The 57671-nt window shown below is 41.1% G+C and carries 54 protein-coding genes, 1 tRNA gene and 1 other RNA gene; 40 read left to right on the top strand and 16 right to left on the bottom strand.

Translation table 11 applies throughout. The features are described from left to right. Positions 1-301: 301 nt before the first annotated feature. The 35 genes from X919_RS14800 to X919_RS0104710 all read left to right on the top strand — a co-directional run bounded on the left by X919_RS14800 (position 302) and on the right by X919_RS0104710 (position 34668). The gene (locus X919_RS14800; RefSeq protein WP_051502436.1) at positions 302-1411 is read left to right on the top strand and encodes an acyltransferase family protein; all 1110 of its coding nucleotides are present in this window, start codon (positions 302-304) and stop codon (positions 1409-1411) included. Next, complete coding sequence (locus tag X919_RS0104875) at positions 1404-2513, top strand: DegT/DnrJ/EryC1/StrS family aminotransferase (RefSeq protein WP_004379230.1); 1110 nt, start codon at positions 1404-1406, stop codon at positions 2511-2513. Before X919_RS14800 ends, X919_RS0104875 begins: the two co-directional genes overlap by 8 nt. A gap of 41 nt (positions 2514-2554) precedes the next feature. After that, the gene (locus tag X919_RS0104870; RefSeq protein WP_004379231.1) at positions 2555-3190 is read left to right on the top strand and encodes an acetyltransferase; all 636 of its coding nucleotides are present in this window, start codon (positions 2555-2557) and stop codon (positions 3188-3190) included. 16 nt (positions 3191-3206) lie between these two features. Next, on the top strand, positions 3207-3437 hold the full coding sequence (locus X919_RS0104865; protein ID WP_004379232.1) for an acyl carrier protein: 231 nt from the start codon (positions 3207-3209) through the stop codon (positions 3435-3437). A gap of 3 nt (positions 3438-3440) precedes the next feature. Continuing rightward, positions 3441-4208, top strand: coding sequence for an SDR family NAD(P)-dependent oxidoreductase (locus X919_RS0104860; protein ID WP_004379233.1), 768 nt, complete (start codon positions 3441-3443; stop codon positions 4206-4208). A gap of 1 nt (position 4209) precedes the next feature. After that, the gene (locus tag X919_RS0104855; RefSeq protein ID WP_028899242.1) at positions 4210-5268 is read left to right on the top strand and encodes a 3-oxoacyl-ACP synthase III family protein; all 1059 of its coding nucleotides are present in this window, start codon (positions 4210-4212) and stop codon (positions 5266-5268) included. After that, entirely contained in the window at positions 5265-5999 is a 735-nt protein-coding gene (locus X919_RS0104850) for an SDR family NAD(P)-dependent oxidoreductase (protein ID WP_004379235.1), read from the top strand. Before X919_RS0104855 ends, X919_RS0104850 begins: the two co-directional genes overlap by 4 nt. A gap of 10 nt (positions 6000-6009) precedes the next feature. Then, positions 6010-6831, top strand: a complete 822-nt coding sequence (locus tag X919_RS0104845; protein WP_004379236.1) for a transketolase — start codon at positions 6010-6012, stop codon at positions 6829-6831. After that, the gene (locus X919_RS0104840; RefSeq protein WP_028899241.1) at positions 6818-7777 is read left to right on the top strand and encodes a transketolase family protein; all 960 of its coding nucleotides are present in this window, start codon (positions 6818-6820) and stop codon (positions 7775-7777) included. The genes X919_RS0104845 and X919_RS0104840 overlap by 14 nt, the downstream gene beginning before the upstream one ends. A gap of 7 nt (positions 7778-7784) precedes the next feature. After that, a complete protein-coding gene (locus X919_RS0104835; protein ID WP_004379238.1) occupies positions 7785-8018 on the top strand; it encodes an acyl carrier protein in 234 nt (77 codons plus the stop codon). A 7-nt stretch (positions 8019-8025) separates the two neighbouring features. Continuing rightward, complete coding sequence (locus X919_RS0104830) at positions 8026-9471, top strand: class I adenylate-forming enzyme family protein (RefSeq protein ID WP_028899240.1); 1446 nt, start codon at positions 8026-8028, stop codon at positions 9469-9471. Positions 9472-9476: 5 nt separating this feature from the next. Beyond that, complete coding sequence (locus X919_RS0104825) at positions 9477-11939, top strand: LuxE/PaaK family acyltransferase (protein WP_028899239.1); 2463 nt, start codon at positions 9477-9479, stop codon at positions 11937-11939. A 56-nt stretch (positions 11940-11995) separates the two neighbouring features. After that, positions 11996-12778 carry a hypothetical protein gene (locus tag X919_RS0104820; protein ID WP_028899238.1) on the top strand — a complete coding sequence of 261 codons (783 nt, stop codon included), beginning with the start codon at positions 11996-11998 and terminating at the stop codon, positions 12776-12778. Between the two features lie 212 nt (positions 12779-12990). Next, positions 12991-13182 (top strand): hypothetical protein, encoded by a 192-nt coding sequence (locus X919_RS17200; RefSeq protein ID WP_253270085.1) that lies wholly within the window; start codon positions 12991-12993, stop codon positions 13180-13182. Positions 13183-13477: 295 nt separating this feature from the next. Then, a complete protein-coding gene (locus tag X919_RS16490; RefSeq protein ID WP_155949661.1) occupies positions 13478-13645 on the top strand; it encodes a hypothetical protein in 168 nt (55 codons plus the stop codon). Positions 13646-13847: 202 nt separating this feature from the next. After that, on the top strand, positions 13848-15284 hold the full coding sequence (locus X919_RS0104805) for a lipopolysaccharide biosynthesis protein (RefSeq protein ID WP_028899236.1): 1437 nt from the start codon (positions 13848-13850) through the stop codon (positions 15282-15284). Between the two features lies 1 nt (position 15285). Continuing rightward, on the top strand, positions 15286-16245 hold the full coding sequence (locus X919_RS0104800) for a hypothetical protein (RefSeq protein ID WP_028899235.1): 960 nt from the start codon (positions 15286-15288) through the stop codon (positions 16243-16245). An 83-nt stretch (positions 16246-16328) separates the two neighbouring features. Next, positions 16329-17207 carry a GT-D fold domain-containing glycosyltransferase gene (locus X919_RS0104795; protein ID WP_028899234.1) on the top strand — a complete coding sequence of 293 codons (879 nt, stop codon included), beginning with the start codon at positions 16329-16331 and terminating at the stop codon, positions 17205-17207. Between the two features lie 229 nt (positions 17208-17436). After that, complete coding sequence (locus tag X919_RS14795) at positions 17437-18396, top strand: glycosyltransferase family 2 protein (protein WP_051502435.1); 960 nt, start codon at positions 17437-17439, stop codon at positions 18394-18396. 24 nt (positions 18397-18420) lie between these two features. Then, on the top strand, positions 18421-19383 hold the full coding sequence (locus X919_RS14790) for a glycosyltransferase family 2 protein (protein ID WP_051502433.1): 963 nt from the start codon (positions 18421-18423) through the stop codon (positions 19381-19383). 58 nt (positions 19384-19441) lie between these two features. Beyond that, positions 19442-20476 (top strand): glycosyltransferase family 8 protein, encoded by a 1035-nt coding sequence (locus tag X919_RS0104780; protein ID WP_081759413.1) that lies wholly within the window; start codon positions 19442-19444, stop codon positions 20474-20476. A gap of 30 nt (positions 20477-20506) precedes the next feature. Beyond that, positions 20507-21202, top strand: coding sequence for an acyltransferase (locus tag X919_RS0104775; RefSeq protein WP_028899232.1), 696 nt, complete (start codon positions 20507-20509; stop codon positions 21200-21202). Between the two features lie 14 nt (positions 21203-21216). Next, complete coding sequence (locus tag X919_RS0104770) at positions 21217-22329, top strand: glycosyltransferase family 4 protein (RefSeq protein ID WP_051502431.1); 1113 nt, start codon at positions 21217-21219, stop codon at positions 22327-22329. Beyond that, a complete protein-coding gene (locus X919_RS15645) occupies positions 22319-22879 on the top strand; it encodes a serine O-acetyltransferase (protein ID WP_051502430.1) in 561 nt (186 codons plus the stop codon). Before X919_RS0104770 ends, X919_RS15645 begins: the two co-directional genes overlap by 11 nt. 345 nt (positions 22880-23224) lie before the next feature. Continuing rightward, a complete protein-coding gene (locus X919_RS0104760) occupies positions 23225-24454 on the top strand; it encodes a glycosyltransferase (RefSeq protein WP_028899230.1) in 1230 nt (409 codons plus the stop codon). Positions 24455-24486: 32 nt separating this feature from the next. Beyond that, entirely contained in the window at positions 24487-25671 is a 1185-nt protein-coding gene (locus X919_RS0104755) for an EpsG family protein (protein WP_028899229.1), read from the top strand. After that, the gene (locus X919_RS0104750) at positions 25646-26737 is read left to right on the top strand and encodes an acyltransferase (protein WP_253270083.1); all 1092 of its coding nucleotides are present in this window, start codon (positions 25646-25648) and stop codon (positions 26735-26737) included. The genes X919_RS0104755 and X919_RS0104750 overlap by 26 nt, the downstream gene beginning before the upstream one ends. Next, on the top strand, positions 26734-27621 hold the full coding sequence (locus X919_RS0104745) for a glycosyltransferase family 2 protein (protein WP_028899227.1): 888 nt from the start codon (positions 26734-26736) through the stop codon (positions 27619-27621). The genes X919_RS0104750 and X919_RS0104745 overlap by 4 nt, the downstream gene beginning before the upstream one ends. Before the next feature lie 14 nt (positions 27622-27635). Continuing rightward, complete coding sequence (locus X919_RS0104740) at positions 27636-29087, top strand: MBOAT family O-acyltransferase (RefSeq protein WP_028899226.1); 1452 nt, start codon at positions 27636-27638, stop codon at positions 29085-29087. Positions 29088-29090: 3 nt separating this feature from the next. Then, complete coding sequence (locus X919_RS0104735) at positions 29091-30053, top strand: hypothetical protein (RefSeq protein WP_028899225.1); 963 nt, start codon at positions 29091-29093, stop codon at positions 30051-30053. A 5-nt stretch (positions 30054-30058) separates the two neighbouring features. Further along, positions 30059-31165, top strand: a complete 1107-nt coding sequence (locus X919_RS0104730) for a glycosyltransferase (RefSeq protein WP_028899224.1) — start codon at positions 30059-30061, stop codon at positions 31163-31165. 29 nt (positions 31166-31194) lie between these two features. Then, entirely contained in the window at positions 31195-32160 is a 966-nt protein-coding gene (locus X919_RS0104725; protein ID WP_028899223.1) for an ATP-grasp domain-containing protein, read from the top strand. Further along, positions 32150-32830 carry an HAD family hydrolase gene (locus X919_RS0104720; protein WP_028899222.1) on the top strand — a complete coding sequence of 227 codons (681 nt, stop codon included), beginning with the start codon at positions 32150-32152 and terminating at the stop codon, positions 32828-32830. The genes X919_RS0104725 and X919_RS0104720 overlap by 11 nt, the downstream gene beginning before the upstream one ends. Beyond that, positions 32797-34050, top strand: coding sequence for a glycosyltransferase family 4 protein (locus X919_RS0104715; RefSeq protein WP_028899221.1), 1254 nt, complete (start codon positions 32797-32799; stop codon positions 34048-34050). The genes X919_RS0104720 and X919_RS0104715 overlap by 34 nt, the downstream gene beginning before the upstream one ends. Before the next feature lie 9 nt (positions 34051-34059). Then, positions 34060-34668: a sugar transferase gene (locus X919_RS0104710; RefSeq protein WP_028899220.1), complete on the top strand. Its 609-nt coding sequence runs from the start codon at positions 34060-34062 to the stop codon at positions 34666-34668. A 124-nt stretch (positions 34669-34792) separates the two neighbouring features. Here X919_RS0104710 and X919_RS0104705 read toward each other — a convergent pair whose 3' ends face one another. Genes X919_RS0104705 through X919_RS0104695 form a run of 3 tightly spaced genes read right to left on the bottom strand, consistent with a single transcriptional unit; the run spans position 34793 to position 36355 of the window. Beyond that, positions 34793-35173, bottom strand: a complete 381-nt coding sequence (locus tag X919_RS0104705; RefSeq protein WP_028899219.1) for a hypothetical protein — start codon at positions 35171-35173, stop codon at positions 34793-34795. Positions 35174-35180: 7 nt separating this feature from the next. Continuing rightward, positions 35181-35657 (bottom strand): 6,7-dimethyl-8-ribityllumazine synthase, encoded by a 477-nt coding sequence (gene ribH / locus X919_RS0104700; RefSeq protein WP_004379264.1) that lies wholly within the window; start codon positions 35655-35657, stop codon positions 35181-35183. Next, complete coding sequence (locus tag X919_RS0104695; RefSeq protein ID WP_028899218.1) at positions 35657-36355, bottom strand: tetratricopeptide repeat protein; 699 nt, start codon at positions 36353-36355, stop codon at positions 35657-35659. The genes ribH and X919_RS0104695 overlap by 1 nt, the downstream gene beginning before the upstream one ends. A 164-nt stretch (positions 36356-36519) precedes the next feature. On the opposite strand from X919_RS0104695, the gene X919_RS0104690 reads away from it, so the two are divergent. Continuing rightward, entirely contained in the window at positions 36520-37629 is a 1110-nt protein-coding gene (locus X919_RS0104690; protein ID WP_028899217.1) for a DNA replication/repair protein RecF, read from the top strand. Further along, complete coding sequence (locus X919_RS0104685) at positions 37622-37912, top strand: DciA family protein (RefSeq protein ID WP_028899216.1); 291 nt, start codon at positions 37622-37624, stop codon at positions 37910-37912. Before X919_RS0104690 ends, X919_RS0104685 begins: the two co-directional genes overlap by 8 nt. A 592-nt stretch (positions 37913-38504) precedes the next feature. On the opposite strand, the gene X919_RS0104675 is transcribed toward X919_RS0104685, so the two are convergent. From X919_RS0104675 to X919_RS0104630, 10 genes are read right to left on the bottom strand one after another with little or no spacing between them, the layout of a single operon-like run. Continuing rightward, positions 38505-39044 (bottom strand): 5-formyltetrahydrofolate cyclo-ligase, encoded by a 540-nt coding sequence (locus tag X919_RS0104675; protein ID WP_371212585.1) that lies wholly within the window; start codon positions 39042-39044, stop codon positions 38505-38507. An 8-nt stretch (positions 39045-39052) separates the two neighbouring features. Next, positions 39053-40708 carry a S41 family peptidase gene (locus tag X919_RS0104670; protein WP_028899213.1) on the bottom strand — a complete coding sequence of 552 codons (1656 nt, stop codon included), beginning with the start codon at positions 40706-40708 and terminating at the stop codon, positions 39053-39055. A gap of 5 nt (positions 40709-40713) precedes the next feature. Continuing rightward, positions 40714-41142 (bottom strand): deoxycytidylate deaminase, encoded by a 429-nt coding sequence (locus tag X919_RS0104665; RefSeq protein ID WP_036917055.1) that lies wholly within the window; start codon positions 41140-41142, stop codon positions 40714-40716. Positions 41143-41152: 10 nt separating this feature from the next. Beyond that, positions 41153-43231 carry a M3 family metallopeptidase gene (locus X919_RS0104660; protein WP_028899211.1) on the bottom strand — a complete coding sequence of 693 codons (2079 nt, stop codon included), beginning with the start codon at positions 43229-43231 and terminating at the stop codon, positions 41153-41155. Positions 43232-43245: 14 nt separating this feature from the next. Next, positions 43246-43932: a Crp/Fnr family transcriptional regulator gene (locus X919_RS0104655; protein ID WP_028899210.1), complete on the bottom strand. Its 687-nt coding sequence runs from the start codon at positions 43930-43932 to the stop codon at positions 43246-43248. A gap of 7 nt (positions 43933-43939) precedes the next feature. Then, positions 43940-44971, bottom strand: a complete 1032-nt coding sequence (locus X919_RS0104650) for an FAD:protein FMN transferase (RefSeq protein WP_028899209.1) — start codon at positions 44969-44971, stop codon at positions 43940-43942. Further along, positions 44968-45654, bottom strand: coding sequence for a DUF6048 family protein (locus X919_RS0104645; protein WP_028899208.1), 687 nt, complete (start codon positions 45652-45654; stop codon positions 44968-44970). The genes X919_RS0104650 and X919_RS0104645 overlap by 4 nt, the downstream gene beginning before the upstream one ends. Next, positions 45605-46096, bottom strand: a complete 492-nt coding sequence (locus X919_RS0104640) for a DUF6452 family protein (RefSeq protein ID WP_028899207.1) — start codon at positions 46094-46096, stop codon at positions 45605-45607. The genes X919_RS0104645 and X919_RS0104640 overlap by 50 nt, the downstream gene beginning before the upstream one ends. Before the next feature lie 41 nt (positions 46097-46137). After that, positions 46138-47088: a glycosyltransferase family 2 protein gene (locus tag X919_RS0104635; protein WP_028899206.1), complete on the bottom strand. Its 951-nt coding sequence runs from the start codon at positions 47086-47088 to the stop codon at positions 46138-46140. Between the two features lie 17 nt (positions 47089-47105). After that, entirely contained in the window at positions 47106-47621 is a 516-nt protein-coding gene (locus X919_RS0104630) for a DUF4199 domain-containing protein (protein WP_028899205.1), read from the bottom strand. A 125-nt stretch (positions 47622-47746) separates the two neighbouring features. On the opposite strand from X919_RS0104630, the gene X919_RS0104625 reads away from it, so the two are divergent. From X919_RS0104625 to X919_RS0104620, 3 genes are all read left to right on the top strand, one after another. Then, a complete protein-coding gene (locus X919_RS0104625) occupies positions 47747-50281 on the top strand; it encodes an endonuclease MutS2 (RefSeq protein ID WP_028899204.1) in 2535 nt (844 codons plus the stop codon). 79 nt (positions 50282-50360) lie between these two features. Next, positions 50361-50459: signal recognition particle sRNA small type (gene ffs / locus X919_RS15945), an RNA gene on the top strand. A gap of 1 nt (position 50460) precedes the next feature. After that, a tRNA-Thr gene (locus X919_RS0104620) sits at positions 50461-50534 on the top strand. Positions 50535-51547: 1013 nt separating this feature from the next. On the opposite strand, the gene X919_RS0104610 is transcribed toward X919_RS0104620, so the two are convergent. The 3 genes from X919_RS0104610 to X919_RS16825 form a co-directional block, all read right to left on the bottom strand. Further along, complete coding sequence (locus tag X919_RS0104610) at positions 51548-52585, bottom strand: DUF6261 family protein (protein WP_028899203.1); 1038 nt, start codon at positions 52583-52585, stop codon at positions 51548-51550. A 472-nt stretch (positions 52586-53057) separates the two neighbouring features. Then, entirely contained in the window at positions 53058-54803 is a 1746-nt protein-coding gene (locus X919_RS0104605; RefSeq protein WP_155949660.1) for a hypothetical protein, read from the bottom strand. A gap of 25 nt (positions 54804-54828) precedes the next feature. Further along, positions 54829-57671, bottom strand: a 2843-nt coding sequence (locus X919_RS16825; protein ID WP_036917048.1) for a hypothetical protein, incomplete at its 5' end; no start/stop codon positions are given.

The raw sequence follows: 57671 nt of genomic DNA, 5'->3' as shown, positions 1-57671 counted from the left end.
ATTACGTTGAATAAAAATCATATTTAAATTTGCATTATTCATAAGAAACACATATCTTTGCAACCCATAAAGTAGTTTATATGTATTCTCAATACATGAATTTTGTTACCGTCTAAATAGGTATTGCTGCTGCTTGTTGATTATTTCAACTCTCTGCGGTCAGCTGGTTCATGTGTGTATTTGTTCCTCATTGAGTGTAGCTCAGTGAGGAGGAGGAGCATTATAAATGACTTTGTTTTATAAAAAATAAGATGCGGTTCATCTTTGTAGTAGCGTCGCAAGATTTCTTTTTGTAGATAGGATGGTTAAAAAAAATAGCAGAAGTTCAAACATTGAGTTGTATAGAATTCTCCTCATGATGATGATAGTGATGCATCACTATGTGGTTAATTCTGGGCTGTTAAGTGAAATGTGTGCAGCTCCTACATCTTTTAAAAGCATATATCTTTTCCTCATGGGAATGTGGGGAAAGACAATTATTAATTGTTTTGTGCTTATCACGGGGTATTTTATGTGTACATCGCGTATTACGTTGCACAAATTTGTAAAATTGCTATTTCAATTAGTATTCTATAATTTAGGGATAGGACTCATATTCTTGTTGAGTGGCAAGATGCCTGTAACTTTAATGAACATCGTTAACATTCTTAATCCGATTCAAAGTGTTGATACGGGATTTGTAAGTTGTTTCCTGCTTTTTTATTTGTTTATTCCTTTTCTCAATCGCTTGTTACAAGGAATCTCTAAGCAACAGCATCTATTTTTAGGTTGTTTGGGAATAGGTATCTATACTGTCATAGGAACGAATCCGGTTATTCATGTTGCATTTAATTATATAACATGGTTCAGCGTATTGTATGTGGTAATAGCTTATATCCGCTTTTATGGCATATTCCGTGAACAAAGTGTAACCTTCTGGGGGGGGGCTACCGTCATTTTGATATTGCTAAGTGTCTTGAGTGTATTATTCTTATTGTGGTTCCAAATGATAAGAGGACGCGAAGTGACATGGGAACATACGACGTTTTTTGTAACAGAATCGAATAGAGTATTAGCTTTTTTAGTGAGTCTATCAAGTTTTATGTTTTTTAAAAATTTGCATGTACCGCAGAATAAGAGCATTAATACAATTGCTGCTTGTTCTTTTGGCGTATTGTTAATACATGCGCACTCTGATACTATGCGTACATTTCTTTGGCATGATGTTTTCCGTAATGTAGAAATATATCATACATCTGCTATTTATTGGCAAGTGGTTCTTGTTCCAATAGTCGTATTTTGTGTTTGTGTGATGATAGATTATGCTCGTATTCGCTTAATAGAAAATGTATATCTTGATAAATTAGTTTCTTTTATTCAAAAAAACCGGCATTATTGCTGGTTAGCAAATCAATTCAGAATTAATGGATAAGAAAAATATAACCGTAACTTCTCCCTTATTGCCTGATTTAGAGGAGTTCACCAAATCATTACAAGAGATTTGGCAACGGAAATGGATTACTAATAATGGAGTACTGCATGCGCAGTTGGAGTTGGCATTGGCAGAATATCTAAAGGTGCCTTATGTGAGTTTGTTTACTAATGGTACGCTGCCGTTGCTTACGGCTTTACAGGCATTACGTATCACCGGCGAGGTTATAACTACACCTTATAGTTTTGTGGCAACGACACATGCTTTATGGTGGAATGGTATTAAGCCAGTGTTTGTGGATGTGGATTTGTCTACGGGAAATATTGATCCTGAGAAAATAGAGGCTGCAATCACGCCCCGTACAACTGCAATTTTGCCAGTCCATGTTTATGGAAAACCTTGTGATACTGCAGCAATCCAAGCCATTGCTGATAAATATGGTTTAAAAGTTATTTATGATGCGGCACATGCTTTTGGGGTAGAGGTGAATGGGAAGAGCATCCTTGAGGCTGGAGATATGAGTACCCTTAGCTTCCATGCTACTAAAGTTTATAATACAATAGAGGGTGGAGCAATGATTATGCATGATGCTAAAACGAAACAGAGGATAGACTATTTGAAGAATTTTGGCTTTGCAAGTGAAACCGAAGTAATAGGTCCTGGCATTAATAGTAAAATGGATGAAGTGAGAGCGGCTTATGGTTTACTCAATCTTAAACAAGTTGATGCGGCCATTAATGCTCGGCAACGTGTTGCAAAGGTCTATCGAGCAGCTTTAAAAGATATAGAAGGGCTATCCTACTGGGAGGATATGCCTGGTGTAAGGCATAATTATAGTTATTTCCCTATTTTTGTTGATGCAATGAAATATGGAATGACTCGAGATGAACTTTATTTCAAATTAAAGGAACAAGGCATCTTGGGGCGGCGATACTTTTACCCGCTGATTAGTGAATTTTCTACCTATCGTGGTTTAGAAAGTGCTCGTCCGGAAAATCTTCCTAATGCGCATAAGATGGCTGACACAGTAATTTGTTTACCCATGCATCATGCTTTGACGGATGATGATGTGGAGAGGGTGCTCAATGTCATCAAAAAATAGCCATGGTATTTTATCAACAATACGCACATTAATATAAATATATGAAGAACCTTCTTATTATTGGGGCACGTGGCTTTGGACGTGAAGTTTATTCTTTAGCAAAAGAGGCACAAGGTTATCATAAAGAGTTTGTGGTAAAAGGTTTTTTAGATGATAAAGCAGACGCATTGAATGGTATGGGGAATTATCCTCCAATAATAGATAGTGTGGAGCATTATTTACCGGAAGAAGATGATGTGTTTGTTTGTGCATTAGGTGATGTGATTGATAGAAAAAGGTATACAGATATGATTTTGGCTAAGTCTGGTTGCTTTATCAATCTAATTCACAACAGTGCTGTTGTCTGTGAATTTGCGAAATTAGGTGTAGGGTGCATTATTATGCGTGATGTTGTTTTATCTAATAATTCGCATATAGGTAATTTTGTTACTATGCATATAAGATCTGGTGCAGGGCATGATGTTCGTGTTGGAGATTATTGTGAAATAGAAGCCTCCGTTATTACTGGAGGAGGAGTTTCTATTGAAGATTTTGTAACGATACATCCTGGTGCAATCATAACACCACATAAGAAAATAGGGCATCATGCTGTTGTTGGTGCCGGAGCGGTAGTCGTTCGTCATGTAAAACCAGGGATAACAGTATATGGAAATCCTGCTCAAAGATTAGAATTTTAAAATTAAAATATTGATTATGGAATTGAAAGAATTTATTGAGAACTTTGCAGAACAGTTTGATGATACGGAGATTGGTGATTTGAAGCCAGATACCGATTTCAAGGAACTTGATGAATGGTCTTCTTTATTGGCATTAAGCATCATAGCAATGGTTGATGAAGAATATAATGTAACGTTGAAAGGAGACGATATTCGTAATAGCAAAACAATTGCAGACTTATTTGAACTTGTAAAGAGTAAAAGCTAACAGATGGTTGGATATAATCCTTTCACCTTAAAAGGTAAGACGATATTAGTTGTAGGCGCATCATCAGGTATAGGGCTTGCTACGGCTATAGAATGTGCAAAATTAGGTGCAAATGTCGTTTTAAATGGCAGGAATGAGCTTCGTTTAAAAGAAGGTTTATCGCTATTGGATACTTCGGAAGGGCAGCAGCACCATTGTGTCATTGCTGATATAACTTTAGATGATGTTGTGCAGACAATAGCTTCTTTAGATATTACTTTAGATGGAGTCTTTAGTAATGCAGGTATTACAAATGGGAGCAAACCAATTAAATTTGTTAGTGAGGAAGAGTTGTTAGCGGTGTTCCAAACGAATGTACTAGCACACTTTCAGTTAGCAAAAGCTGTATTTAAGAAGAAACTTTTGAAAAAGAATGGTGCTTATGTTTTTACTTCTTCAATAGGTGGAAATATAAGTTACGTTGCAGGTGCAGCAGCTTATGGTATGTCCAAAGCAGCTTTGAATTCATTCATGAAATACAGTGCAATAGAGTTTGCTAATCGTGGTATTCGTTGTAATAGTGTCTGTCCAGGCATGATACAAACACAGATGATACAGCAAGATACTTTGTCTGAGGATGATAAGGCTTCTGATAAAGAAAAGTATCTATTAAAGCGTTATGGACGACCTGAGGAAATAGCACATGTTGTGGCATTTCTTCTTTCAGATGCAGCTTCTTTCATAGATGGTGCTTCAATAGTTGTTGATGGTGGATATTCATTAAATCATTAATATGGCTTTTCTTAAAGTTAAAAATGTTTCGATAAGAGGAGTAGCATGTGCTGTTCCTAAAGACGTAAAAGAAATTAAGGATTTACCTTTCTTTGCTCCAGGAGAGGCTGAGAAAGTTATTGCACTTACGCATGTTGAGCGTTCAAGGATAGTCCCTAAAGGTATGTGTTGCTCTGATTTGTGTCAAGCTGCTGCAGAAAAATTGTTAGACTCTTTGGGATGGGAGCGGGAAACGGTAGAAGCTTTAATATTTGTTTCTCTTTCACGTGACTATATTACACCTGCTACTGCAAATATTCTACAAGAAAAACTACATCTACCAAAGTCTTGTATGGCTTTTGATATACCTTTAGCCTGTTCAGGATATGTGTATGGACTTTCTGTTATAAGTTCATTAATGTCTTCTGGGAATATCAAAAGAGCTTTACTTCTTGTTGGTGAAACGACTTCAGTTTTGCAATCGCCGTTAGATAAAACATTATGGCCATTGCATGGAGATGCCGGTTCTGCAACTGCTCTTGAATATAAAGAGGGGGTAGCACCAATGTTTTTTGACTTGATGAGTGATGGATCAGGTGCTGGTGCAATTATGCATGAATATGGCGGAACTCGTAATCCTATGAATGAAGATAGTCTAAGGATGAGAGAGAGAGAAGATGGAATTATTCGTAAAGGGTATCATGGCTATATGGATGGAATGAGTGTTTTTTCATTTTCAGTAAAAGAACCTCCTGCTGCAATAAAGGCTTTATGTGAACATAATGGCATAAACTTGGATACGATTGATTATCTTTTGCTCCACCAGGCTAATAAGTATATGGATGAAAAAATAGGAAAAAAGTTAAAAATTCCATCAGAGAAGATACCTTATTCATTGATGCAATATGGCAATACAAGTAGTACTTCTATACCAATGACAATAGTAGTCGGTATTGGTGATAAATTAAGTCAGGAACAGGCAGATGTAATTATGTGTGGTTTTGGCGCGGGATTATCCTGGGCTGCAGCATATATAAAGTTAAACCATATTGTTAGTTTACCTTTGATAGAGTTAGGATGAAGAAAGTATTATTTATCACAGGTGGTAATAGAGGGCTGGGGTTGGCACTCATAAATTTATTTGCTTCAAAAGGCTATGATATTGTTGTAACAACGAGGAAGAGTTACAAAGATTTTGAAGTTCATTGTAAGTCTTTAGAGCAACAATATGGAATACTCATACACATCCTTTATATGGATTTAGAAAATCGTCAAGCTATTTCTTTGGGCTTAAAAGAGTTTTCTGCTTTGAAAATAGTTCCTACTGTGCTCATTAATAATGCTAGTATATTTTTTGATAAGACTGTCTTGATGAGTACGGTTGATGATATAGAACGATGTTTCCAGGTAAACTATTTTGCAGCAGTGCAAATAACACAACGTGTCGCAAAATTAATGCTTAGGAAAGGTGGAACTATTATAAATATATCATCTGTTTCAAGTTTCACGAAGCAGTCTGCTGTTACAGGATATGGTGCAAGTAAGGCCGCATTAAATATATTTACTACATCTTTAGCGCAAGAATTGGCTCCTTTTAATATTAGGGTAAATGCGGTTGCTCCTGGTGGAATGGATACAGATATGTTTACAGAGCTAAATAAGAAAAATAAAGAAGTTTTAATAGCGAATACTGCTCTAAAACGAATAGGCAATGTTTCTGAAATAGCAGAAGTTGTTTATTTTTTAGCTACGGAGAAATCTTCGTACATAAATGGGCAAGTGATTCGAGTTGATGGAGGATTAATTTATTAAGATAGAGTGTATGAATAAATATCAAGTCATAACAGATTGGTCGCATAAAATGCGAATACAGTGTATAGAGCAAACTTATAAGGCTGGACGGAATGGAGGTCACATGGGGGGAGCTCTTTCGTCTATAGAAATTTTTGCTGCTTTATATTCAAGTGTTGCTAATATAAATCTTGAAAATCGCTATGATGAAAATCGTGATAGAATCATCGTTAGCAAAGGACACTGTGTGCTCTCTTATTTTGCTGCATTAAATTTAGCAGGATTTATAAGTGATGACTTGTTGACAACTTTTGAAACAAATGGTACTACTTTATATGGACACCCACATCGTAATTTAGAGAGAGGAATAGAATTCTCAGCAGGCAGTTTAGGGTTGGGTATCTCTTTTGCGGTGGGAGTAGCAAAGGCTTGCCAACTTAGAAAATTCAATAATCGTATATTTGTCATTTTAGGTGATGGAGAATGTAATGAGGGCATTGTTTGGGAGTCTTTAGCGTTTGCTGCCCATCATAAACTTTCTAATCTTACAATTATCCTTGATAGGAATCATCTACAGTTAGATGCTCCGACTGTAGATATATGTGATATGGAATCTTTCGAGAAGAAATTTAGTGCATTTAATTTAGCTGTAGATACTGTTGATGGCCACAATCCTGAGTCATTGTGTAGGGCTTTAGAAAAAAGATATGATCGAACAAATGTTGTAATTGCTGATACAATAAAAGGAAAAGGGATTTCTTTTTTGGAGAATAATCCTGCGTGTCATCATATTGTGTTAACGGAAAAACAATATAAGCAAGCTTTGGAGGAGAATAAGTATGAAATTAAATAAACTTAAAGCAAAGATATTCTCAAATATGGGGGAGCCTGCCTCTATATTTTATGTGGCATTGATGGAATATATGAAAGAAGATGATAAGGTGATCGTTTTATCTTCTGATGTTTCTAATTATGCCGGGTTAGATAAATTTAAACGGACGTATCCTGATCATTTTATAAATGTAGGTATTGCAGAACAAAATATGATAGGAATAGCCGCTGGCTTTGCAAGCGAAGGCTATAAAGTCATCGTTGAAGCACAATCTTGTTTCCTAAGTATGCGTAGTTTTGAACAATTACGTCAGTATAGTGGTTATATGGGTTTCCCTATAGTCTTCATAGGTATTAATGCTGGACTATCTTTAGCTTATATGGGTAATACACACTTCTCCATTGAAGATTATGGATTAGTTCGGAATATAGCTGGGATACAAGTATTTTCACCATGTGATGCAGGTGAAGCTGTAAAGGCTTTTTATGCGGCAATGCAGTCTGATGTGCCATCATACTTACGGTTAATGGGTAGCTTAGGTGCACAAATGGTATATGATGATGATTTTAATTTTGAAGTCGGTAAACCCATCTCATTATCAGATGGTTCTGATATTCAGATTTTGGCAACAGGAAATATGGTAACTACAGCTTTAAAAGTGCGTGCGCTTTTGGAAGAAAAAAACATTAGTGTGCAAGTCATGGATGTACATACAATTAAACCATTCGATGCGACTTGTCTGTCTTTGAATGCAAAGTTAATAGTTACTATAGAAGAGCATACATTGGTGAGTGGATTAGGAAGCATTGTCGGTTTTGAGCTTGCGCAATTAAAAAATACTCCCAAATTATTGCCAATTGGACTACCCGATAGCTATGGTAAGGTTGGAGAATATAACTGGATGTTGGAGGATAGAGGACTTTCCGCTGAAAATATTGTAAATAAGATATTGTCAAATATAAATTAAAATGAATATGGATATATTAAATGAAGTAAAGAACATCGTTGCAGAAGTTTGCGAAGTAGAGATTTCTAAAGTTAATAACGATAGCTCTATAGGCGATTTTGATGCATGGGATTCTATTGGTCACCTTACGATTCTATCAACGGTTGAGGAAAAATTCGGAATAGAGTTCGATCCAGAAGAGATGATGGATTTGGAAGATATAAATGATATTGTTAAAGCTGTAGAAGGAAAAGTAATGTAAAGAAGTTATGAGTATAGAAGAAGTCATCTATCATCATGCACGAGAGACCCCTGAAAAGGTAGCAATTATATCAGGGGCAGAGCAAATAACTTATGCAGAACTTTGGGAGGCTATTAAGCGAGTTGCCGGGACTTTGTTAGAGCGAATGGCTCCTGGCAATCGTATTATTCTGTCGGCTAATAAAGAGATTGATTTCATTTATACCTATTTCGGAGCTCATTTAGCACATTTGATAACGGTTCCCATTGACTCGGAAACGAATGTAACACGTTTACAACGTATCGTGGATATAGCAACTCCTAAACTTATTATTGGGAATTTGAAATACGACGGTGGAAAGAAAATCACGCCCTTTTCTGAGATTTGCAAGAGTAAAGCCCCATTAGAATCCATAATTTTTCCTGATGAAAATAATATCTCTGATATTCTTTTTACGACAGGAACTACAGGTTTACCTAAGGGGGTAGCTCTTTCTTTCCATAATCAAATGATAGCAGCTTCTAATATTAATAGTTTTATAGGAAATACAGATAGCGATATAGAGTTATTAGCTTTACCGATAAGTCATAGCTTTGGTTTAGGTAGAATGCGATGTGTATTCTTGGCAGGTGGAACTTTAGTCTTGCTTAATGGTTTTGCAAGTATGAAGAAATTCTATGGCGAATTAGAACGTTGTAAAGTCACAGGCTTCGGAATGGTTCCTGCAAGTTGGTCTTATATTCAAAAAATGAGTAAAGACAGGATTGCGAATTATGCACATCAGTTGCGCTATATAGAGATAGGAAGCTCGTTCATGTCCTTATCAGACAAGGAGCATCTTATGACACTTCTACCCAATACTCGCATTTGTATGCATTATGGGCTAACAGAAGCATCACGTAGCTGTTTTATTAGTTTTCATCATGATAAAAATGCGCTATCTTCTGTAGGAAAGGCCTCTCCAAATGTTGATATAAAGGTCTTTGATGAAAAAGGATTCCCTGTCAGCGACGGAAGTGATGGGGAAATTTGCGTAAAAGGTGAGCATGTATGTACAGCTTATTGGAGAGTTCCAGATGAGATATTTCATCAAGATTTTAATGGTGACTATTTTAAAACGGGTGATTGGGGACATATGGACTCAGATGGTTATGTATATTTACGGAGCCGAAAAAAAGAAATAATAAATGTAGGTGGGAAAAAAGTTTCTCCAATAGAGGTTGAAGAGCAGCTTAATCAAATAGAGCATATAAAGGAAAGTGCCTGTGTTGGCATATTCGATGCTGTTTTAGGTGAAGTTGTAAAAGCTTATATCGTTAGTGAAAAACATGATATAGACTTTAACCAAGTAGTAAAACTATTGGGTAGTAAGCTGGAAAATTATAAAATCCCTGTAAAATTTGAGTATATTGATGCTCTACCTAAAACTCAAAATGGAAAAATACAGCGGCATTTATTAAAAGAGAAAAATTAATAAATATGGAAAAGGAAACAAATATAGATAAGCTCTTTACATTAGATACTTTTTCAAACGATGCAATATCAGATAAACTATTTTTTAATTCTTTAAAAGATGAACTGATATTTCACTATGAAAATAATGAAATGTATAAGCAATTTTGTATAAGGAAGAACTTTAATCCTTATACAAATTTCTCACTTGAAGATATTCCACCTGTTTCTGTCAGTGTTTTTAAAGAGTTAGGGAAATCTTTATCTTCAGTCCCCCAAGATGAAATTAAATTAACTCTTCAATCTTCGGCAACATCTGGCATTCCTAGTTCTATTGTTGTTGACAAGATAACTGCTAAACGGCAATCGAAAGCTATGATACGGGTGATAGAGGAAGTAATAGGGCATCAGAGGAAGCCTTTCCTTATTATGGATATTGACCCAAAATCTGAATTTAAACAGCTTTTAGGAGCTCGTTTTGCTGCGGTAACAGGCTATTTAAAGTTTGCAAGTAAAGTTGCTTATTTCCTTAAAGTAAAAGAAAATAATATATCTTATTTTGATATAGAGGCAATGAAGACTTTTATTGATAGTTTAGATAGAAGTCAACCAGTTGTTCTTTTTGGTTTTACTTATATTCTTTATGCAAATGTTTTAAAAGGGATTTCTTCTAAGAATATTAAAATACAACTGCCAAAGGGTAGTCAGATTATTCATATTGGAGGATGGAAAAAATTAGAGTCTGAAAAGATAAGCAAAGACAAATTTAATATTGAGCTTGCCCACTGTTTTGGAATAGAACCTTCTGACATTATAGATATTTATGGTTTTACCGAGCAGATGGGATTAAACTATCCTGATATGAAGGATGGGTGGAAGCATTGTTCTGTTTATTCAAAGGTAATAGTACGTGATGTTGTTACACACGAGGTGCTTCCTGCAGGTAAAGAAGGTATGTTAGAGTTTATATCTCCAATCCCGCATTCATATCCGGGGAACGTTATTCTAACAGATGATTTAGGAGTTATTGATCCTAATTTTACCTCTAATGAGATAGGGGGAGAGCGTTTTAAGGTTTTAGGTAGAATAAAAAAGGCAGAAGTTCGTGGTTGTGGTGATATTTTATCTCAGAAATTAACTTTCGTAAAGAAAAGAGAGGATAAGGTGGTTGATAATCATCTACAGGTATTATTGCATGCTGAAAGTTTAAAAGCTTCAGACCCACTATTACAACTTCAAGAATTGATTGTAAAGTTAAAGGCAAAGCAAGAATGGCTTCGCCATCAACCGACAGAAGCTCTTATTGGACTTATTGCAGAGGTAGCGAAAAAATGGTCAGACGATACTTCTTTAGCCTTCTTGAAAGATAAAGGGCTATTATTCCTTTCATCATGGTGTGATTATAATCATTTGTCCTCAATGGCTCATTTGGGTATTAAGGGGAACTATCAATATTTAGACCAATATTTGGCCTTTCCTAATTCTGAAAAGCACATGCTACGTGCTAATGCTCGTGGCTTGGTATGCCATTGGTTAGCAGGAAATGTTCAAATACTTGGGTTGTTTGCTTTGGTTCAATCTATTATCTCTAAAAATGTAAATCTTTTAAAAGTGTCTTCAAGAGATAATGGTGTTTTTGAGACTATACTCAATTCCTTTAAAGGTGTTTATTATAAGACAGCACAGGGATACACAATAACTGGAGACGAGCTGTTAGATACAATAGGTTTGATATATTTCTCTCATCATGCAGATTTGTTAGGCGAGGAGATGTCAAAGCAGGCTGATGTACGTATAGCGTGGGGAGGAAAAAGTGCTGTAGAAACAGTTTGCGGTTATCCTACTAAATTTGATGCAGAGACAATCATCTTTGGACCAAAACTTTCTTGTGCTGTTATAGCAAAAGAGATGTTGACGGATGAGTCTGCCGTAAAGAAGTTGGCACGCCGTATTTCTGTTGATGTTTCTGTATTTGATCAGACGGGCTGTGCCTCACCCCATAATCTTTTTATAGAAAAGGGTAGCAACATATCAATTGAAAAATTTGTAGAAGCATTAGCAAAGGCAATGGAACGGACGGAAAAACAAATACCCAAAGGTACAGTATCCCAGGAAGAGGTCTCTGCTATTCATTCTATTCGAGGAGTTTATGATTTTAAGGGTAAAGTTATAGGGAGTCCAACAATGTCTTGGACTCTATTAATTGATACGCAAGTGAAATTAGCTAATCCGATCTATTCTCGTACGCTATTTATTCATCCCGTTGAAAATTTAATGGAGGTGATACCTCTTCTTAATGAAGATATTCAAACAGTTGGTCTTGCAGCTCCTAATGAACGAGCAATCTCTTTTGCTGAAGCTGCAGCACAAAGAGGCGTTGCACGTTGCCCTCAATTAGGAAGGATGCTTAATTTTGAAATGCCATGGGATGGTATTTTCCTTTTTGATAGACTTGTACGTTGGAGTACGTTAGGTGGACCGTTGCGATAATTTCCCTCCCACACAATAATTGTTTGTTATAATTTATTTGTGAATTTTAAATTAAGATGGAGAAAGAATGCAAGAAAATATGTAATTTACATTGTGTCCCTGACGATAAGTTTATTGATGGATTAATTGAGGTAATGGATTATACATCCAATGCTAAGGTAAAGAATGAATTTATCTGTATATCCGAACATGAATTTACTTATAAGTATATCAAAAAGAAAGAACGAGTAAAGTGCATAACATCTTCACAACTGTTGAGTTATATTGCCCATGGCGAGTTTAATGTTATATTTCTTCATAGCTTATATTCAATTCCTCTTAATGCTATTATAACAATACCAAAGGAAATTAAAATTGTGTGGTTAGCATGGGGCTACGATTTATATTGTAAACCTACAATGTGCTCCCCTTTCATAAAAGTATCGCTTTACCATAAAAAAACTTGTAAAGCATTAAAACGAACTTCTTGTAAGGAGGCATTATATGAAGGCTATTGTTATGGCAAATATCTTTTCAATAGAAAAAGAATACAAAGGATTGTCAATCGTATAGACTATTTTTCTGGTGTAATACCAGCCGAGTATCATTTAATGTCCCGACTCCCTTATTTTAAAGCGCAAGAGGTTGTGTTCAATTACTTTAAATTGGATGCTATTATATCAAGAAAAAATTTAGATACTTTTTCCCCCATAGGGCGGAATATTCTTGTTGGTAACTCAGGAGATCCCTCCAATAACCATTTGGACGCATTTGAGCTATTGAGACATTTAAATTTAGAAGGAAAAAAATATATGTCCCTATTAGCTATGGCGGAACAGCAGATTATCGTGGTAAAGTAAAAAAAGAAGGAGAAAAGTATTGGGGGAAGAATTTTATAGCATTAGAAACATTTCTGCCTTATGAAGAGTATTGCAGAATAATCGCATCATGCGGTTCTGTTATTATGTTCCATGAGCGTCAACAGGCTTTGGGCAATGTATCTGTTGCTCTGTGGAATGGATGTAGCGTTTTCCTTTCTGAAACAAGTGAAGTCTTTAAGATGTATAAAGCAATGGGAATTCCATTATTCAGTCTACAAAGCGATTTAGTGGATGATAATCTTCAACAAGTTTTCTCTCGAGAGGAAATCATGCACACACGAGAAAGACTATTAGCGTTTGGAGCAGAAGAAGTGTTACTTGGTAATATTCAAAAATTATATGAAAAGTTGCAGCATGATATTTTTACTTCCCCATCTAAATAATCAGTACGTGGTTTAATGAAACGATGGAGGATTGGACATGAGCTGATTTCAAAACAGAAAAGGTTGGTGCGAATTTAAGCAAGAATGACAGACCCTTGTAAGATATTAACAATGAGTGTGTTGTCGGAGATCTTAGTATATGCCCTTTGAAAGTAAAATACGAAATGGTACATTTCCATCGGTTTTATCCAATAAAACAGTTTGTTTTGTGCAGAAAAAGCATTGTAATTATGAAGTAAAATGATTGGCTTTGTGGCGCGAAAGCATAGCTTTTTAGAGTAAAAGGAGTTGAAGAATGAAGAAGATGCATGTTCATAGTTTATTAGGGCGTTATTTCATTATGTTTGAAAGGATGTATTTTGGTATTTTATTCTTACAAAACAGAGAGGAAGGTCGTTCACTCATCCGTGTTGCTTATTTCCGTTTAAGCTTTCAACCGGTTATCCAACTGCTTATCAATTAATTTATATTGATAGCCCCCATTTTCTGCTATTTTATTTACTTATTAACATTTTGTTAGTTATCTCTCCTATACATAGGTGTCATGTCTTATTGGATGATAGGACAATGCGACTAACCATCAAGCAGAATTCGTACAGGTTTTAATGGAACAATCAGAAGTTATTTAGTGAGAGACTTTTCTTATATATTGGTATTTTGAGAAGATGGAAAATAAATCTTTAAAATCTAAAACAACAAAAGGATTACTTTGGAGTAGTATAGAGCGGTTTTCTAATCAAGGCGTTCAATTTCTATTCTCTATCGTATTGGCACGACTTTTAGACCCAAGTGATTATGGAATTGTTGCTATGGTGGCAATATTCTTTATGCTTGCCCAATGCTTTATAGAGAGTGGATTTGGTTCTGCGTTGGTGAGGAAGCAGGATAGGACTGAAGCTGATTTCAACACTTGTTTCTATTTTAATATTGTTGTAGGCATTGTTTGTTATTTGTTGCTATTTGTCTGTGCGCCCTTTATTGCTGATTTTTATAATCAGCCTATTCTTAGTCCCATTGTCCGGGTTTCAGGTTTAAATGTTCTTTTTAATTCATTATGTATTGTCCAAGGTGCTCAATTCACTTTTAAAATAGATTTTAAATCGACTGCAAAAATCTCTTTTTCTTGTACTATCGTTTCGGGTATTATTGGAATTGCTTTGGCTTATATCGGCTTTGGCGTTTGGGCATTGGTATGGCAGGGTGTCGTATCAACATTCCTTAAGATGGTATTCTATTGGATAGTTGCTGGCTGGTGGCCTAAATGGATTTTTTCTTGGGAATCGTTTCGGTATCTATTTGGCTATGGTTCGAAACTATTAGCCTCCTACTTGATAGGAGTAGTTTATGAAAATATCTATCCGTTGGTAATAGGTAAGTTTTATACACCAGCACAGTTGGGGAATTATTCAAGAGCATTAGGATGGGCACAGCTCCCATCTTCTAATATAACGGGGATATTGCAACGGGTGACATTTCCTGTATTAAGTGAAATGCAAGGCGACGAGGAGCGGATAGCAACCAATTATCGTCGGTTAATCCGTTTGTCTGCATACATTATTTTCCCATTGATGATTGGGCTTGCTGTTGTTGCATCTCCTTTAATTAGAATCGTATTGACAGAAAAGTGGGATGGCTGTGTATTATATTTACAGATTATTTGCTTGGCATTAATGTGGTATCCTGTGCACGCCATTAATCTAAATTTATTAGAGGTAAAAGGGCGTTCAGATTTATTTCTTAGATTAGAAATTATTAAGCGAGCTGTTGGTGTCGTTATAATGATTATAACAATCCCTATGGGGGTTTTGGCAATGTGTTGGGGAATGGTTATCTCTTCTTTGATAAGTCTGTTCTTGAATACACACTACACAGGAAAACTTATTAAGGTGGGTTATTTAGTTCAAATGCGTGATTTATTACCCATTCTTTGTGTTTCATGTGTTATGGGCGGGGTAAGTTTTTTAGTAGTTAATTCTGTTTCTGTGGAATGGCTGAGCCTTTTGTTAGGTGTAGTAGTTGGTGGAGCTCTTTATTTGACCCTCTCCTATATTTTCTTGCGTGATGAGGTTGATTATATAATGAGTATTATCCGTAAAAAATAAAATGAAGATACAACGTATTATAATCGTCAGACCGCATAGTACATCTGGAGGAGCTTTAGTGTTGGCTGCTTTATGCCGTTTATTGCGCGAGCGTGGTATAGATGCACGTTTGTTTGATATTCATGTTGAGCCGACGCGTAGAACAAAGTTATGGAAATTTTGGTATTCTTGGATAAAGCATGTTTTGCGTTTCCTAATTTATCCTTTATTGTGTCGCTTTAACAATCCAAATAGTCCACGATATAAGATTTATCAGACCTTTCTTCGAGAACCCATAGAAGGAGTGAAATTACAATGGAACCCTTTTTTCAGTCGTAAAAATACAGTTGTATTATATCCTGAAAAGGTATATGGGAATTTCCTTAAAGCAAGACATGTTGTGCGTTGGCTACTTTATTATAATCCTTATCCAAATGATGAAAAGGCATATGGGAAAGATGATTTGGTAATAGCTTTCCGTAGTATATTTAACGATGAGAAGCTCAATCCAAAAGGTTACCAACTTCAAATTTCATGGTTTGATAATCAGCTTTATAGACAATATAATTATGGTAAGCGAGAAGGGAATTGTTATATTATACGTAAAGGAGCGAATAGAAAAGATTTGCCAACCCATTTTGATGGTCCTGTGATAGATTCTTTATCTGAAGAAGAAAAGGTGCAAGTACTTAATAAATGTGCTTATTGTTATTCCTATGATTTGCAAACATTTTATTCGGCGATAGCAGCGGTGTGTGGTTGTCTATCTATTGTGGTCTTAGAACCCGGTAAGCGAAAAGAAGATTATTATAGTATAAGTGAATTGGAAAGTGCGAATGGAATTGCTTTCGGGGATTGTCCTGAAGAGAGAAGAAATGCTTTAGCAACTCGAAGCAAGTTGTTGGAGTCCCTTAATTTCACAGGAGGCAATAGGCAAGAATTAGATACATTTCTGACATTGTTGCAAACTAAATTTGGTTAATAGTTATTGAACTTATGGTGGAGGCTGATATAATAAGCATATAATACGTTTTTAAAAAGAAGATATTATTTTTGTAAGTTATTATGAGTATACGTAATTTATTATCTTTATTATACAAACAATACAAGTATTATCGTTTTACACATCAGGCAAGGTTTAAAATTGCATCTACACAAGAAACAATTGATTATATCGTTTCTCAGCGTTGTTCCGTCTCACGATATGGAGACGGTGAATTTGATGTGGCTTTCGGTGTAAGTAAATTTTTCCAAAGCGCAGATCCTGAATTAGCGGAGCGCCTTAGGGATTTGTTGAATATATCAGAGGATGGTTATATCGTATGTTTGCCTCATTCTTTATTGATATTGGAAGGTTTGTGTAAAGGAGCGCAGAGACATTGGATGAGTTTTGTTCGATATAATGGGGATAGAATACAGAGACTGCTTATGCAAAATAAGTATTTTGATTCCTTGTTTACACGCTTTTACATGGATCGTGTTGATAAGATAACAGCTAATGCTATTGCTTGTAGCATTAAACAAATATGGAATGGGCGCGATGTATATATTATAGAAGGTAACACTACACGATTTGGAAAGGGGAATGATTTTATATCCAATGCTAAATCTGTTCATCGTATTCTATGTCCACCAAAGAATGCTTTTGCAAAGTATCATGATATATTATCGGTAGCAGGAGAGAAAATTCCTAAGAAGGAAAATGTCCTTGTGTTAATAGCTTTGGGTATGACAGCAACAGTAATGGCGTATGACTTGCATAAAATGGGTTATCAAGCAATTGATATAGGCCATGCTGATATTGAATATTCTTGGTGGAAAATGGGTGCTACAGAACGTTGTCCCATTCCTGATAAAGCAACTTTTGAAGCAGGGGTTTATGAAGGTATAGGTGATGTTAATGATGATATTTATAAAAAGCAGATAATTGCAGAAATTAAATGAGTTCTAACTATTTATGGAATGTAATTAATATGTTTAGAGTCGTTGAATAATTTTTCTGTTACTATTTTATTGAGTATTTGCTTTAGCAATACATAAGATGTAGGAATGAAGTTATTATTTCTCTTGAAGGGTTGTTCTTCCTATTTTAATTCATAATTTATTGAAGTTGAAAGAGTGAATATTTATCTTTGGTCTCGTAGAGTAATGACTGCATTATAGAGAAATTAATATGATTAAATTTAGTATTATAGTACCTTGTTACAAAGATCTATTTTTGGATGAATGTATCAATAGCATTCTTGCACAAACGTATGATAATTTTGAATTAATATTAGTTAATGATGGATCACCCTATCATTTAGATGAGATAATTACGAGCTATAAAGATGATAGGATACGATATTATAAGCGAGAGCAAGGTTTTGGAGCAAAGCGTTTAGTTGAAAATTGGAATGATTGTCTTCAATATGTTGTTGGGGAGTATTTGATTATGATGGGTGATGATGATAAATTATTACCTAATTGTTTGCAAGATTATATTGATTTGATAGAAAAATTTCCTCATCTTGATATTTATCACACGGGATATGAATATATTGATGAAAAGGGAGATGTAACAGGTGTTGTAAAGGATGGTCCTGATTGGGAAACCGTCTATTCTCTGATGTGGAATTGTTGGTTTGGAGAGCGACCTATTGCTATAGGAGATTCTTTGTATAGAGTCGAAGCGTTGCGTGAAAGAGGAGGTTTTTATAATATACCCTATGCATGGCATTCAGATCGCATTTCAGCATTTATCATGGCGACAAAGACAGGGATAGCCAATACTCATGTTCCAGGGTTTCAATTTAGAATGAGTCGATATGAAATATCTTCAGATGTATCGCTAACGGGAGAAAAAATAAGGGCTTGGTATGGAGCGAAAGATTGGTATAAAATCTTTTTTGCGGATCAACCAACGGATGTAGAGGATATATTCTATTACCAGTCTTTGAAGAAAAATCTAACAAAATTTGTTGAAAATGAGATTTTAGGTCTCATTAATTATGATATGTCTATGTCGCGATGGCATCTCTTTTATTGGCTTCGAAAGGCATATTCATTAGATTTATCCCTTCGCGTTTTAGGAATTACATTTTATAATTTTATTCTTAAATTCAAGAAGAATCAAAATAATACATTCCAATAATATCTTTTTAAAAGGATTTTATTTATGTCTTTTTGTAGTATTCTGCCACAATCTCCAAAGGTTTCAGTCGTTGTTCCATGTTATAAGGTAGAAGGTGAATTGGAATGCTGTGTGAATAGTATTCTCAAGCAAACTTTTAAAGCGTTTGAGCTGATTTTAGTTGATGATGGTAGCCAAGACCAAACTGGTGTGGTTGCAGATAATATCGCACGTCAAGATCCCAGAATTAAAGTTATCCATCAGGCAAATAGTGGAGTTATGACAGCACGCCATACAGGGGTAAAAGCTGCAAGTGGAGACTGGGTTTGTTTTGTTGATAGTGATGATACTCTCCCAGAGGATGCTTTACAAAATCTTTATACTGGTACAAAAGCGATGGAAACTGTTGAGATGGTCGTAGGGTTTCGCGATGGCGTGAAGATTAAGATGTTCGATGCTGCCTATAGTTTAGAGGATTATCGTTATGACACCATTGCGCGGAAGGATTTACATGTAGCAGTATATGGGCGCTTATATCGACGTAAGCTGTTTACGAATTTTATGTTTGACATTCCACGAAATGTATTGAAAGGTGAGGATTGGTTGTTTAATGTCCGTTATGCTTTTGCAATGCAGCATAAGCCTGTTATAGTAGACAAATGTGTTTATCATTATATTATCAATACGGATGGATTACACACATCTCCAGAGACACCAGAATCTTTGATAAATTATGATTTGTTGCGATTGGCTTCTATTCCTCAACAATATCAACAACAATACATATCTGCCATCATGGAGGCACGATTCATTCTATTGTTAGATTGGACATTTGCGAACCTTTTTAGTGTAAGGTGGCAATCAAATGCTTTTGTAACTTATCTTAAGGAGAAAATAAAGGAAGCAGGATATACTTTAACACTCCAGCAAAAGATGCTGTTGAGCAAGTGTATCTTCGGAAGGATTGTATATTTTAATCTTTTGAGAATTAAATATCATATTATATAATATCTAGAGCACGTCTCGTACACGCTTTTAGTAGAACTTAAATGAAACGATAAACGCAATGAAAGAATATCACATTACATGTAGTACAGATGATAACTACGTACAGCATTGTATGGCAATGCTGTGTTCTTTGTTTGAGAATAATGCAGGTTATATATTCCATGTGCATCTTTTACATCATGCTTTATCAAAGCATGGGCAGCAATTAATTACAACATTGTGCCAGCGATATAGTTGTGCTATTTCATTTTATGACATTGATGAACAATATACTTCCGAATTTAAAATAAGCGAAAGTCATCCGAATCTTTCTGTCGCAACGTATTATCGGATATTCCTTCCTTCATTATTAACGGCGGATATAGAGAGGATACTCTATTTAGATTGTGACATTATTGTTCTCGGAAAAGTTATAGATTTATATGAATTAGAACTTGATAATTATGGTGTCGCAGCGACATGTGATGGGACACCCTTAAATGATCGACATCGACGAATTCTAAGTATAGGCTTAGGTGATAGAGGCTTTTGTGCAGGAGTTCTCATGATAAATTTGGCGTATTGGAGGGAGCATGATAGTTCGAATCATATGTTGGAGTATATTAATAGGATGGGTGACAATCTGATGATGGAAGATCAAGATGTGTTGAATCATGAGTTTCGGCACCATTGGCTTCAATTGCCTTATAAGTATGGTAAATATCCAATGACTTTTGTTTTACTTGATGGACGGCAAAAGATATTTGATCTCTATGAATATGCTATGGCACCTTGTATACTCCATTATGCATCATCGTTTAAGCCATGGCTGAATGTGAAAATTCCTGATGGGAAACATTATTGGAAATATGTCGCATTATCGGGCTTTCCGAATCCTAAGACAATCAAGATTGATGCTAAAGAGAACCTGAAATTGAGGATACTCATTCTGCGTTATTATCTGAATTGTTATGTCCGCCCATTTATTCCCAACACCTTTGAACTCATAGCGAAAGATATTGCAGCCTTACTTATGATTCCATTCTACTTTTTAAAGCGTGATGGGATGAAACGATACCGCTTAAAACGGTGGCTTGAGAAGTATGGCATGTGATAGTTCCCATAACTTATTCATAGCTTTGTAATGCTGATTTCTATTCTCATTTTACTGATTTTGTTGGCCCATCTTCCATGGATTGCAATTATAGTTGTCTATCCATGGAATGTGTTGGCCGTCTATACTTGGCTGCATCCACAGAAACGATGGGCGAGGCCATTAGCCATACCTTATCGAGTGGTAGCTCGCTTCACCCGATCAGGTTGGGAAAAGTTTTGCGCTGTGCATATTGGTCACCTTCCTTCTTATCATTTGCGGAAATGGATGTATAAAGGACTTGGAGTGCAATGTGAGGAGAATGTCATATTTCGCTATGGCACCGAAATATGGTCAGCCCACCATTTGCATATCGGAAAAGGGATGATTGGCGGATATGATTTGTTATTAGATGCACGCAATGGGATAGAGATTGGAGCGAATGTGAATTTTTCGGCGCGCGTTTCCATCTATACAGAGCAACATGATTATCGTGCAGCCGACTTTGGTTGCGATGATTCTATTTGTAAGAAGGTAACGCTTGGCAATCGTGTTTGGGTAGGTCCCAATGTGATTATTCTTCCAGGAGTGACGATTGGCGAAGGTGCAGTGTTGGCCGCTGGATGTGTTGTGGCGCACGATGTGCCACCTTTTACTGTTGTTGCAGGTATTCCTGCCAAGAAAATCGCTGAGCGGCCGCAGCATCTTACTTATCAATTTAATGGGAAAGGCGGTCGGCTTTATTAACGGAGTTTTTGCTTATGGCACAACATAAAATCAGAATTGCTTATATCACCGAGGGGCTGTGGCATGCTGCAGGCATGGAGCGCGTGCTTTCTTTGCGGGTAAATGCGATGTGCCATGATTTGGATATCACGTTTATCACGTTAGATGATGGAAGCCGTCCCGACATTTTTCCATTAGATCAGCGCATCGAGCGGGTGCATCTTCCGGTGAGGACCAAGGCCGAATGTTATGCGGCATTGTCAGCCTATTTTGAGCAGCATCCGCAAGATATCATCGTTTCAACAGGAGGTTTAGAGTCTTTTGTGCTCTATAAGTTGAATGATGGAAGTAAGAAAGTTTTCGAGTTCCATTTCTCTTTCAATATCTCATGGGTTTGGATGGGGCAACATCGGCGTGGGCTGCCTCTGCAAATCGCAGCATGGATGCAAACTCTACGGCGCATTCTGTTGGCCAGGAAGTATGATAACTTGGTGGTATTGAGCCAGAGTGATGCAAAGAAATGGAAGCGTTTCGTTCCACAGACCACCTTTATTTATAATCCTTTGACCATCCATCCGCAAGCCCTCTCAACTTGTGAGCATCCTAAGGCTATAGCTGTTGGGCGGCTGCACTATCAAAAAGGATTTGACTATTTGATTAAAGCTTGGCAGAAGGTGGCACAACGCTATCCGCAATGGCAGTTGGATATTTATGGCGAAGGTGAGTTAAGGCAGCGTTTGCAGCAGCAAATTGATGAGGCTGAGCTGTCGGAAGTCGTAACTCTGCGGGGGGAGACAAAGGATATCGTGGCGAAATATGTCGATGCCTCGATGTTTCTATTAAGTTCGCGTGATGAGGCTTTCGGATTGGTTATTACCGAGGCCGAGGCGTGTGGTCTGCCCGTTGTGGCTTTCGATTGTCCCTCGGCTCCTCACGAATTAGTGCATCATGGGCAAAATGGTTTTATGGTTCCTTTGGGCGATGTTGACGATTTTGCCGATAAAATTTGTAAGCTGATAGCCGATGAGCAACTCAGAAAAGCTTTCGGGACAGCGTCGGTTGCCGTTGCAGCGCAATTTAAAATAGAAGCCATTCAGGAACAATGGATGGATTTGTATTATAAAATTTGTCATCACGATGGAAAATAAGGCAACATGGAAGGGGATGAGAGCCAGCATAGCTGCCGATTTTAAGCGCAATTATACCTACTCTTGGTTAAAGTTTCTTTTGGCCGATTTCTTTTTCCCCAATTATCGCTTTCGTTTCCTTTTTTGGCTGCGCGTGGCAGAGATGGCACAGCGCAATCGGCGTTTCCGGTGGCTTTATCCGCTGGCCGCCATTTGCTACCATCATTATTCACAGAAAGGAAACATCGAAATTAGTTTCCATTCGGTGGGGAAGGGCGTGAAAATACAGCATACGGCAGGCTTCATCATTGTGCATAGCGAGGCTCGTATTGGCGACAATGTGCATCTCTCGCCGGGCGTGATTGTGGGCATTAGCTCGCTCAATCGCCGGCACGAACTCCCAGTTATCGGGAACGATTGCTATTTAGCACCTAACGCCAAAGTGTTTGGGAAGTGTCACATTGGCCATCGGGTGGTGATTGCGACCGACACGGTTGTGCGAGATATGGATGTGCCCGATGATGCCATCGTTGTGGGTACACCTGCCAAAATTATTCTGAAGGCGCATTGAAGCCTGTAGAAATGCACCATCGCACGTGTTCAGAGCAACAAAAATGAGATAAAAGCACAAGGAATGTGGCCTTACTGCAACGAAAGGAATCTTTTTCTCGAGGGGACTAATCTATTGTCCCTCGTGTGGCACGGGAAATTTTTTTTCTCGTGCAAACGACCCTCAGTTGTTACGGGAAATTTTTTTTCTCGTGTGAACGACCCTCGATTGTTACGAGAATTTTTTTTCTCGTGCAAACGCTCTAATGGGCAATGAAAGCAAGATAGATGCATGATTGTCGTGTGATGGAGTAGCACATGTATCGAAATGATATGGCAAAATCGTTAGTTTATCTTTCCCAAGAATATGCATTCATTACACAAGATAGTGTTGATATCCCTGTCAACACCCACCTATAATAACGTCAGAGCAGCCTCGGCGTTACCCTATCACCTCATTCGGGCACAGCGTGGAGAAGGGACTGCGTTCGTGGTCTATTCGTTTAACATCAACGAGATTGCGCCTGATGAAATCAAGCAGATAGAGGCCTCCTTGGGCATCACCATCAGGTTGCTGCCGCGTCCGCGATGGATGTTGGTCATGATGCGGTTGCGGCTACTTCTGTTGCGCGTGTTATTGCGTTATCCTTTGGCCTCTTATTATCGTCTTTCGTCAGCTGCGATACAAGCTGTGAAGGCCGAGAACCCCGACGTTGTATGGATTTATGGTGAAGAGATTGCAGGCTTGGCACGCTGGTTTAGTGGCACAAGATGCGTAGTTACGATGCCCGATTGTGAGTCGTTGTTTTATTATCGCTTACTGGGAAAGGCTTTTGCCACACGCAACCTCTTTCAGATATTAAAGTCGTCGTTTGCCTATCATCAATATCTCGTTTTAGAGCGCCATATTAGTTTGCCCCATGTGCGTTATCATTTTGTAGGGCAAGCCGACGCCTCATTTTTCCAATCACATGCAGAGCAGGGCGAGACGTTGTTCCTGCGACATCCTCTTTATGATTACAAACCCCAACAAATTGCTTTTCATCAACCGCGAATTAAGCTGTTGATAGCAGGGCGTAATGATTTTTATATGGCCGATGAGGTGCAAAAGGTGATAGCCTTGCTCACGGATCGTGATGCTGGGGCGGAGGTTAGCACCATTAAAACGCATTACGATATCGCCTTCTTAGGAAAAGGGTGGGAGAGAGATGTCGAAACATTGCAGCACGCAGGGTTTACTGTGAGCCATCAAAATTTTGCGGAGGATTATATCGAAGCGCTACAAGCCCACGACATACAACTTACGCCGATAGCAGTAGGAACAGGAACGAAGGGCAAAGTGTTGGATGCAATTGCCAATGGCTTGTTGGCAGTGGGGACACCAGGCGCTTTAGAAAATATAGCTGTGGAGCATGGTAAGTCGTGTTTGTTATATCATAGTCCTCACGAACTTGTCACGATGTTGGCAGCAATTCCGCAACACATTCCCGACTATGAGCGTATGGCTGAGGCGGGACGCGAACAAGTTTTAGTACACCACCAGTGTTTAGCCATCGTTCACAAACTGTTTCATTGGGATATTTCATCGGCGGAATGAGATGGTATCGCTTAAAGTAGTTTCAGATTTAAATGTTTCTATATTTATTCCTTTTTATAGTTCTCATTGCTATTTATAAGTTGACTTATCGTGGCACAGGCTGCGACAAACGGCTTTTCTTCTTTATTGTGATAGCATTGGGACTCTTTGTTGGGCTATCCGACATGTTAGGTGGCTATGATCGTTACATCTATGCCGAATATTTTGATCAGGCAGCAGATGTGGGGAAAACAGCGATGCACGATTATCTCAACGAGGCTCAGATATTTACACACTGGGAAGGTGAGAAAGGTTATGGATGGTTTAACGTTGCCATTTCATTCTTTACCAGTAATCGTTACATCTTTATTCTCATCTTAACACTGATAGTTTATGCCCTGTTATTCGTGTCGATTAGTGAGTATACAGATGATAATCTGATGGCACTCATGGTGTTCATGGGGTTATTGTTTTTCTTCACGTTCACTTATTTGCGCCAGGTCATGGGCTTTAGTATTGGTTGGCTAGCCATTCGTTATGCTTATCAGCGTAGCTTTTGGAGATTTGCACTGATTGTATTGTTAGCTTATTCGATGCATAATTCCGCGGTTATTTTGTTCCCACTTTATTTTATCCCCATAAAGAAGTATCCCAAGGGAGTAGTGATAACAGTATTAATCATCTGCTTGTTTTTAGGTGCTTTGGGTGTCGCCAATTTCTTTTATGACACTTATAGTGATGCAGCCGATGACTCGCGTGGCGAAAGCTTGAATGAGAGTACGGGCTCTTTACGTCCTGGTTATTTGATAGAGGCTGTTATTTTTGCCGTGCTGATTTTGCGTAACTATGAATATGTCTTAGATACTAAGCGGCATATCTTGTTGATGAATCTTGGTTTATTTTTCTGTTGTGTATTGCTTTTGTTTATTCGTTCAGAGAATGGTGGACGTTTGAGCTGGTATTACGCTATTGGTGTCATCGCGACATTGGCCAATATCGCAGCGCAAAAACATAATGTGAATATGCCACAATCTAATGCCCTAAGTGGATTCCATCTCTTCCTTATTGGCTTAAGTTTCTTTTTATATTTCCGAATTCTTCGCGGTTGGGGTGAAGGTGGGTATCAAATCTTGTATCCTTACAAGACCTTTTTGACGAATGGTCATCGAGACCCTGATAGGACTTATGACGAATATGAATATGATTTTAGATATGACAAAGATAAATTCTACCGATAGCCCAACACACCAAGTGGTAAAACCCTCACGACAGTCGGGTATAGAGTTGTTACGCATTGTCGCAATGCTGTTGGTGATGATTGTGCATATCTATCCAGGTACTATCGGTTTTAGCTATCAGCGCATGCATACAGCTCCATTTTCGAGCATCAATAGTTTTGTGTTAGAGTCAATGGCTATAGTCTGTGTAAATGTGTTTGTCTTTATATCGGGATGGTTTGGTATTAAGAAAAACTTGCAAAGCATAGGTAATTTATGTTTTCAAACGCTATTCTTTGCCGCGCTCATTTATGGTGTGCTATATTGTTTCGCTCCCCAAAAATACGGAAATGTAGATGCGCTGTCAACCATTTTAATGTGGCATACAGATGATTACTGGTTTGTTAAGGCCTATTTAGGATTAGTGATATTCTCACCCATACTAAATAGTTTTACCGAGCGATGTTCTGAAAAGCAACTACGTTGGGTGTTGATAGCTTTTTATGTATTCCAGACATTATATGCTTGGATGAGCATTTATGGCGCAATCTGGTTTGCTGGTGGCTATTCGGCGACTTCTTTTATAGGATTATATCTTTTGGCCTATTATATGAGGCATCATGCGTCCGTTTGCAAACAGTGGAGTAAAACGAAATGGTTGTTATTGTTCTTTGGAATAGCTTTTCTACAGGCAATTTTGGCTTCATGGTTGACATGGTATAATATTCTCATTGCAGGGCGTCTTTTTACTTATACCAATCCTTTAGTGATAGTACAATCAATAGCTCTATTCATGTTTTTCTCACAATTGAAGATAAAGAGTAAGATTATAAATAAACTCGCGCTATCCTGTCTCGCGGTTTATTTGCTTCATGCGAATCCTTTGGTCTTACACGCTTCCTTCCGTAATCTGATTTTAGATTTGGATGCAAACCTTTCCTCATATGCCTTTGCATGTTCTATCGCTTTATTATTTATAAGTATTTTTATAGTTGCCTTTTTATTAGATCAAATCCGTTTATTTTTATATCAAGGACTTTGTAAAATTGGCCGTAATTTCTTACAGAAGCAAATAAAATGCTCATGATAACGATATTAACACCCACTTTTAATCGCGCACATCTGTTGCCTCGTTTGTTTGAAAGCCTGGTGCATCAAACCAGCTTTAATTTTGAATGGTTGGTGATAGATGATGGATCTACGGATGGAACCCAGGATTTATTTGTAAAAGAAGCATTCATGTCAGCCCCTTTCCCTATTAGATATTATAAGCAGGAGAATGTTGGAAAACATCGTGCTTTGAATGCAGGTGTAAGACAGGCGAAGGGTGACTTTATCTTTATTGCAGATAGTGATGACTGTTTGTTGCCAGAAGCAGTTGCAATAGTAGAACAGCATGCGGTGGCAATAGCCAATGATGGTACTTTTGCAGGAGTAGCTGGTTTAGATGTTTTTGATGATGGACGTGTTGTTGGAACGGGTTTACCTCAAGATGTTATTGATTGTAATGCGATGGATATTCGCTATCGTTATCATGTAGATGGAGATTTAAAAGAGGTTTTTAAGAAGGCTGTTTTGCAGGAATATTCTTTTCCAGAAATACAAGGTGAGAAATTTTGTCCAGAGCAATTAGTGTGGTTTCGCATCGCTCAAAAGTATAGGCTTCGTTATTTTAATACTCCAATTTATGTCGCAGAGTATCAGGCTAACGGAATAACAGCTTCTATCATTCGAGTTAGAATGTTAGCGCCACAAGTAACTTGTATGATGTATGCCGAGATGTTAGCCTATAGAATTCCCTTTAAAGAAAAAGTGAAAGCAGCTATTAATTTTTGGCGTTTCAAAGCTTGTGCTCCTTCTCTGGTGATGATAACACCCTTAAAAGGTGGGTGGCAATTATGCTATCCCATAGGAATGTTATTTCATTGGCGTGATAAAAAGCAATTGGGAACTTCCTCATCATTAAAATAAAAGATAGGATAACAATGCAGTTTGAATCGTTTTCTTTTTTAGTTAGTTTGGCTTTAGCCTGCTTGGTCTATTGGAGTATTCCTTCTAGCAGGGGGATATGGCGTAAATATTTGTTGTTCATTTTGAGTTATGTTTTCTATAGCTTATTTGATTGGCGCTTTTCTTTCTTTCTTTTTTTTATTACCATTTTTTCTTATGGTTGTGGAAAGTGGCTCATGCAGTTAAACGATAGGCACATAAGACAGCGAAAACTCATCGTTGGGACTTATTTAATAGTGAGTGTATCTACCTTGCTTTTATTTAAGTATCTATCATTTTTTGCGACTATGTTGGCGCCATTCCTCAATCATTTCATGATTGTTGATAAATTGAGTTCTTGGCATTTGCTGTTGCCGATTGGTTTGAGTTTCTATCTTTTTATGTCGATGAGTTATGTCATTGACAGCTATCGGCGAACGATAGCAACGACTCCTTCTTTTTTGAATTATGTGGTTTATATGAGTTTTTTCCCACATTTAGTAGCTGGTCCCATTGATAGAGCACGATTGTTTATTCCCCAATTAGAAGATGAGAAGTATTTTAAGCAAGACCTCTTTATAAGTGGTTTACGACAAATGTTATATGGTTTTTTCAAAAAGTTGGTCATTGCAGATAATTTAGTACTTATTGTTTTTCAAGTCTGGAATACCTATCCACAGCAGAATACTTTTGTCATCCTTTTGGGAGCCATGGCTTATTCTGTCCAAATTTATGCTGATTTCTCGGGCTATTCTGATATTGCAATAGGTATAGGGCGACTGTTTGGGATAGAGATGATGCGTAACTTCAGTTTTCCTTATTTCGCCAGGACTGTTGCAGAGTTTTGGCGTTCTTGGCACATCTCACTGACATCTTGGTTTACAGAGTATCTTTATATACCATTGGGAGGTAGTCGTTGCGGAACATTCCGGACGATAGTGAATACGCTTATCGTGTTTACTCTTTGTGGATTATGGCATGGTGCTAATTGGACGTTTGTTATTTGGGGATTTTTATGTGGAGCATTGTTTGTCCCCATTTTATTAGATGGCGGAAAAAGCAAGCAGAAATGGAAGCAAATACCTGTTACTTTTACCTTCGAAAATGTCATTCACATGGCTTTGGTATTCCTGGCAATTACAGTTTGTTGGATATTTTTTAGGTCTATTTCTGTCGAACAGGCTTTTGATTTATTGGGTTGTATGTTTAAAAATATCACTATAAGTAGTTCTGTAAGCGTAGTTACGATGGTGATGCCTCCAATATTCTTTATGCTGTTGTTGAGTTTTGTGGGTATAGAGTGGAAGGGGAGAAACTATAATCATGGATTAGACTATCTTCAAAAGAAATCACGTTTTTTCCGTTGGACGGTTTATATATTACTGATATTCTCTATTTTCTTCTATATGCAAACAGAAGGTGGACAATTTATTTATCAAAACTTTTAAAAGATGAAAGCATTATTTATCAAGCTCTTTTCTTTTATTGTTTTTTTCTCTGTTTGGGTAGGATTATTATTTCTTCTTAATAAGTTTTGGCTTGCAACAGATCATTATAACAATGAATTTACGATTAAAGGTCAGCTTATTCAAATGAAGACTCGAATTCCCAAAGTTATTTTTGTGGGTGGTAGTAATGTTGCGTTTGGCATTGATTCTAAAACAATATCTGATAGTATAAAACGCCCCGTCTTTAATTCTGGGCTTATTGCAGGTATGGGAATGCGCTATATTTTCGATAGCTATGAGCCCTATTTTCATCGAGGAGATATTGTGATTTTAATGCCTGAATATGATCATTTCTATGGCGACAATGCCTATGGCAATCCTGAGACTTTAGGTTATTTGCCCTATTTAAGTGATTTTAATCCTTGGCTTCTCAATAGTAAGCAGTTAGGAGTTATGAGCTTAGGTTTCCTTAAAACAACATTGCAGATTGCTGTTAAGGGAATTTATTTTAAGGTGCTTCATGCCTTCAAGCCAGCTGGGAATGTGTATGAGTACAAGAAGAGTGGATTTAATAAATGGGGAGATGAAGTATCGCATAGAACACTGCCACCTAACATTAACAATATAGGTGCTTACTCCATTTTAGGTGATTATAATGCAAGTTATACTCAGCATTTGTTAAATCAAGTACATAGCTTACAGGGAAGGGGTGTGCAAGTCTTTCTTCTGCCTCCAATAACCAGTAAGGATATGGTATCGCTCAATCGAAAGCAAATTGTTAAGATTGAACAGAAATTAGCTGCTTCTGGTTGTGCTTATGTCGTCTCTCCAGATAGCTTAGCCTATCCTGATAGTTTACTTTATAACACAGTTTACCATCTGAATGCACGAGGAGTAGCTATAAATTCAAGGCGTTTAGCAGGGTATCTGAAAGCTTGTTTACAAACATCTTTGCATAAAAAATAATTTCAATGCGCATACTCCAGGTTATAACTTCTTTGGAAATGGGAGGGGCCGAGACTTTATTGGTAAATATGATACCTCGTCTACAGGCCTTAGGACATGTAGTTGATCTCTGTGTTTTTAATGGAAAAGAGACTCCATTGATGAATCGATTAAAGGGACTGAGCCCACAAACTAAAATTTATATATTAGGAACAGGCTATTATAATCCTATATATATATTCAAATTGATGCGGATGATGCGTAGATACGATATTGTACATACGCACAATTCTTCACCTCAACTATTTGTAGCACTGGCTAGTATATTATATAGACCTCAGTTATGTACAACAGAGCATAATACTTCAAATCGCAAACGCAATTGGGGATGGTATCGACCTATAGAACGTTGGATGTATGGGCGTTATAATAGAATCATTTGCATTAGTAATATTGCAGCTCAGAAATTACGTGAGTATATGGGTAGAGGGTGGAATAATCCTACATCGCCATTTTATAAGCGCATTTCAACGATTAACAATGGTATTGATGTAGAATCTATTCATACGGCTAAGCCATGTCAAGAATTACTGGAGGCAAAGCAGCATAGGTGTGCTATACTAATGGTTGCAGCCTTTAGAAAGCAAAAGGATCAAGACACGCTCGTAAGAGCTTTAGCATTGCTTCCTAAAACGGCGTATGAAGTGTGGTTTGCTGGGGTAGGAGAACGTTTAGAGGAAGTAAAAAAGTTATGTGAAACTTTAGATGTAGCCTCTCATGTAAGATTTCTGGGTGTTCGTACTGATATTCCGCAGGTGTTACAAGCTGCTGATATTATAGTGATGTCTTCCCACTGGGAGGGGTTGAGTCTTAGTAATGTTGAAGGGATGTCGGCAGGAAAACCTTTCATCGCAAGTGATGTGAATGGTTTGCGTGAAGTAACAAAAGATTGGGGACTTTTGTTTCCACATGAAGATGTAAACAAGTTGGCCGCTCTACTTCAGCGTTTGGCAACCGATGATATCTATTATAAGCAGATTGCCCATCGTTGTTATGAACGTGCGCAGCAGTTTGATATTAACAAGATGGTACAATCATACAATCAGGTGTATTTGGTGTTGTGCAAAACATAACAAATAATGATAAAATAAGTAATACAGCAATGCAAAAAAATATATTAATTACATCTGCAGGTCAGCGTGTTGTGTTGACAGAGATTTTTAAAAATTCACTTGCTACTTTGCATCTTGAAGGGAAAGTGTTTACAACGGATATGAATCCTCGAATGGCACCTGCAGGATATGTATCAGATGGGTGTTTTGAAGTAGAACGATGTACTGCTTCTACTTACATCACGCACTTGTTAGAGCTTTGTCAATTGCACAATATCGGTATCCTTGTTCCGACAATAGACACCGAACTTTTAATACTGGCACAACACAAGGAGGTGTTTGCTGAATCTGGTGTTCGTGTAATGGTTTCGGATGAAGATTTTATTTCAATGTGTCGGGATAAACGAAAGACAGCAGAACTTTTTGCTGATTTGGGAATTGATGTGCCTCGAGAGATAGACAAGTTCCAACCAACATTCCCACTTTTTGCTAAACCCTATGATGGTTCTTTAAGTACTAATCTTCATATCATTCATCATCAGGAAGAATTGACTCCAGAGTTATTGGCTGATGAGAAACTTATTTTTATGGAGTACATCAATCCAGAAGAGTTTAAAGAATTTACAGTGGATATGTATTATGGAATCGATCATCAGGTGAAGAGCATTGTACCGCGGGAACGCTTAAAGATTCGAGCTGGTGAGATCAATAAAGGCATTACACAAAAAAATAGTTTAGTGGCATTCCTCAAAAAGCGCATGAATTATTTGCCTGGTGTTGTGGGGTGTATCTGTATTCAGTTGTTCTATCGTGAGGCAGATGAGCGTGTTTATGGTATAGAAATTAATCCTCGTTTTGGCGGTGGCTACCCATTAAGTTATTATGCAGGGGCAAATTTTGCAGATTTCATATTGAGAGAGTATTGTTTAGGTGAGAAAATAACATATCGAGACAATTGGAAAAATCATACGCTGATGTTGCGTTATGATCGTGAAATTATCGTCCATGAGGGATAAAGTCGTTTTTTTTGATTTAGATGATACACTCTATCACGAAGTCGATTTTCTGAAATCGGCTTACCGAGATATAGCCTCTTTTGTAGAAATAAATTATCATTTGCAAGGAATTTATGCAGAGATGATTGGCTATTGGGAAGCAGGTAAGAATGTCTTTGAATGCTTGTTAGCATCGCATCCCTTACATGATTTGACTATAAAAGATTTACTTTTATCTTATCGGACACACATCCCAAAGATAGCATTAAATATTGAAACAAAACATACTTTAGACTGGTTGCATGCAAAGGGTATCAGACTGGGGCTAATTACCGATGGGCGAACATTAACGCAGCAAAATAAAATAGCGTCATTAGGGCTAAAAAACTATTTTGAGGAGCAGGATATTTATATTTCAGAAGCGTTTGGGTCTGAAAAGATAGAAGGGAAATCTTTTCAGGATGTACAGCAACGCTATGGCGAAGGAAATAAAATATTCTATGTGGGCGATAATCCTAAAAAAGATTTTGCATGGCCCAATGCTTTGGGATGGATTACAATTTGCGTGTTAGATGATGGGCAGAATATTCATTCCCAGCAATTTAATGTTGATGAAAGCTGTTTGCCCCAATACAAAATACATCATATAGAAGATTTATGCAAGCTCATAGACAAAAACTCATTCGATTGACAACAGTCGACATATCGCTTTATAACTTATTGGTGGGACAACTGAAATTCCTCAATCAATATTATGAGGTTGTTGGTGTCTCAGCTGATACAGGGGTGCTCCATGATTTGGCCAAGCGTGAAGGAATTCGGGTAATCAATGTGCCAATGGAGCGTGAAATTCGTCCCTTTGCAGATATAAAAAGTTTGTGGTGCCTAATAAAACTCTTTAAAAAGGAACGTCCGTATATCTTGCATGCCAATACTCCAAAGGGCTCTTTGTTGGCAATGATTGCGGGGAAAGTGGTTGGGGTTCCCCATCGTATATACACCGTTACAGGCCTACGTTATCAAGGTGCTAATGGTATTTTACATTTCATTCTGAAGACTATGGAACGGCTCACCTGTCTTTTTGCGACGAAGGTAATTCCAGAAGGAAATGGAGTTTTACATACGTTGCAGGTTGATGGTATTACGAAGAAGCCACTTGCTGTTTTAGGAAATGGGAATATCAATGGGGTTGATACCAATTATTTTTCAAGGTGTAGTACAGAAGTAGACCTTATACATGATAGTCGTTTTAGTAAAAGTACAGGAATGGCGGCGCAAAGTGCACCAAATCGTGCTTCGATTCGCGCGACTTTAAACTTCGATCTCGGTGATTTTGTTTTTGTCTTTGTAGGTCGCTTGGTGAAAGATAAAGGAATTATAGAGTTGCTTCATGCCTTAAATCGATTGCATGTGAATGGTTATCAGCAGGCAAAGCTCCTTATAGTAGGGAGTTTTGAGTCGGGGGATGCTGTGGGCGAAGTGGCTGAAAACGAGATTAAAAATAATCCCCATATTGTGTGGGTTGGTTGGCAAAACGATGTGCGCCCTTATCTCTTAGCAGCCGATGCGCTGGTTTTTCCCAGCTATCGGGAGGGCTTTCCTAATGTCCCTTTGCAAGCAGGTGCTTTGGAATTGGCATCTATCGTTACTAATATCAATGGATGTAATGAAATTGTCAAGGATGGTTTAAACGGAAAAATTATAGTGGCTCCACTTTCAGATGAGAGGAAACAATTAGCTAAATCTGGAGGAACGGTGATGGAGGATGCGCTCTATCACGTCATGGAATGGTTTATAACTCATCCTACAGACGTTATACGTATGGCGCATAATGCGCGTGAACAAATTGTGATGCGTTATAGACAGGAGTTTGTTTGGCAGGCTATTTTGCAGTGCTATCAATCACTTTAAAGAAGATTTATGTATAGAAAATTTTTCAAACGTTTTTTAGATATTGTAATTTCGTTTTCGGTGCTCCTTTGTTTGTCACCATTGTTGTTGCTACTTTCTATATGGTTGCATTTTGCTAATCATGGTGCAGGGGCATTCTTTTTGCAGGAGCGTCCAGGTAAGGGGGGAAAGGTATTCAAGGTAATTAAGTTTAAGACGATGACAGATGCACGCGATGTAGCAGGTAAGCTATTGCCTGACGAGGAACGAATCACACGTGTTGGTGCTTTCGTACGGTCTACTTCCCTGGATGAATTGATGCAATTTGTGAATGTATTAAAGGGTGATATGAGTTTAATAGGGCCACGTCCTTTGTTGGTTCAATATCTACCATTGTATAATGCTACACAGGCGCGCCGGCATGAAGTTAGACCTGGCATTTCAGGTTGGGCGCAATGTCATGGGCGCAATGCACTCACTTGGAGTGAAAAATTTGCTTATGATGTGTGGTATGTCGACCATCTATCGTTCCTCACCGATTGTAAGGTGGTGGCCCTGACGATAAAAAGTGTGTTGAAACGAGATGGTATTGCGCATGAGGGATCGGCAACGATGGAACCTTTTAATGGACATAACTAACGATAGATGTAATGGTTATTGGTTGAAGGTTGTAGAGATAGTCACTATAACAGTGCAACGAGATAGAAACTGATGTATTCTCTATCTCGTTGTGTAGTTTATAATCGCATTTGGAGGAGTGAGACTATTCTTTTAGGAGTGCTTGATGTGCTTGTTCAAATTGTTTGGGATAGTTGCTAATGAAGCACATATTAACGATGCAATTGGCCAAGAGTTCTATATCACTAAGATCAACTCCTTTCTCACGCGAGACATCCTTCCCGATAATCACCTCCCAATTACCTCTAAAGTTGGCATCTTCTGCACCCATGTATTGTTCATCCCCGTTTCCTTTCATAATTTTATAACGGATGCTCTTTGAAGAATTTACGGGGCGAAGCGATTCTAATATGGTATAAGCCTCTTTTAATGGCTCACGATATTTGACCGTTCCAGGGAACATCTCATTGATGACAGGCATGAGCTCATCAAATGAATAAGCTTGTATTAATTGGTAGAGTTTCATTCGATAATTAAAATTTAGCCATTTTAATCGCGTCAATAGCACACTCATCTCCTTTGTTTCCCAGTTTCCCACCACAGCGATCGAGGGCTTGCTGCAAGTCGTTGGTGGTGAGGAGTCCATATATGACAGGAATCTCTTGTGTGGCATTCAAGTGAGCAATGCCCTGTGTCACTCCTTGACAAATGTAATCAAAGTGAGGAGTCTCACCGCGGATGACGCTACCTAATACAATAACGGCATCATAGCCACCATGTAGCACCATTTGATGTGCGCCATAAATCAACTCGAAACTTCCTGGAACTGTTTTTACGTGGATGTTTTCTGGAAGTGTCCCATGTTGCTTAAGCGTTGCCATTGCGCCAGATAAAAGGGCACCAGTAATGTCAGGATTCCATTCGGCCACAACGATGCCAAAGCACATGTTGCTGGCATCAGGAACCGTAGCAGGGTCGTAATCTGAGAGGTGATGTAGTGCTGTAGCCATTATCGTGAAGCCCTTTCGATATATTTATCAATCTCTTGACTCTGTACCAACTGTGCATTCACATAGTTAGCTTTGATTTTTTTGTAGAGTTCTAAAGCTTTGTCCTTTTTGCCTTGGCTCTCTAAAAGAATACCAGCTTGCAGGTAAAATGTTGGCGCAATAGAATTATTAGCACCATCTTTAGCTTGCTTGTCGGCCATTTCGGCAGCTTTTTCTAAGTTGTCAATGGCCTTGTCGAGTTGATTTATATGTGCATAAGCGTTGCCAAGTGCAGCGATTGCAGCAGGACTAACCATAGCATCGTCAGCAGGGCTATAGGCATCTAAGTATTTCACAGCATCATTCCATTTGTTCAAATTGGCGTAACAAAGTCCTGCATATAGATTGGCTAAGTTCGCCGCGTCGGTGCTGCTATAATCATTGATGATGTTTAATAGTCCCATGTAGCCTGTCCCGTCGCCTTTTAATGCTTTATCGAATTGCTCGGCATCGAAGTATTCTTGTCCTTTAGCCAATGCAGTGCTGGCTTTATCTTCGCGTGGTTGTGCAACATAAGCTTGGTAGAGGAATCCACCTACTACAGCAATGATAATAGCTGCAACAGCAATGATGATGGCCTTTCGATATTTCATTGCAAAGGCTTCAGGCTTCACGAGCGCTCCATTGTGGAGTGCTTCTTGTTCTTTGATGTTTGTCATTTGTTTATTCTATTTTTTTCTATTTGTATTCCTTCTCCAGTGTATATACGCCTAAGGCGCGTGCAAAATAAGCAGCACAAAAGTACTGAAATAATCTCAATTGATGAAATATATTCTTCCTTTTTTTCGTTATTCATCATAAACTCATAACTTTGCACACTGGTATGGTATTGAACAGATTATCGATTATCAATTATAAAAACATTCAGGCAGCGACGATAAATTTGTCGCCTAAGCTCAACTGTTTCATAGGTAATAACGGCGAAGGCAAAACCAATGTCTTAGATGCGGTCTATTACCTGTCATTTTGTCGCAGCGCATTTAACCCTGTTGATGCGCAGGTAATGCGACACAACGAGGACTTCTTTGTGTTGGAAGGGGAGTATATGAGCGAGCTCGGGGACGAAGAACATATCTATTGTGGGATGAAGCGCGGAACGAAGAAGCACTTTAAACGCAACAAGAAAGAATATAAACGCTTGGCACAACACATAGGACTTATCCCGTTAGTATTTGTTTCGCCTGCAGACGCGGCATTAATTGAAGGTGGAAGCGAAGAGCGACGCCGTTTGATGGACGTCGTGATATCGCAATACGACAGATCTTACATAGACTCGCTCATCGCTTACAACAAAGCACTTCAGCAACGCAATGCCTTGCTCAAACAGGGAGACTTAGCCGATAGCGCATTGCTTAGCATATGGGAAGAGCAGATGGCACAGCACGGCACAACTCTTTATAACAAGCGTACGGCCTTCGTGGAGCAGCTGGTACCAGTGTTTCAGGAGATTTACACCTACATTTCGGGTAACAGCGAGCGCGTGGGGTTGCATTACGTTTCCCATGCGCAACGGGGACCGCTATTGGATGTCATTCAACGCGACCGGTTCAAAGATTTGGCCGTGGGATATTCGCTCCACGGCACCCATCGCGATGACTTAGAGATGCTTCTGAATGGTTTTCAGATGAAGCGAGAAGGGAGTCAAGGTCAGCACAAGACATTTGCCTTAGCGTTGAAATTGGCACAATATAATTTCTTACATCGTCAGGCAGGTGAGCAAAAGCCGCTGTTATTGCTCGACGATATCTTCGACAAGTTGGACGCCATTCGTGTGGAACGCATCATTCAGCTTGTAAGTAGTGACGCCTTTGGACAGATTTTCATCACCGACACCAACCGCACGCATTTGGATATGATTTTGGCAAAGGGAAACTTTGACTATCATCTCTATGCTGTGACCGGAGGAAATGTAACCCTTGACAGCCATGTTTAAGCGCGATGTAAAACCATTGAGTGACTTGCTACAGACATTCTTGCGCAACGAAGGATTGGAGACGCCCTTGAAGCAAAAGCGACTGTTAGCAGCTTGGGACACTGTTGCAGGTAAAGTGGTGGCACGCTACACGGGCGAGAAGTTCATTAAAAACCAAACGTTGTTTGTGAAAATGCTCAATCCAGCCCTCAGGCAGGACCTGAGCATGATGCGTCAACGTTTGGTACAGCAACTCAATGAAGCTGTTGGCGGTTATATCATCAGCGACATCCATTTTTATTGAGATTTACACCTTGTTTGCCTTAAATCGGTTATGCTTGGCAGCACAAACCACATGTCTTTTTTCGTATGATATGCAACACGGCTTATAAATAGCATAGCGTTGCATGTAGTATAGTCAACATTGTGTCAAGATTGAGTTGGCTGATGTTGACATATAATCAACCTTGCGCACAACTGACACTATTTTATTCAAAACATTATCAACCATGTGCATTGTTGATAATGTATGCTGTTTTGTATAGTCAACATTGCGCATAGCTATTGTTGTTTTATTCAAGACATGGCCAACCATGCGCATTATTGATAATGCAAATTATTTTGTATAGTCAACATTGTGCACAAGTGACATTATTTTATATCGCAAATAGCCAACTATGCGCATTGGTGTCAATGCTTGTCGTTTTACATGGTCAACCATGCGCATGGTTGGTTATGTTTTAAACATATGATGTGCAACTATGCGTTAATACTGTTGTGTTTTGCTCTTTGTAGGCTGTTGTGCGGTAGTTAGATGATGGTGGTCGAGATTGTAAACTCATGTTCCCTTTAACCGACCGATATGTTTAGCATGGTTATCATTCAAAAGCGTTCGGTCAATCATGTATCACTTCATCCATCATGATGTCTTCGGCAGTGGTAGGCACTTGCTCTACCATTTGGAATGCAAAGCAAAGCCCTATTTTGTAAGCCTTTGGTAGCTGTGCAAGTAGGCGATCGTAATAGCCCTTCCCATGTCCTAATCGCCTTCCTACATCATCGAAGGCTACTCCTGGTACGACCACTGTGTCAATGTCATCATAGCGCGTGAATAGCGGTCCTGTGGGTTCCATGATGTGATATTTCCCACTGGGTTGCAACTGCTCGTCGCCTGTGTAGTACCTCAGTTCGAGTGTTTGTGGCAGCGTTACGGGTAGCAATATCGTCTTGCCAGCCTGTGCCAGTAGATGGATGAGTTGGCGGGTGTCCACTTCGTCGGGCATGGCATGATAGAGCAGAATCGTGTGAGCCAGCCTGATGCGATGGTGATTCAGCAGCTGTTGCATGCATGCAAGCGATGCTTCAAGTCGCTTTTCGGGACTGAAGCATCGTTTACGTTGCGCTATTTCTTGTCTGATTAGCGCTTTTTGCATCATTTTTTGCACTATTTTTTCACTGTTTTGGCCTTTTTAATGGCTTGTGGTTTCTGTGGAAAAGCTGCCTGATTCTTGAACACGCGCAGCGATTTCTCAATCACCTTGTCATCCTGGTTGATATAGGCATTCCAGGCCTCCTCGTCGAGCATGTTATAGATGATGCGACTTGCAATATAGCGATAGAGCAGCTTGTGGCTCTTGCGAATCATGAGATTACGGCGCTTTAATCCATGTTTATCGGCATAGGAGGCGAACTTCTCGACTAAGTTTTGCTTGTCAAGATAGCTACTCAGTTCGGCCAATGTCTTGTATTTGACTAACTTTGGTCGATTGTCGTCCGTATAGTTGAATGCATATTGCAGAATGAGTCCGCTCATTGCCGCTTGCTTGAAATAGGAGGTCATGGCAATGGTGTCCTCAGGTACAAAAATGTCGGGTGTTATACCTCCTCCGCCATATACTGTTCTGCCCAGGCGCGTGTGATACGCTGGTCCGCGGTGTTTAATGCTGTCTTGTGAAAAGAATTCACCATGTTGATAGCGCATGAGCAGGTCCTGTTGGTAGTCTTGCGCGTCCCCATTAATGTAGGGCTTCTGAATGCACCGGCCGGAGGGCGTGTAATAGCGCGCGATTGTGAGACGTATCATGCTGCCGTCATTGAAACCAATTTGCTGTTGCACTAAACCTTTGCCAAACGAACGTCGTCCAATGATAGTAGCGCGGTCGTTGTCCTGCATTGCACCTGCAAAGATTTCGGCAGATGATGCCGAGGCCTCGTTGATGAGTACCACCAACGGAATGTTTTGATAACTTCCGCGGCCATCCGATCGATAGTCTTCGCGCGGGCTCTTCCGGCCTTGTGTGTAGACGATGAGACGATTGTTGGGCAGGAATTCGTTGGCAATTTGCACAGCGCTATTGAGATATCCCCCCGTGTTGTCTCTCAGGTCGATAATGAGACTCTTGAAGTTGTGTTGTTGTAGCTTCGCTAAGGCAATGAGCAGCTCGGGATAGGTTGTTTCGCCAAAGTTTTTGATGCGGATATAGCCTGTAGTAGCGTCAACCATGTAAGCGGCCGATATACTTTTTTGTGGAATTTCTCCACGAGTGATGGTGAATGTCTTTACTTTTCTCGTACCATATCGAATCACTCCTATTTTTACCTTTGTGTCTTTTGGTCCCTTTAAGCGATGTTGGGCCTCTTCGTTAGTAACGATTTTTCCGACGAATGGTTTGCCATCAACGCTGATAATCTTATCGCCTGCTAGAATACCAGCACGTTCAGCTGGACCATTTTTAATTACGTTTTGCACGTGTATCGTGTCCTGCCGAATGGTGAATTCGATGCCAATGCCTGAGAAAGAGCCCCTCAAGTCGTCATTGGTCGACTGCACATCTTTAGCGTTAATGTAGACTGAATGAGGGTCGAGCTCAGAAAGTATTTGTGGAATGGCATAGTCTACCAATGAATCGATGTTGACCTTATCCACATATTGGTCGTCAATGATGTGTAATAGGTTATTTAATCGGTTACTGCCCGAATTGATGATGTTGAGACGATTGCCTGAAAAGTGATTGGCATAAAATATTCCGATGAAAATGCCTAAGATGACGCAGACGGCCATGATGATGGGCATCCAGCGGTTATTTCTCTTCTGTTCCATAGTCTTTATTCGTTTTCATTGAGGTAAATCACCTCTATACCTGCGCGTTGTAACAACTCGATACCATCTTCTAACCGATATTTTTCGGCATAGACAACACGCTTAATTCCTGCTTGAATGATAAGCTTCGCACATTCGATACAGGGTGAGGCTGTAACATAGAGCGTACTTCCATCGCTGTTATTGCTACTACGTGCCAACTTGGTAATAGCGTTGGCTTCTGCATGTAAAACGTAGGGGACAGTTAGGTTATGGCTGTCTTCACAGACGTTATCAAAGCCGCTTGGCGTACCATTATAGCCATCGCTGATAATCATTTTGTCTTTGACAACCAAGGCGCCCACCTTTCTGCGCTTACAATAGGAGTTCTCAGCCCATATCTTGGCCATGCACAGATAGCGATAGTCTAATATCAGTTGTTTCTCGTTGCCCATTTCTCTATGTTTATTGAATTGCAATACCATTCCTTTCTAACAGAGCATCAATGGTAGGTTCTTGCCCTCTAAAACGTTTGTACAAAGTCATTGGATGCTCTGTTCCACCTCTCGACAAGATGTTATCTCTGAAGCTCTGAGCTGTTTCCTGATTGAAAATGCCCTGCTTTTTGAACAGACTAAAAGCGTCGGCATCCAAAACCTCTGCCCATTTGTAACTATAATAACCTGCAGCATAACCTCCAGCCATGATGTGACTAAACTGTACAGTCATACACGTTTCGGACAGTTGCTCGGTGATAATAGCCTCCTTCCAAGCAGCTTTCTCAAAGGGAATGATATCGGCATCGAATGCTTTTTTTTGTGTGTAATATGCCATGTCTAAAAGGCCAAAGCTTACTTGTCGCAGGCAAGCATAGCCCGCCAGGAAGTTACGACTGTTGATAATGCGTGTGATGAGTTCGTCTGGAATAGGTTCCCCAGTCTCGAAGTGAGTTGCGAATGTGCGTAGAAACGCTTTCTCGACAGCGTAATTCTCCATGAACTGTGATGGCAATTCCACAAAGTCCCACCACACATTGGTACCGCTTAGACTTTCAAAGCGAGTATTGGCAAACATACCATGGAGCGAATGGCCGAACTCGTGTAGGAAGGTTTCCACCTCACCGAGCGTTAAAAGGGCGGGCTTCTCGGCTGTAGGTTTGGTGAAATTCATCACTAAACTCACGTGTGGTCGACTGTTCCGACCTTTGGAGTCAATCCATTGGCCTTTAAACTCTGTCATCCAAGCACCACCTTGCTTCCCTTTTCTCGGGTGAAAATCAGTGTAGAGCACGGCCAAGTATGAACCATCTTTATCGAACACTTCATAGGCTTTCACGTCGGGGTGGTACACGGGGATATCCTTATTCTCTTTAAAGGTGATACCATAGAGCTTTGTAGCCAATCCAAACACCCCTTTGATGACCTTTGAAAGTTCAAAATAGGGTCGCAACATCTCGGCATCAAGGTTGTATTTCTCCATTTGAAGGCGGTGAGAATAGTAGCTGAAATCCCAAGGTTTCAGGTTAAAATCAGCACCCTCCTCCTTTCTTGCTAAAGCTTCAATCTCGGCCATCTCTTTCAATGCAGTTGGTTTATAGGCATTAAGGAGTGAATCGAGCAGTTGGTAAACGTTAGCAGTATTGCTGGCCATACGATGTTGCAGCACATAATCGGCGTAGGTCTCAAAGCCCAAGAGCTGAGCAATCTCACGTCGTATGTTAATCAAGCGTTTGCAAATCTCGATGTTGTTCTCTGCATTCTTATGTGTGCACAGCGTGTTTCGTGCCATATAAAGCTGTTGGCGTAGCGCACGATTTTTGGCGTAGGTCATGAAAGGACTGTAGCTTGGGAAATCAAGCGTAAAGAGCCATCCTTCCAATTGCTTTTCTTTTGCTGCCAGACTTGCTGCAGCTACGGCTGTTTCAGGCAGCCCTTCTAATTGTGCTTTGTCTGTGATGTGCAATTCAAACGCTTTCGTTTCTTTTAATAGATTTTGTGAGAATTGAAGTGTGAGCATGCCTGCTTCTTCCGTGAGCTGTCTTAATTTTTCTTTCCCTTTCTCATCTAATAGGGCACCGCTCCGTACAAAGCCATCATAACTTTTGTTGAGTAGCATTTGTTCTTCCGGAGTTAGCTCGCGATGATGGTGGTAAACATACTGCACCCGTTTGAAGAGTTTCTCGTTTAAGCTCACATCGTTGGCATGCTTGGTAAGTATAGGACTCAGTTTTTGTGCCAATGCATCAAGCTCATCGTTTGTTTCAGAACTTAGCATGCACGAAAAGACATTCGATACTCTGTCTAACAAATCATAATAATGTTCGCCTTTTTCTAAGTCAACTCTGGCAATTGTATTCTCAAAAGTTGGTGTGGCAGAATCGTTAATGAGTTTGTCGATTTCTTCATCATCTCGACGAATACCCTCCATAAAAGCTTCTTCATAGTCTTCAGTTTTAATCTTATGGAAGGGTACTGTATAATGAAGTGTGCCATAATCCACAAAGAATGGATTTACTCTTTTGGCATTGTTATCTGTTTTATTCATATCGCTGTTTTATTTTAAATAGCAAGATGTTGGAGTATTTCTTCCAACTTTTCAATTTCTATATAGTTTCGTCTTAAACGAATTAATCCCATTTGTTGTAAATTGTTGAGCGCCCGTGACACATCTAACCGGCTATCATTTATTTCTGTTGCTAATTGTGTCATTTTTATTTTAATTGTTTTAGCCCCAGCTAATTGTAGACAACGATCAGCAAAAAAATATATAATGCGATGTTCAAGACTGGCTGAGGTTAAGCGTAATAGTCTACGCTCACTTCGTTGTGCAGCTGTACTAAGGAGATTAAACAGATTAATCCTAAAAATGAGGTATTGATCGCAAAGTTTCATTATCTCACTCTTCTCAATGCTCAGTATTTGGCAAGATGTCTTACATCTAAATGATTTTGTGTAGAATTGCATTAATCCCCATAGACGTTCGGGCTGTAATAACCCTGGGGCGTGTAATATTTCTGTAATCGAATAATTATGATTGGCTGCAATCGTCTCAACTTCGAAATTGCCTTTGAGGACAAAGATAAGTTGATGACATGGTGCGTTTTCTTGCACAATGTATTGCCCCTCGTTATACGTTTCAAAGCCCAATCGTGTATGTGTCACGACCTCTTCTAAGTCTCCTTTGCTCAATCCCTGGAACAGAGGTAAACTTAATAGTTGCTTATAGAGTTGTAGGTCGTTTCCCATTATCTTTCTATTTTACTATTTTATTTTCCAAACTGGGTGAGAACCAGACTTGATTTTTCCCATCATGTCCCACATAAATAAAATAGGCCATGAGCTCCTGATGCTGCTTGAGCACTTCTTTTGCACGTTCAATACCCATCACCATAAAGGCCGTTGCATAGGCATCGGCTTCGGCACAGCTGTTAGCAATGACAGTAGCCGAGAGTAAACTGTGTTGGACGGGGTAGCCTGTGCGTGGATCTATGGTGTGTGCAAACTTCTTTTTCCCGCGATAATAAAAGTTGCGATAGTTGCCACTGGTAGCCATTGCCTTATTGGTTATATTCAGAACCGTTTGCAATTCCTCGTTTTCTTCAGTCTTGTTGTCATTGGGCTTAGTCACACCAATTTTCCAAGGAAGGCGTTTCTCATTTAAGCCACTGGCCACTATTTCACCTCCAATTTCAATCATATAATTTTTTATGCCATGACGTTTCATCAAATCAGCCACAACATCGCTACCATAGCCTTTAGCTATAGCACTAAAATCGAGCATAAGGTGAGGATGCCTTGTTGACACAATAGTCTTACCATTCTCATTGTTTATCAAAATATATCGCATGCCCATGAGCCTTCGCAAGCTATCCACCTGTTGTTGATTGGGTAGTTGTTGGTGTTTGAATCCGAAGCCCCAAGCATTGACAAGTGGTGCAACGGTAATATCAAATGCTCCATTTGTTTCTTGATGTATCGTTTTTGAAAGTTGTAATAAGTTGGCAAACATTGGGGTAGCCGTTATCTTTCCACTTTGATTAAATCGAGTAACAGTCGACCTTTTATTAAACATTGAGAACTCAGCGTCTACGCGGTCTAAAGCTTTTATAATCTCTTGATTAAGATCTTTATCGTATTGGTATGTAGCATGGTAAGTCGTTCCAAAGATAAAACCCTTATTGGTTTGAAAGGGAACATCACGTTGTTGTCGTATGATGATGATTGTTCCTATGACGAGGAAGAGTAGGAATGCTACCTGAAAATATATTTTTTTACCTTTTCTCATAGTTCAACTATTATATTAAATTCACCTCCTAAGCGGCTATTACCATTGCGTCCGAAGCCTGGAACATACCAAGGTTCACCAATCTCTTGTTGTCGATGGAAGAGCCTTCTTTTATATCTTACGCTCCATCCCAGACGTAGTGCGCCCCATAATTTGGCATCTAAAGCAAAGACTAACTCCATCCAGTGCTGCGAAGCTTGTTGGTTGTGTGCTGAAAAATCGGCTGGTTGTTTCCATACAGGGTCAATTAGCCCATGACTATCGATATTATATTTAAAAGAGGTATAGGCATATCTAAAGCCTGCATAAATGCGATAGCTATCATTTTTTTCTTTGTTGATGTTCCAATCCATACCGAGACGGCCATAAGGAGCCCCTGTCTGATAGCTCAATTTTGTAGAAACATCATCAGCATTTGCCTTTCCATAGCCCACTTCTGCTATTGGGAACCATTTATTTTTGAGATTCACTCGTAGCGCAGCTTGATACTGACCATAGCTACTCACCATGAGTTGTGCAGGGCCAATGAGGTCGGCAGAAACAGCAATCCCGTTGAAAAAGGGTATGGAGTCGGTTGCTGTTGCCGCTGCTTTCTTTTGCGCATGCAATGGTTCTGCTGCGCATAGGATCAGGCTAATGGCTATGATTTTTAAAATAAATGAGGAAAGTACTCGTTGTAACATTATTGGTTACGTTAGGGTTGTTAATGATAATGGAATCGATGGCATGCTTCGTATGGCTCACATGAGTGATGTAGTGAAAAACCATAGGATTGCAGTCTACCGATTCAAAGTGTGGAATATTCGTTTTTCTGATTTTCACTGTGTCACGATAGCGGTTTGATGGATTGGCTACTTCATAATAAAACACATCTTCATCTTGTTGATAGCTCATTGGGAGCGAAAAGCTATCTGTTTTCTGAGCCTTATTAATAATGACTGAATCATTGCCATTATGCAGGTCGGCTGTGATGGTTAGGGTGTCATTTAATGTTGTAACATCCCCCGCAAGTTTATATTGGCAGTACACACTATTGTTAATACCACAGTCAATGGTTGAACATCCAGCGAAGCAAAACAACATTAATAAGAGTGTAAACAAGGCTTGTTTATGATGTAATCTCATCTTCTTTTGTTGGTAATTTGTTATACTTTTCTTCTCCATGTCTAAATCATTTCTTCTATTTGATAGTCGTTGCGATTAGGATTCTGACGACTAATGAGGTCGCCTATGAAGCCCGCTAAGAAAAATTGGCTACCCAACAACATGGTGGTCAGAGCGATGAAAAAGTAAGGAGTATCGGTGATTAAGCGTTGCGGAATGTGGTTAAGCAGCGCATAGGCCTTGTCGGCGCCAATACAAATAATAGCAATGAAGCCAATGAAGAACATGATACTACCCAAGAAGCCAAATACATGCATGGGCTTTTTGCCAAAGTTGCTGAGAAACCACAGCGTAATTAAATCAAGGTAGCCATTGAAAAAACGATTTAATCCAAATTTGCTTGTTCCATATTTGCGTGCTTGGTGGTGGACGATTTTCTCGCCAATCTTATCAAATCCTGCATTCTTTGCCAAATAAGGAATATAACGATGCATTTCGCCATAAACCTCAATATTTTTCACAACGGCTAACTTGTAGGCCTTCAGCCCACAGTTGAAATCGTGAAGATTGTGCACCCCACTTATTTTTCGTGCGGTAGCATTGAAGAGTTTCGTGGGAATTGTCTTGGATAGTGGATCATAACGTTTTTGTTTATAACCTGAAACTAAATCATAGCCTTCATCCTGAATCATACGATAGAGTGCAGGAATCTCATCGGGAGAGTCTTGAAGGTCGGCGTCCATTGTGATGACAACATTGCCTTTCGCGGCTGCAAATCCACAATAGAGGGCAGGGCTCTTGCCATAGTTGCGGCGGAATTTGATGCCCTTCACGTGTTCATCGGCTTTTGCTAAGTCTGAAATGACCTCCCATGAGTGGTCTGTACTTCCATCATTGATGAAAATAATTTCATAAGAAAAATGATTTTCATTCATCACGCGCTGTATCCAGGCGTGCAATTCAGGAAGAGATTCTTCTTCGTTATAAAGTGGAATGACAACAGTGATATCCATATCTTGAATAAATGAGTTCAACGTTTAAAAAGAGCAAATATGGCAATAAAAATCGAAGCAAACCAACCTGCAACCAAACCATAGGTAGCAAAGAGGAAAGCTAAGTTGAGGGGTGACATGGTTGTTACAAGCATTTGCGCGTCATTAAGCACTTTCGTATCAATTCCATGTTGTTGATAGATGGGTGTAATGGCTTGCATTGTTACATTGAAAAGCGCTATCAGTTGCCCTTTGCCCAATGTTACGAAATAAATGAATAGTAACAAGCCAAAGAGTAATGCGGCATAAAAGAATGCTGAAACGCAGTAATAAAAGGCTCTACGATAAGAAATTCTTCCTTCGAGGGCATAGTTTCTAAAAACGATGAGTCGCCAAATCATAAAGATGGGGGTTGCTAAAGTGAGTAGCCCGCCGATAGATGATTGTGGCATATATAAGCTACTGGCAAAGGCTACACACCAGAGGAGTCCTAAAAGTGCACCATCTTGTCGTGCAAAGGCCTGTGCCTGACGAAGCGATTGTGAATTAATCATTAACCAAAATTACGTTTATAAACGATACAAAGGTAGTGCTTTTTCGCTATAAATAGACATATGCCCTTTAGTTTTTGTCTTATTTTTACTTTTTTGTTACCTTTGCAGGCAAAGAAAAAATCATCATGACCTATCCCAATAATTTTGAAGAAAAGATTGGATTTTCAGCGATACGTTCCTTATTGCAGAGTTATTGTTTATCACCTTTGGGCATGGCTGAGGTTGAAGCGATGCAGCTTTCTTCTGATGAAACCATTGTGAGCGAGGCGCATGCGCAAACAAATGAATATCGTTTGTTGTTAGAGCAGATGCCCGATTTTCCGCTTCATCATGTCTTTGATGTGCGCGAATGTGTGCGTAAAGCGCGTATCTCAAATGCTCATTTAGAAGTGCATGATTTTTTTGATTTACGGCGTTCGCTATTCACCATTCATCAGGTTGTGAGTATTTTACATCCTGACGCACCAGAAAATCGGGTGGGGGAGGCTCTGTATTCCTTGGCAGACGGTATTGCAACACATCCACAGCTGGTACAGCGCATAGATCAGATTATAGATTCTTATGGGCGACTCCGTGACACCGCATCTCCTGAATTGGCACGAATTCGGCGCGAATTAGCACAATCTTCGGGTGCCGTCTCACGTGTGCTTCATCGCATATTGACTACTTTCCAAGCCGAGGGCATGGTTGAGAAAGATGTGACACCCACTGTGCGTGATGGACGATTGGTCTTGCCTATTACGCCGAGCTTGAAGCGCAAAGTAAATGGTATTGTGCATGATGAGAGTGCTACAGGGCGCACACTTTTTGTGGAACCTGCCGAAGTGGTTGAGGCGAATAATAAGATAAGAGCATTGGAAAGTGAAGAACGGCAAGAGGTGTTGCGCATACTCACTAAGTTAACGCAATATGTGCGCCCGCATGTGCATGAGATTTTAGATGCGCTCCATTTCTTGGGGCAGCTCGATTTTATTCAGGCAAAGGTGCATTTTGCAGAAGTGTTTCGTGCGATTTCGCCACAAGTTTCTGCTGAGCCTTGTGTTGATTGGATTGCAGCACGTCATCCTTTGTTAGAAGAACGACTGCAGCGCCATGGCGCAAAGATTGTGCCTTTAGATATTACCCTCAGCGCCGAAAAACGCATTTTGATTATCTCGGGACCTAATGCGGGTGGAAAATCGGTGTGCCTAAAGACGGTGGGATTGCTGCAATATATGCTGCAATGCGGGGTTCCTATCCCGGTGAGCGAGCGTTCGAAATGTGGCATTTTCACCGACTTGATGATCGATATTGGCGATGAACAAAGCATAGAGAATGATTTGTCGACTTATTCCTCGCACCTTTACAATATGAAGAACATGATGCGACAGGCATGCCCCACATCGCTCATTCTTATTGATGAGCTGGGCACAGGCACAGAGCCGCAAATTGGGAGTGCCATTGCCGAAAGCATTTTAAATCAGTTCTATCGCAAGGGAGCTTGGGCGGTCATCACCACGCATTACCAAAATCTGAAGCATTTTGCCGACCATCATCCCGAAGTGGCCAATGGAGCGATGCTTTATGATCGCCACGAGATGCGTGCCTTGTTTCAGTTGGCCATCGGAAGACCTGGTAGTTCATTCGCCATTGAGATTGCACGAAAGATTGGATTGCCCGAGAATGTGATTGCCGAGGCTTCGGAAATCGTTGGGTCGGATTACATTCAGAGCGATAAATATTTGCAAGATATTGTGAGGGATAAGCGCTATTGGGAAGGAAAACGCCAGACAATTCGCCAGCAAGAAAAGGATGCTGAACAGGTGATAGCGCAATATGAGCAGGCAAAGAACGATTTGCAACGGCAGCGCAAGCAAATTCTTGCGCAGGCAAAGGTTGAGGCCGAGCAGTTGTTACAGGAGGGCAATCGGCGTATTGAAAATGCCATTAAGGCCATTAAAGAGGCGCAGGCAGAGAAGGAAACGACGCGGAAAATACGTGAGGAGTTGCAGCAGTTTACGCAGACGGTGAAGAAAGAGCCCGTAAAAGAACAGGGATTATTGACCCAGGATGAATTTGAAAAGAAGATAGAACAGCTTAAGCAACGCCGGCAACGCAAGGAGAAACGTAGCCAAGAAAAAGCACAACGCGAGCAACAAATAGCCGAAAAATTGCGCACAGCGGTCTCTACGTCCTCAGAAATAGCACCTCGCGCCTTGAAGGTTGGCGACGCTGTTCGCATCAAAGGCACCACCACGGTAGGGCTGTTAGAGCGTATAGATGGTGCAAAAGGTGTCGTTATTTTTGGAGGTATGCGTTCAACCGTGGCGTTACAACGCTTGGAACGCGTGAAAGATGGTGTGCAAACAGCCCCCATAGCGGCAGACACGCAACATTTAAGTCATGCCACACGCGCAACGATTGATCAGCACAAGCAGCAGTTCCATCAGGACTTAGACTTGCGCGGCATGCGTGGAGATGAAGCACTAAACGCCGTGCAACACTTCATTGACGATGCCATTTTGTTAGGTATGCCACGCGTAAGAATTCTCCATGGTAAGGGCAACGGCATCTTGCGCACGCTCATTCGGCAATACCTGGCCACAGTACCTAATGTGGAGCATTATGCCGACGAACAGGTGCAATTCGGAGGAGCGGGCATCACAGTGGTAGATTTGTAAATAAACATTAAATTAATGAACGATATTTTGCCGCTATCGATAAAAACTATACTTTTGCAATCGCTCAAAAAAAGCATATGGGCAAGTCCCTTACGGTCAGCTCCCTTGGAATCCCCCAGGGCGGGAACGCAGCAAGGGTACATGGTTGTAGCGACGCGATAAGGATAGCTTGCCCACCCGCCTCTTTAGCTCAGTTGGCCAGAGCACGTGATTTGTAATCTCGGGGTCGTTGGTTCGAATCCGACAAGAGGCTCAAAAACAACGCAAGGAGCGCATCAATCATTTGATGCGCTCCTTTGCTTTTTATGAAACTTCTCGCTTTTGGGGTAAACAAAGACTTGTATACCTGTTCATGCACAATCCACCCCAACGAAACCGTAGGGGCGGCGCCTGTGTGCCCGCCCGAACGTTCGCGCAGCGGCGTTTCCATACCAAAAATACACGCATTGTGCGCGGGGGATGAACGACGAATGCGCCCTTGCAGGGCGACACGGGCGGGCACACAGGCACCGCCCCTACCAATCTCCATCAAACCACGCGGTGTGCCATTACCTCATCACATTGTACATTCGATAGCCCACGCCAACCACGCGGTGTGTTCATACCCCACCGTATTGCACATTCGATAGCTCCAAACCACGTGGTGTGCCATTACCCCATTGGGGTTATACTTTTGATAGCGCAGGGTTGGCAAGTGCAACGCGCCTACCCTGGGTAACAATGCAAGCGAGGAGGCTACCCCCTTGGGGGTTGTACTCTTTCTCATCGCACATCATTACCACACGCGGCGAATGAATGATCTCCCGCATGCAAATAGATTTAAAAAAGTACAATGCCGATGGCATAGATTTTCTCCCGCTACCTTCCCCAGGGTAGGCTCCTTTCGTCGCCAACCCTGGGCTATCAAAAGTACAAGCCCTACAGGCTTGGTTCTCCCCACAACCATTTGCACACGCGGGTTAATGGTATTCGCACATAGGCACCGCCCCTACCCATCTCTACCAAACCCCACGTGGTGTGCCATTACCCCATCGGGGTTATACTCTCGATAGCGCAGGGTTGGCAAGTGCAACGCAGCCTACCCTGGGTAACGGATGCAAGCGAGGGGGCTACCCCCTGGGGGTTGTACTTTCTTTCGCCCACGCGGGGTAACGATGTTTCACACATCACCCACCCAAACGAAATGCGTAAACAACCTCACCCCACAAATCGGGGGCGGAAATGCATCGCGCACTCCCGCCCCCTCAACTCTAAATGAATGGAATTTTATGGTTTTGGTGTCACCGTGGCCGAACCATGTTCGGCGCTGGGATTTTCGCCGTTGGCATGGCTGCCATGCGAATTATCGGCCGCACCATGCTTTTTGTTTGACGATGCTTTCGGCAAATCCTTCTCGGCCACCTCAACCAATTTCTTCTTGCGAAACACCTTCACCCAAACATCATTCGCACGGCCGTCAATCGTCAGTCGATAACATTTCTTCGCACCCGAACCGCGGCTCTCGCCCGAATAATGCACGGCTTCGGCCGCCACACCCAACGTCTTGCCCAGCGCATCGAACATCGGGAGGAGCATTTGGCGCTGCTGTTCAACCCTCACCGCATTCTCATGCGCAGTGCTGTTTTTATGCTGTTTCATCACCGTGTGACGGTCGTGCACATAGTTGTTATAATGCTGAATAAGCGCCGTGATGGCCTCGCTCGGATCCAATTCGTTCAGTGCCACCACGCGCAGCAACACCTTGTCGATGGCATCGTCGGTGGCTACGCGCAGTTCCTTCAAATCGTCCACTGCCCTACCGCTTTTGTAACGGTTGTGATAGCTGTCGCCGAACGCGGTGTTGGCCGTCTCCAACCGCGTGATGGCCGCTGCGAGCTTCAGTTTTGTTACTGCCGCCGTGCATTCGGCACTCTTCAAATCGGTCACAAGATTTAGAATCAACCCCGTCTCCCGGTCGTAATTCGCCCGCACCACACCCGGATACCTCTTCATCACATCCTTCAGCTTCTCGGCGGCTTTCGCCTCGTCGGCATCGGCACTCAATTCGGCTGCCTCCAGCGCCTTCATCAAAGCCCGATAGGCCGTGTCGCGCACGCTGTCCAAAGTGTCGAGCTCCTTCGAGCCCTCCTTGGAACGCGGACGGTTCAACGCCTCGTCTTCACGGTTTAGCGCATCTTCTAAAGGTTTCAACACAGCGGTGAGCTTTTCAACGCCCGCCTCTTTACACATGCGCAGCACATGGCCGGCATACTGGTAGTGCTCCATCCCAGGGAGCTTGCTACGGTCTAAAGCAGTTAATTTCATTGCTTGCTAATGTATTTAAAGTTGACTTTGGGAATATCCCAAAGCGTAGTTTTTTCGTGTTCTATCCCATTCGGGGGTCGATATGACCGTTACATCGCTGCAGCAAACGATTCGGGGGTCGAAATGATCGTTACATCGCTGCAGCAAACGATTCGGAGGTCGATATGACCGTTACATCGCTGCAACAAACGATTCGGAGGTCGAAATGACCGTTACATCACTGCAGCAAACGATTCGGGGGTCGAAATGACCGTTACATCGCTGCAACAAACGATTCGGAGGTCGATATGACCGTTACATCGCTGCAACAAACGATTCGGGGGTCGAAATGACCGTTACATCGCTGCAGCAAACGATTCGGGGGTCGATATGACCGTTACATCGCTGCAACAAACGATTCGGGGGTCAATATGGGCTTTTGCATCATTGCGACAGCCCATTCGATACTCCCCAAACATAGCTTTTTACGCCCTTAGTATTTAACGAAAGGCAGAATATAGAAATTGGCACCTACCTTGTTGAATGTAGGCCACCAAATCTGCCCGGAACTACTACCGTTGATGTAGAAGCTAACAGGTGTATAGGGACCAAAACCACCTGTATTTGCAGCATCACAAACCGTGCTCGTCCATAGGAATTGATACTTGAGGAGTAATCCACTGTTTACTTTCGTGAAAGCTGCGAGCATTTTGTCGATATCCGTTTGTGCCATATTGCAATTGCCACGCCAAGGCTCGTTAGCCGGCACGGTGATGGTGCCAAATAGGCGGAACAGTTCCATCACTTCTCCTGCGGCTGGTATATACCATTTGCCAATATTTGCACCCGTGATGGTTGCATTGCTGGGGGTGTAATGTCCGGCTTGATAGAACGCAGGATATTTTTCTTTCGCGTCACCGCGCACCACATGGTCTTTCGTGCTGTTGGCATCCCATGTCCAGTTGTAGCCGTTCATATCGTTCTGTCCATCGTGCACACCATTGTAAACCGTAGTGTTTAGATGGTCTGGATTCGAGGGGAGTGTTTTGGTTTCATCTTCCCACGCATAGGCATCACCGTGCGTTACAGGATTTGGGAAAACAGGATCTTTAATGATTTCTAACGCGCAGGCCGTGCCTTTTTGGTTCGTTGGCTCCCACTTCTGCTGAATAACGAGCCCAATGGGCGTATGTGTGCCTCGTCCGGCGTATACACGTGCCTTGCCGTCTTCAAACAGGTAGAGCTGGCCTTTGACGTTGACGTTGATGGTGATGCTTTGATTGTAATCCCATTGAAAGCCCGTGGGGAAAGTGGCACCACTCAAATTAATCGCTTTGCTCGCTAAGGAGCCACCACCAATAGTGCCGGCAGTGAAGTGGAGGGTATAGTCTTTCAAACTATTGTTCGATTCTGTTGAAGGCAACATATAGCCGTAGGCCGACGTGCAGGTCGTGCCTGCTTGCGTCGTAACAGGCGCGATATTCGTAAAGGTCAATGGTTGCGGCACATTATAAAAGAAGTTGCCCGTGTTATCGAGTGCGCCGGAATAAGCTGTGTGCCAATCTTGCATCCAATAACCAGTAAGAAAAGTCGTTCCCTGCAGATAAGCATCAATGGGCGTGTTCTCTGATAGAATATCCGACGTAATGTTGAGGCGCACACGAGCAGCTTTGTGCTCCATGTTAAACGCCACTTCGTAATCATCGCCCGCTATCGTTTCCTGCACATGGCCAATCGTCGGACTCTTGGTGAGCCAGTTTTTAACCACTAGTCGTTTGTTTGGCTCATCATATTCCACAGGCTCGCTGAAACAGGTAAAGTCATAGGTGCCGGGGTCGAGCAACAGTTTCTGACCGGCATCAGGGGCAAACACGCCGCCCGTGACGCTGCCCTCCAGTTTTCCTTGCAAGTTGTGGGTGCTGGGGTCGAAGGCGAGGATGGTATACTTGCCATCGCTGATGGGATCAACGGCGCGCGTTTTGCCAGTAGGCGCATCGGGAGTAACCGATACTTCGGCCTCCAAGCCGTCGCCCAAGTCAACGGTCGTCGGTTTCACGGATGCCGCAGCACGTGTCACAGCCTGGTCGGCCTGATAGGCCACTTCGGTAAATTTGAAGTGGCTGCCGTCAAGCGCTATCTTTTGGTTCTCGCGGGTTGCCTCTTCGTCGCTTGCGCAACCGGCGAATAACCCTGCTGCCATCAAGGTCAGCACAAGGGTCAATCTATTTATTTTTTTCATTACGTTTCGTTTTACTTGTCGTTTCTTAATTGTCTAAATCAATCTCGGTGCCGCCCACTTGCTGCTCGCTTCCCCATTGCTCCTCGGTTGAGCCTGGCACCTTCGGTGTCACCCTCGTTTTGGGTTCGGCCACGGGGCGGACAGAGTACCCCATCGCCAGAGAGTAGGAGTACTGCGGGAGCACGCCGCCTAAGTAGAAGCTCAGTAAGGAACCGTAGTGCGCGTAGCCCGCGTCGTACGGGACTGCCGACCAATAGGAGCCGAAGTCCTCGTTGCTCAGCAGCGAACCGGTAGGTTCGCGCCAACCCGAAGCGGGGAAATATACGGTGGCATCAGGAGAAGATATCTTGTTGTTGAAGTTCCACCCGTAGTCCCAAGCACCGCTTACATTATTATTCGTACCTCCGTTCTGCCCATTTGTCGTGAAGCCGGTGAAGGCGTTAGAGGCGGGCATCTTGAAACCGGCGGGGCAGGGATCGTAGATGGTCTTGACCACGGCATTGTCGTTGAAGTCGGCAGTGGTGTTGTCCATCGACCAGAGGTTGTAGTAAGTGTAGCCGGTAGGCGGATTGCTTCTCCATGAATTACCCCATGTGTAGAAGTTCTCGGGATGTTGGATGCCGTTCTGAATGGACATGTTGTCACCGCCGCTCTTGTTGAAAGAACCGTCGCTCACGGCGTCAATGCCCGGCAGGGCATCCTTGCGACCGAACTGGTAGAACGTGTTATAGCCTCGCCGCGCGTTACCCGGATTCTGCGTAATGGTGATGTAGGCAGACTGTTTCACGCCGCCATTGGCAACGGTCTGCTCCACCTTCACCCTGACCTTGCGGGGCGAGGTGTAGCTGGTACCACTCAAAGCGGTGTATTTCCAGCCAAGGTTCTCCTGTGTGAACTTGTATTTATGGCCTTGAAAGTTTGTGCAAGTGACGGTGTTGAGCGCATCGTCATGAACAAACCACAGATGCCACGACCACATCACGGTACCCGAGGCGTTCTTGACGGCGATAACAGCATTGCCGTTCTTAATTTTGTCTTGGGGTACGCGGAAGCGAACGAAAGCGTTCGTTCCAGCGTCTGCGATGCCGAGGCTACTTGCCTCTATGATGCCACTTTGGTCGGTCCATACGATGCTGGCCTGGGTGGCAGGATTGGAAGCATTCTGCACATTGATGTACGGAGAGCTGATGTCCTGACCGGCGTGGTCCTTGAAATGCTGAAGGATGTAAGCACCACTGTTAGAGGTCTGATAAGCATGACTGTTGGTTATACCGTTCTTGATGGCATTACCATAGACCAGCGGGATGCAATAGTAGCCCGGAGCAGAGATGAGATAACAGTTGGCACTTTCTTCTATATTCATCAGAGAACCATTTCCACCGGGATTGGCCAAGTTGTAGGGATTGGCAGCTGTGCCTTTGGGCGTAGCACCCTTGAGCACTTGGTTGTAAGCGGCAAGTTTATCAACAACAGTGGCAGGTTTCACTGCGGCGTTGCCTGCTTCTGCTGCTGTGCTACCATTACCCTGATCGGTGAGGTCGCCGAGCCAAGCGGGTTTGGTTGTACCTTTATCAACCCAGCTATTGGTAGCGTAGTCCCATTCCTCATATTTGGAAATCTTCCAAGGAATGGGCTGCGGTGTAGTGCCATCGGGTGCCTGACGATAGCTCTTCACTTGGAACTGTGCACTTCCCAAAGCGTAGCCTCGATAGTCGAAGGTTTTGCTGTTGTCGGTGAGGGTTAACTGATAGTCCCATGAGGAGTTCTTCTGCGAGAGCTTATATTCGTGTGTGGTGTTGGGCTTCCATTCACCCGTGAGTGGGAATGAAATTTGCTTGGTAGAACCACCTTCCTCGTAGTAAATCGTAACCTTAGCATGATTGACATCTGATTTATTTGGTAAGGTTTGCGGAATCATCAAGAATGTATAAGCTTCGCGTCCTGCACGATTGTTGGGATTTGTCGCAGGATTGAGTGCTCCGGCCAACATCGTGTTGGGTCTGTCGGCAGCATTCATGTTAATTCCACTGAGCGTTACGGTGGTTGTGGCATTGTCAACAGACGTCCATGTGCCCATTGCATTCAACGCATTGGGCAATTCGTAACGACCTTTATATTTCACACCCGAAACTTCAATCTTCTCAATGATGACAGGTGAGAGGTTGCTACCGATGGAAAACTTCACAGCCGCTAAGGCATGCGTGAACTTGAGGTTGCTCGTGGGGTCGTTGCCATGCTCATAGTGCACCTCGCCCGAGCAAGCTGTCATCAAGTCTACTTGGTCAACCACATTGCTCTTTACTTCAAAGTCCACATAAGGCACCTGCGCAGAGTTGCTCGGTGAGAGCGTGATGCCATTGGCTGCTGTAGCCTCGGGCGACACAGCATAGAAGCGACCATAAACATTCACTGGCCAGTCCCAATCGTAACGACTTTGCAACGTGCCATCGGGATTGGTCTTCTCACCATGAAACCACAACAATGCCGTGCTCGGATTAGCTGCAGCTGTAGGACTTGCCGCACGATAGCCAATCGAGGAGAAGGTGCCAAGTGTGCTGGCAGTGAGAATCGTTCCGCGCGTCTTCGCATCCACTTTCACAGGGTTAAGACCCTCAACGGTAGACTCTATCAAGCAAAAGTCGTGGGGATTATTGCCTGTGGCATCAATCTTGCGCGGAGCAAGATAGCTTGCTGGAATGGGCTGCATACTCAAACCGCGCGTTTGCCCTGCGCCATTTTGTGCCAAGGCATCCATCTGCATATCGCTCACATTGAATGCTAAGGCGGTGCCCGTGTGTTTGTTGGACTTGTCGGTTGCTAAATCATCGTCGGCACAAGCGGCTGCCAAAAGAGCAGCAGCACCAACGG

It is taken from the genome of Prevotella sp. HJM029 (genome assembly GCF_000599605.1).
In the GTDB taxonomy this organism is placed as follows: domain Bacteria; phylum Bacteroidota; class Bacteroidia; order Bacteroidales; family Bacteroidaceae; genus Prevotella.
Note: the sequence above shows the minus strand (reverse complement) of the source record. Positions and strands in the feature narration are given on the sequence as shown.

Excerpts from the sequence above, each read along its gene's own strand:
- X919_RS0104605 (WP_155949660.1), bottom strand. The coding sequence starts at position 54,803 with ATGAAAAAAATAAATAGATTGACCCTTGTGCTGACCTTGATGGCAGCA.
- X919_RS0104730 (WP_028899224.1), top strand. The coding sequence starts at position 30,059 with ATGCGCATACTCCAGGTTATAACTTCTTTGGAAATGGGAGGGGCCGAG.
- X919_RS0104755 (WP_028899229.1), top strand. The coding sequence starts at position 24,487 with ATGTTTCTATATTTATTCCTTTTTATAGTTCTCATTGCTATTTATAAG.
- X919_RS17200 (WP_253270085.1), top strand. The coding sequence starts at position 12,991 with ATGGGAATTCCATTATTCAGTCTACAAAGCGATTTAGTGGATGATAAT.
- X919_RS0104855 (WP_028899242.1), top strand. The coding sequence starts at position 4,210 with ATGGCTTTTCTTAAAGTTAAAAATGTTTCGATAAGAGGAGTAGCATGT.
- X919_RS15645 (WP_051502430.1), top strand. The coding sequence starts at position 22,319 with ATGGAAAATAAGGCAACATGGAAGGGGATGAGAGCCAGCATAGCTGCC.
- X919_RS0104830 (WP_028899240.1), top strand. The coding sequence starts at position 8,026 with ATGAGTATAGAAGAAGTCATCTATCATCATGCACGAGAGACCCCTGAA.
- X919_RS0104775 (WP_028899232.1), top strand. The coding sequence starts at position 20,507 with ATGCTGATTTCTATTCTCATTTTACTGATTTTGTTGGCCCATCTTCCA.
- X919_RS0104625 (WP_028899204.1), top strand. The coding sequence starts at position 47,747 with ATGACCTATCCCAATAATTTTGAAGAAAAGATTGGATTTTCAGCGATA.
- X919_RS14795 (WP_051502435.1), top strand. The coding sequence starts at position 17,437 with ATGATTAAATTTAGTATTATAGTACCTTGTTACAAAGATCTATTTTTG.
- X919_RS0104870 (WP_004379231.1), top strand. The coding sequence starts at position 2,555 with ATGAAGAACCTTCTTATTATTGGGGCACGTGGCTTTGGACGTGAAGTT.
- X919_RS16490 (WP_155949661.1), top strand. The coding sequence starts at position 13,478 with ATGAAGAAGATGCATGTTCATAGTTTATTAGGGCGTTATTTCATTATG.
- X919_RS0104770 (WP_051502431.1), top strand. The coding sequence starts at position 21,217 with ATGGCACAACATAAAATCAGAATTGCTTATATCACCGAGGGGCTGTGG.
- X919_RS0104610 (WP_028899203.1), bottom strand. The coding sequence starts at position 52,585 with ATGAAATTAACTGCTTTAGACCGTAGCAAGCTCCCTGGGATGGAGCAC.
- X919_RS0104805 (WP_028899236.1), top strand. The coding sequence starts at position 13,848 with ATGGAAAATAAATCTTTAAAATCTAAAACAACAAAAGGATTACTTTGG.
- X919_RS0104760 (WP_028899230.1), top strand. The coding sequence starts at position 23,225 with ATGCATTCATTACACAAGATAGTGTTGATATCCCTGTCAACACCCACC.
- X919_RS0104875 (WP_004379230.1), top strand. The coding sequence starts at position 1,404 with ATGGATAAGAAAAATATAACCGTAACTTCTCCCTTATTGCCTGATTTA.
- X919_RS0104685 (WP_028899216.1), top strand. The coding sequence starts at position 37,622 with ATGTTTAAGCGCGATGTAAAACCATTGAGTGACTTGCTACAGACATTC.
- X919_RS0104850 (WP_004379235.1), top strand. The coding sequence starts at position 5,265 with ATGAAGAAAGTATTATTTATCACAGGTGGTAATAGAGGGCTGGGGTTG.
- X919_RS0104640 (WP_028899207.1), bottom strand. The coding sequence starts at position 46,096 with ATGAGATTACATCATAAACAAGCCTTGTTTACACTCTTATTAATGTTG.
- X919_RS0104845 (WP_004379236.1), top strand. The coding sequence starts at position 6,010 with ATGAATAAATATCAAGTCATAACAGATTGGTCGCATAAAATGCGAATA.
- X919_RS0104820 (WP_028899238.1), top strand. The coding sequence starts at position 11,996 with ATGGAGAAAGAATGCAAGAAAATATGTAATTTACATTGTGTCCCTGAC.
- X919_RS0104715 (WP_028899221.1), top strand. The coding sequence starts at position 32,797 with ATGCAAGCTCATAGACAAAAACTCATTCGATTGACAACAGTCGACATA.
- X919_RS0104780 (WP_081759413.1), top strand. The coding sequence starts at position 19,442 with ATGAAAGAATATCACATTACATGTAGTACAGATGATAACTACGTACAG.
- X919_RS0104675 (WP_371212585.1), bottom strand. The coding sequence starts at position 39,044 with ATGATGCAAAAAGCGCTAATCAGACAAGAAATAGCGCAACGTAAACGA.
- X919_RS0104660 (WP_028899211.1), bottom strand. The coding sequence starts at position 43,231 with ATGAATAAAACAGATAACAATGCCAAAAGAGTAAATCCATTCTTTGTG.
- X919_RS0104860 (WP_004379233.1), top strand. The coding sequence starts at position 3,441 with ATGGTTGGATATAATCCTTTCACCTTAAAAGGTAAGACGATATTAGTT.
- X919_RS0104800 (WP_028899235.1), top strand. The coding sequence starts at position 15,286 with ATGAAGATACAACGTATTATAATCGTCAGACCGCATAGTACATCTGGA.
- X919_RS0104725 (WP_028899223.1), top strand. The coding sequence starts at position 31,195 with ATGCAAAAAAATATATTAATTACATCTGCAGGTCAGCGTGTTGTGTTG.
- X919_RS0104645 (WP_028899208.1), bottom strand. The coding sequence starts at position 45,654 with ATGTTACAACGAGTACTTTCCTCATTTATTTTAAAAATCATAGCCATT.
- X919_RS0104835 (WP_004379238.1), top strand. The coding sequence starts at position 7,785 with ATGGATATATTAAATGAAGTAAAGAACATCGTTGCAGAAGTTTGCGAA.
- X919_RS0104750 (WP_253270083.1), top strand. The coding sequence starts at position 25,646 with ATGACAAAGATAAATTCTACCGATAGCCCAACACACCAAGTGGTAAAA.
- X919_RS0104825 (WP_028899239.1), top strand. The coding sequence starts at position 9,477 with ATGGAAAAGGAAACAAATATAGATAAGCTCTTTACATTAGATACTTTT.
- X919_RS14800 (WP_051502436.1), top strand. The coding sequence starts at position 302 with ATGGTTAAAAAAAATAGCAGAAGTTCAAACATTGAGTTGTATAGAATT.
- X919_RS0104705 (WP_028899219.1), bottom strand. The coding sequence starts at position 35,173 with ATGAAACTCTACCAATTAATACAAGCTTATTCATTTGATGAGCTCATG.
- X919_RS0104650 (WP_028899209.1), bottom strand. The coding sequence starts at position 44,971 with ATGAGAAAAGGTAAAAAAATATATTTTCAGGTAGCATTCCTACTCTTC.
- X919_RS0104630 (WP_028899205.1), bottom strand. The coding sequence starts at position 47,621 with ATGATTAATTCACAATCGCTTCGTCAGGCACAGGCCTTTGCACGACAA.
- X919_RS0104720 (WP_028899222.1), top strand. The coding sequence starts at position 32,150 with ATGAGGGATAAAGTCGTTTTTTTTGATTTAGATGATACACTCTATCAC.
- X919_RS0104745 (WP_028899227.1), top strand. The coding sequence starts at position 26,734 with ATGATAACGATATTAACACCCACTTTTAATCGCGCACATCTGTTGCCT.
- X919_RS0104655 (WP_028899210.1), bottom strand. The coding sequence starts at position 43,932 with ATGGGAAACGACCTACAACTCTATAAGCAACTATTAAGTTTACCTCTG.
- X919_RS0104740 (WP_028899226.1), top strand. The coding sequence starts at position 27,636 with ATGCAGTTTGAATCGTTTTCTTTTTTAGTTAGTTTGGCTTTAGCCTGC.
- X919_RS14790 (WP_051502433.1), top strand. The coding sequence starts at position 18,421 with ATGTCTTTTTGTAGTATTCTGCCACAATCTCCAAAGGTTTCAGTCGTT.
- X919_RS0104690 (WP_028899217.1), top strand. The coding sequence starts at position 36,520 with ATGGTATTGAACAGATTATCGATTATCAATTATAAAAACATTCAGGCA.
- X919_RS0104710 (WP_028899220.1), top strand. The coding sequence starts at position 34,060 with ATGTATAGAAAATTTTTCAAACGTTTTTTAGATATTGTAATTTCGTTT.
- X919_RS0104695 (WP_028899218.1), bottom strand. The coding sequence starts at position 36,355 with ATGACAAACATCAAAGAACAAGAAGCACTCCACAATGGAGCGCTCGTG.
- X919_RS0104635 (WP_028899206.1), bottom strand. The coding sequence starts at position 47,088 with ATGGATATCACTGTTGTCATTCCACTTTATAACGAAGAAGAATCTCTT.
- X919_RS0104795 (WP_028899234.1), top strand. The coding sequence starts at position 16,329 with ATGAGTATACGTAATTTATTATCTTTATTATACAAACAATACAAGTAT.
- X919_RS0104735 (WP_028899225.1), top strand. The coding sequence starts at position 29,091 with ATGAAAGCATTATTTATCAAGCTCTTTTCTTTTATTGTTTTTTTCTCT.
- X919_RS0104670 (WP_028899213.1), bottom strand. The coding sequence starts at position 40,708 with ATGGAACAGAAGAGAAATAACCGCTGGATGCCCATCATCATGGCCGTC.
- X919_RS0104665 (WP_036917055.1), bottom strand. The coding sequence starts at position 41,142 with ATGGGCAACGAGAAACAACTGATATTAGACTATCGCTATCTGTGCATG.
- X919_RS0104865 (WP_004379232.1), top strand. The coding sequence starts at position 3,207 with ATGGAATTGAAAGAATTTATTGAGAACTTTGCAGAACAGTTTGATGAT.
- ribH (WP_004379264.1), bottom strand. The coding sequence starts at position 35,657 with ATGGCTACAGCACTACATCACCTCTCAGATTACGACCCTGCTACGGTT.
- X919_RS0104840 (WP_028899241.1), top strand. The coding sequence starts at position 6,818 with ATGAAATTAAATAAACTTAAAGCAAAGATATTCTCAAATATGGGGGAG.